The 57,671-nt window shown below is 34.6% G+C and carries 42 protein-coding genes, 2 pseudogenes and 1 riboswitch; of the genes and pseudogenes, 10 read left to right on the top strand and 34 right to left on the bottom strand.

Annotated features, from left to right (window positions below; genetic code table 11):
- Window positions 1-62 precede the first annotated feature (62 nt).
- The 8 genes from AC4D4B_RS12690 to rfbA form a co-directional block, all read right to left on the bottom strand.
- Entirely contained in the window at window positions 63-3,389 is a 3,327-nt protein-coding gene (locus AC4D4B_RS12690; RefSeq protein ID WP_491000083.1) for an SH3 domain-containing protein, read from the bottom strand.
- Between the two features lie 168 nt (window positions 3,390-3,557).
- Window positions 3,558-5,891, bottom strand: a complete 2,334-nt coding sequence (locus tag AC4D4B_RS12685) for an SH3 domain-containing protein (protein WP_491000082.1) — start codon at window positions 5,889-5,891, stop codon at window positions 3,558-3,560.
- Window positions 5,892-6,252: 361 nt separating this feature from the next.
- Entirely contained in the window at window positions 6,253-8,100 is a 1,848-nt protein-coding gene (locus AC4D4B_RS12680; protein WP_491000081.1) for a glycosyltransferase family 2 protein, read from the bottom strand.
- Window positions 8,100-9,221, bottom strand: coding sequence for a DegT/DnrJ/EryC1/StrS family aminotransferase (locus AC4D4B_RS12675; protein WP_491000080.1), 1,122 nt, complete (start codon window positions 9,219-9,221; stop codon window positions 8,100-8,102). The genes AC4D4B_RS12680 and AC4D4B_RS12675 overlap by 1 nt, the downstream gene beginning before the upstream one ends.
- Entirely contained in the window at window positions 9,222-10,508 is a 1,287-nt protein-coding gene (locus tag AC4D4B_RS12670; RefSeq protein WP_491000079.1) for an ATP-grasp domain-containing protein, read from the bottom strand.
- Window positions 10,509-10,537: 29 nt separating this feature from the next.
- The gene (locus AC4D4B_RS12665; RefSeq protein ID WP_491000078.1) at window positions 10,538-12,541 is read right to left on the bottom strand and encodes a CDP-glycerol glycerophosphotransferase family protein; all 2,004 of its coding nucleotides are present in this window, start codon (window positions 12,539-12,541) and stop codon (window positions 10,538-10,540) included.
- A gap of 52 nt (window positions 12,542-12,593) precedes the next feature.
- Window positions 12,594-13,646: a dTDP-glucose 4,6-dehydratase gene (gene rfbB, locus AC4D4B_RS12660; RefSeq protein ID WP_491000077.1), complete on the bottom strand. Its 1,053-nt coding sequence runs from the start codon at window positions 13,644-13,646 to the stop codon at window positions 12,594-12,596.
- A gap of 19 nt (window positions 13,647-13,665) precedes the next feature.
- Window positions 13,666-14,565: a glucose-1-phosphate thymidylyltransferase RfbA gene (gene rfbA / locus AC4D4B_RS12655; RefSeq protein WP_491000076.1), complete on the bottom strand. Its 900-nt coding sequence runs from the start codon at window positions 14,563-14,565 to the stop codon at window positions 13,666-13,668.
- 1,003 nt (window positions 14,566-15,568) lie between these two features.
- On the opposite strand from rfbA, the gene AC4D4B_RS12650 reads away from it, so the two are divergent.
- Entirely contained in the window at window positions 15,569-16,624 is a 1,056-nt protein-coding gene (locus tag AC4D4B_RS12650; RefSeq protein WP_491000120.1) for an MraY family glycosyltransferase, read from the top strand.
- 294 nt (window positions 16,625-16,918) lie between these two features.
- On the opposite strand, the gene AC4D4B_RS12645 is transcribed toward AC4D4B_RS12650, so the two are convergent.
- From AC4D4B_RS12645 to AC4D4B_RS12630, 4 genes are all read right to left on the bottom strand, one after another.
- Complete coding sequence (locus AC4D4B_RS12645; RefSeq protein ID WP_491000075.1) at window positions 16,919-17,956, bottom strand: LCP family protein; 1,038 nt, start codon at window positions 17,954-17,956, stop codon at window positions 16,919-16,921.
- A 177-nt stretch (window positions 17,957-18,133) separates the two neighbouring features.
- Entirely contained in the window at window positions 18,134-18,736 is a 603-nt protein-coding gene (locus AC4D4B_RS12640; RefSeq protein WP_491000074.1) for a class D sortase, read from the bottom strand.
- Window positions 18,736-19,911, bottom strand: coding sequence for a processed acidic surface protein (locus AC4D4B_RS12635; protein WP_491000073.1), 1,176 nt, complete (start codon window positions 19,909-19,911; stop codon window positions 18,736-18,738). Before AC4D4B_RS12635 ends, AC4D4B_RS12640 begins: the two co-directional genes overlap by 1 nt.
- A 55-nt stretch (window positions 19,912-19,966) precedes the next feature.
- A complete protein-coding gene (locus AC4D4B_RS12630) occupies window positions 19,967-21,862 on the bottom strand; it encodes a peptidase S8 (RefSeq protein WP_491000072.1) in 1,896 nt (631 codons plus the stop codon).
- A 159-nt stretch (window positions 21,863-22,021) separates the two neighbouring features.
- Between AC4D4B_RS12630 and AC4D4B_RS12625 the strand changes: the two genes are divergently transcribed.
- Together AC4D4B_RS12625 and tagD are read left to right on the top strand one after the other, a co-directional pair.
- Window positions 22,022-23,095, top strand: coding sequence for a C40 family peptidase (locus AC4D4B_RS12625; protein WP_491000071.1), 1,074 nt, complete (start codon window positions 22,022-22,024; stop codon window positions 23,093-23,095).
- A 245-nt stretch (window positions 23,096-23,340) separates the two neighbouring features.
- Window positions 23,341-23,736: a glycerol-3-phosphate cytidylyltransferase gene (gene tagD, locus AC4D4B_RS12620; RefSeq protein ID WP_490994972.1), complete on the top strand. Its 396-nt coding sequence runs from the start codon at window positions 23,341-23,343 to the stop codon at window positions 23,734-23,736.
- A 325-nt stretch (window positions 23,737-24,061) separates the two neighbouring features.
- Here tagD and AC4D4B_RS12615 read toward each other — a convergent pair whose 3' ends face one another.
- Entirely contained in the window at window positions 24,062-24,643 is a 582-nt protein-coding gene (locus AC4D4B_RS12615) for a right-handed parallel beta-helix repeat-containing protein (RefSeq protein ID WP_491000070.1), read from the bottom strand.
- Window positions 24,591-25,223: a glycoside hydrolase family protein gene (locus AC4D4B_RS12610; protein WP_491000069.1), complete on the bottom strand. Its 633-nt coding sequence runs from the start codon at window positions 25,221-25,223 to the stop codon at window positions 24,591-24,593. Before AC4D4B_RS12610 ends, AC4D4B_RS12615 begins: the two co-directional genes overlap by 53 nt.
- A 249-nt stretch (window positions 25,224-25,472) precedes the next feature.
- Here AC4D4B_RS12610 and tagU point away from each other — a divergent pair, with 249 nt between their 5' ends.
- Window positions 25,473-26,411 carry a polyisoprenyl-teichoic acid--peptidoglycan teichoic acid transferase TagU gene (tagU, locus tag AC4D4B_RS12605; RefSeq protein WP_491000068.1) on the top strand — a complete coding sequence of 313 codons (939 nt, stop codon included), beginning with the start codon at window positions 25,473-25,475 and terminating at the stop codon, window positions 26,409-26,411.
- A 59-nt stretch (window positions 26,412-26,470) separates the two neighbouring features.
- Here tagU and AC4D4B_RS12600 read toward each other — a convergent pair whose 3' ends face one another.
- From AC4D4B_RS12600 to AC4D4B_RS12575, 6 genes are all read right to left on the bottom strand, one after another.
- Window positions 26,471-28,456, bottom strand: coding sequence for a DUF6270 domain-containing protein (locus AC4D4B_RS12600; protein WP_491000067.1), 1,986 nt, complete (start codon window positions 28,454-28,456; stop codon window positions 26,471-26,473).
- Window positions 28,457-28,489: 33 nt separating this feature from the next.
- The gene (locus tag AC4D4B_RS12595; protein WP_491000066.1) at window positions 28,490-31,837 is read right to left on the bottom strand and encodes a CDP-glycerol glycerophosphotransferase family protein; all 3,348 of its coding nucleotides are present in this window, start codon (window positions 31,835-31,837) and stop codon (window positions 28,490-28,492) included.
- A 99-nt stretch (window positions 31,838-31,936) separates the two neighbouring features.
- A complete protein-coding gene (locus tag AC4D4B_RS12590; RefSeq protein ID WP_491000065.1) occupies window positions 31,937-34,378 on the bottom strand; it encodes a CDP-glycerol glycerophosphotransferase family protein in 2,442 nt (813 codons plus the stop codon).
- 139 nt (window positions 34,379-34,517) lie between these two features.
- Window positions 34,518-35,402, bottom strand: a complete 885-nt coding sequence (gene galU, locus AC4D4B_RS12585) for a UTP--glucose-1-phosphate uridylyltransferase GalU (protein ID WP_490994978.1) — start codon at window positions 35,400-35,402, stop codon at window positions 34,518-34,520.
- A 185-nt stretch (window positions 35,403-35,587) separates the two neighbouring features.
- Window positions 35,588-36,556: a UDP-glucose 4-epimerase GalE gene (gene galE, locus AC4D4B_RS12580; protein ID WP_491000064.1), complete on the bottom strand. Its 969-nt coding sequence runs from the start codon at window positions 36,554-36,556 to the stop codon at window positions 35,588-35,590.
- A gap of 722 nt (window positions 36,557-37,278) precedes the next feature.
- The gene (locus AC4D4B_RS12575; protein WP_491000063.1) at window positions 37,279-37,443 is read right to left on the bottom strand and encodes a YwzD family small protein; all 165 of its coding nucleotides are present in this window, start codon (window positions 37,441-37,443) and stop codon (window positions 37,279-37,281) included.
- Window positions 37,444-38,041: 598 nt separating this feature from the next.
- Between AC4D4B_RS12575 and AC4D4B_RS12570 the strand changes: the two genes are divergently transcribed.
- Window positions 38,042-38,362, top strand: coding sequence for a hypothetical protein (locus tag AC4D4B_RS12570; RefSeq protein WP_491000062.1), 321 nt, complete (start codon window positions 38,042-38,044; stop codon window positions 38,360-38,362).
- Between the two features lie 139 nt (window positions 38,363-38,501).
- Window positions 38,502-38,681 (top strand): hypothetical protein, encoded by a 180-nt coding sequence (locus AC4D4B_RS12565; protein ID WP_491000061.1) that lies wholly within the window; start codon window positions 38,502-38,504, stop codon window positions 38,679-38,681.
- A 63-nt stretch (window positions 38,682-38,744) separates the two neighbouring features.
- On the opposite strand, the gene galU (AC4D4B_RS12560) is transcribed toward AC4D4B_RS12565, so the two are convergent.
- A complete protein-coding gene (gene galU, locus AC4D4B_RS12560; protein ID WP_491000060.1) occupies window positions 38,745-39,623 on the bottom strand; it encodes a UTP--glucose-1-phosphate uridylyltransferase GalU in 879 nt (292 codons plus the stop codon).
- A 505-nt stretch (window positions 39,624-40,128) separates the two neighbouring features.
- A riboswitch (cyclic di-GMP riboswitch) is annotated at window positions 40,129-40,216 on the top strand.
- Between the two features lie 16 nt (window positions 40,217-40,232).
- Between galU (AC4D4B_RS12560) and AC4D4B_RS12555 the strand changes: the two genes are divergently transcribed.
- Window positions 40,233-40,364: a hypothetical protein gene (locus tag AC4D4B_RS12555; RefSeq protein WP_258188215.1), complete on the top strand. Its 132-nt coding sequence runs from the start codon at window positions 40,233-40,235 to the stop codon at window positions 40,362-40,364.
- A gap of 391 nt (window positions 40,365-40,755) precedes the next feature.
- On the opposite strand, the pseudogene galE (AC4D4B_RS12550) reads toward AC4D4B_RS12555, so the two are convergent.
- Window positions 40,756-41,652 (bottom strand): annotated as a pseudogene (gene galE, locus AC4D4B_RS12550) (UDP-glucose 4-epimerase GalE).
- Window positions 41,653-41,781: 129 nt separating this feature from the next.
- On the opposite strand from galE (AC4D4B_RS12550), the gene AC4D4B_RS12545 reads away from it, so the two are divergent.
- From AC4D4B_RS12545 to AC4D4B_RS12535, 3 genes and pseudogenes are all read left to right on the top strand, one after another.
- Window positions 41,782-42,171, top strand: coding sequence for a hypothetical protein (locus tag AC4D4B_RS12545; RefSeq protein WP_491000059.1), 390 nt, complete (start codon window positions 41,782-41,784; stop codon window positions 42,169-42,171).
- Window positions 42,172-42,190: 19 nt separating this feature from the next.
- The gene (locus tag AC4D4B_RS12540) at window positions 42,191-42,427 is read left to right on the top strand and encodes an SGNH/GDSL hydrolase family protein (protein WP_491000058.1); all 237 of its coding nucleotides are present in this window, start codon (window positions 42,191-42,193) and stop codon (window positions 42,425-42,427) included.
- A gap of 283 nt (window positions 42,428-42,710) precedes the next feature.
- A pseudogene (locus tag AC4D4B_RS12535) lies at window positions 42,711-44,012 on the top strand (IS3 family transposase).
- A 551-nt stretch (window positions 44,013-44,563) separates the two neighbouring features.
- On the opposite strand, the gene murJ reads toward AC4D4B_RS12535, so the two are convergent.
- Genes murJ through AC4D4B_RS12475 form a run of 12 tightly spaced genes read right to left on the bottom strand, consistent with a single transcriptional unit; the run spans window position 44,564 to window position 57,570 of the window.
- Window positions 44,564-46,081, bottom strand: a complete 1,518-nt coding sequence (gene murJ / locus AC4D4B_RS12530) for a murein biosynthesis integral membrane protein MurJ (protein ID WP_491000057.1) — start codon at window positions 46,079-46,081, stop codon at window positions 44,564-44,566.
- 49 nt (window positions 46,082-46,130) lie between these two features.
- On the bottom strand, window positions 46,131-47,453 hold the full coding sequence (locus AC4D4B_RS12525; RefSeq protein ID WP_491000056.1) for a glycosyltransferase family protein: 1,323 nt from the start codon (window positions 47,451-47,453) through the stop codon (window positions 46,131-46,133).
- A gap of 3 nt (window positions 47,454-47,456) precedes the next feature.
- Window positions 47,457-48,845 (bottom strand): hypothetical protein, encoded by a 1,389-nt coding sequence (locus AC4D4B_RS12520; RefSeq protein ID WP_491000055.1) that lies wholly within the window; start codon window positions 48,843-48,845, stop codon window positions 47,457-47,459.
- A gap of 8 nt (window positions 48,846-48,853) precedes the next feature.
- Window positions 48,854-49,981, bottom strand: coding sequence for a non-hydrolyzing UDP-N-acetylglucosamine 2-epimerase (gene wecB, locus AC4D4B_RS12515; RefSeq protein WP_491000054.1), 1,128 nt, complete (start codon window positions 49,979-49,981; stop codon window positions 48,854-48,856).
- 3 nt (window positions 49,982-49,984) lie between these two features.
- Complete coding sequence (locus AC4D4B_RS12510; RefSeq protein WP_491000053.1) at window positions 49,985-51,103, bottom strand: capsular polysaccharide biosynthesis protein CapF; 1,119 nt, start codon at window positions 51,101-51,103, stop codon at window positions 49,985-49,987.
- Entirely contained in the window at window positions 51,079-52,110 is a 1,032-nt protein-coding gene (locus tag AC4D4B_RS12505; protein ID WP_491000052.1) for a polysaccharide biosynthesis protein, read from the bottom strand. Before AC4D4B_RS12505 ends, AC4D4B_RS12510 begins: the two co-directional genes overlap by 25 nt.
- A gap of 19 nt (window positions 52,111-52,129) precedes the next feature.
- Window positions 52,130-53,317: a glycosyltransferase family 4 protein gene (locus AC4D4B_RS12500; protein ID WP_491000051.1), complete on the bottom strand. Its 1,188-nt coding sequence runs from the start codon at window positions 53,315-53,317 to the stop codon at window positions 52,130-52,132.
- 46 nt (window positions 53,318-53,363) lie between these two features.
- Window positions 53,364-54,341, bottom strand: a complete 978-nt coding sequence (locus AC4D4B_RS12495; protein ID WP_491000050.1) for an ATP-grasp domain-containing protein — start codon at window positions 54,339-54,341, stop codon at window positions 53,364-53,366.
- Window positions 54,331-55,281 carry a 1-aminocyclopropane-1-carboxylate deaminase/D-cysteine desulfhydrase gene (locus AC4D4B_RS12490; RefSeq protein ID WP_491000049.1) on the bottom strand — a complete coding sequence of 317 codons (951 nt, stop codon included), beginning with the start codon at window positions 55,279-55,281 and terminating at the stop codon, window positions 54,331-54,333. Before AC4D4B_RS12490 ends, AC4D4B_RS12495 begins: the two co-directional genes overlap by 11 nt.
- Window positions 55,271-55,804: a GNAT family N-acetyltransferase gene (locus tag AC4D4B_RS12485; protein ID WP_491000048.1), complete on the bottom strand. Its 534-nt coding sequence runs from the start codon at window positions 55,802-55,804 to the stop codon at window positions 55,271-55,273. The genes AC4D4B_RS12490 and AC4D4B_RS12485 overlap by 11 nt, the downstream gene beginning before the upstream one ends.
- Window positions 55,805-55,815: 11 nt before the next feature.
- Window positions 55,816-56,448 carry a sugar transferase gene (locus AC4D4B_RS12480; protein WP_491000047.1) on the bottom strand — a complete coding sequence of 211 codons (633 nt, stop codon included), beginning with the start codon at window positions 56,446-56,448 and terminating at the stop codon, window positions 55,816-55,818.
- A gap of 9 nt (window positions 56,449-56,457) precedes the next feature.
- Window positions 56,458-57,570 (bottom strand): DegT/DnrJ/EryC1/StrS family aminotransferase, encoded by a 1,113-nt coding sequence (locus AC4D4B_RS12475; RefSeq protein ID WP_491000046.1) that lies wholly within the window; start codon window positions 57,568-57,570, stop codon window positions 56,458-56,460.
- Between the last annotated feature and the right edge of the window lie 101 nt (window positions 57,571-57,671).

Raw genomic sequence — 57,671 nt, 5'->3', positions numbered from 1 at the left:
TCCAATAGAGTCTTTAATAAAAAAAGGTTGTTGACCATGTCAACAACCTTTTTTCCAAAATCTTATTTATTTAATTCTCTTGCTAAATAAGAACCTGATACCCAACCAACTGTTCCATTAGATAACTTAACCTTGTACCATCCGCCACTAGTGATTGGATTATTGCTTGAATTGACCACAAGCTCGACGTATTGATGGTTTTTTAAAGTTCCCACTGTAGCGGCTGTTTTACTAGCTGATGCGCGGACATTCAACGTGCTGGCACCATTTACACGCGCTAAATTTTTAACAGTCATATACGTATTATATGTGCTTAAGTTCACCGTATTTGTATAATACGTTTTGCCTTTATAACTGATTGTTAACCAATAATCATTCCATTTTTCCAGTAGATTAAAGGTCTCACCTTTCTTAATTGTCGCAGCCACAGTCGCTGAACTGCTTTTCGTATTTCTTAGACTAATAGATGAATTGGCAACAGCAATTGTACCTGTCGGGAATACATCCTTCCCGGTTGGATAGCTTGGTTTAGCAGGTACCGTTGTATTTGGACTTTGGCTGACTGCCCCTTCATTACTATAAGCAAGAATATTGGACATATGCTTCGCAATCTTATTTCCCCAATCAGAATCACTCGCATAGTAAAAATTCATTCCTTTACTTAAATCAGTGATTCGATTTCCATTCGCGTCTTTAATTGTATAGCCAAGTGTTGCACCTTTGTACTTCCAGTTGGATGGATTTAAATAAGTTGATTTTATTTCCTGTGCGATAAAGGAAATATTCTCTTCAATAGAAGCAAATTTTACGGAGCCCACAAACGGCGTAATGTCATAGGATCCAAAACCAAACAAATTATATTTAGCTTGAGCAATTGTAGATTTTCCATAGTTACTTTCATGAATGGCATGCGCTGCTAAATAAAGAGCATTCACACCGTATTTGTTAGCAGCTGTAATAAATGCCGATCCCTTATTGTATAGGACACTATTAGCCGATGTTGCATATTTTGCAATATAAGCATTAATTTGTTCAGCTGTTACGGAGGATTTTGTACGTAAATCCATATGCATATAGGAATTCTTATTAGCTTCATAAGAGTTCATTTTATCGTAATTCGCTTTTGTAATTAAATAATCTCCTGATACAAAACCTGTTACTCCACCATATGTCACTCGGTACCAGCCCTTGCTAGTTTTATAGGTAGATTTCACCTGTGTATATTTAGGGATTGAACCGATTTTAGCTGATGAAGTCGAATCGGAGGCACGGATATTCAATTCACTGATTGGCACATACGTTGCTTCAGTTATAGCAGAACCGCTTGGTAAATTTGTTTGATCACCGGTGTTATTATTACCAGTGTTACTTGTGTACTTTGTCAAATAAGCACCACTTACCCAGCCCTCATGGCCATTGTAGGTAACTAGATACCAATCGCCTGATTGTGCTGTAGCTGTGACAACCGTATTAACAGGTACTGTGTCCAGTATTCCACCAGTTGTAGAAGGTGTCTCACGTAAATTCACATTAGCCGTTGTTTTAAACTCCGTAGCCGTAAAAGACGGTGTTGTTGAAGTGACTGTTTTTGTGAATTTAGTCAAATCAATGTATCCTGTTTTTCCGCCATAGGATGTTTTATACCAATCACCAATTCGATAATCAGTGGTTATTTTAGCTCCCTCTGGAATAGTAACCAAAGTTCCGTGCGATGCTCCAGCAAAGGAATACAAGTAAGTCTGTTCTTTTGCCGTATAAGAAGTGCTCGTGACCTTAGCTGCTGTCACCTTACTTACTGAACCAGATTGAATATAATAGTCATTTCCTTTATAGGAAACTCGATACCAGGTTTCTCCTATACTATTCACGACCTGTTGGGTAGAAGTGAACACATTATTCTTTGGTATAGAATAAACAGCTGCCTTATTTGTATTAGGAGCACTATACAAGGAACTTGAAGCCTTTGTATTATAGTAAGTTGTGCTTGTCGTCGTAGTTTGATTATATTCTTGTAAATACAAGCCGCTTACCCAACCGGTCTGACCACTGTAAGAGACCTTGTACCAATCGCCTGATTGTGCTGTAGCTGTGACAATTGTATTCGCCGGGATTGTAGTTAATTTCGCACCGGAAGTAGAAGCTGTCTTACGTAAAATCAAATTAGCCGTAACCTTAAATTTTGTAGCCTTAATCGAAGTACCCGATGAAGTAACAGTCTTTGAGAATTTAGCTAAATTAATGTATCCTGTTTTTCCGCCATAGGATGTTTTATACCAATCACCAATTCGATAATCAGTGGTTATTTTAGCTCCCTCTGGAATAGTAACCAAAGCTTCGTGCGATGCTCCAGCAAAGGAATACAAGTAAGTCTTTTCTTTTGCCGTATAAGAAGTACTCGTGACCTTAGCTGCCGTTACCTTACTTACTGAACCAGATTGAATATAATAGTTTTTCCCTTTATAAGAAACTCGATACCAGGTTTCTCCTATACTGTTCACGACCTTTTGTGTGGAAGTGAATACATTATTCTTCGGAATGGAATAAACAGCTTTTTTATTTGTATTAGGAGCACTATATAAGGAGCTTGCAGCCTTCGTATTATAGTAAGTTGTACTTGTCGTCGAATACTGATTGTATTCTTGTAAATACGATCCGCTTACCCAACCGGTCTTACCACCGTAGGAAACCTTGTACCAAGAACCTGATTTTGCAGTAGCTGTGACAACTTTATTCTTTGGTATAGTCAGCAATAGCTTACCGCTCGTTGATGCTTGGGACCTCAAGCTTAGTTTGTCGGTCGTTTTAAATTTAGTAGACTTGATCGTTGTGGAAGCAGTAGCTGAGGACGTTGTCTTTTTTGTGACTTTTATATATTTAGAGCTAACATATCCAGTTTTTGATGCATATTTTACCTTAAACCAGCTACCGCTTTTAGATATATACGTGACTGTTTTCCCTTTTGGAATAGTCAATAACGTGGCTGAACTGGTGGAAGCCTTTTTTCGTAAACGTAAATTGTCTGTTGTTGTGTATACAGAAGTACTTGTTGTGGATGCAGAAGATGATACGGTTGTACTCGTCACTTTTTTCAAATACTTAGAACTGACAAAACCAGTTTTTGTTCCGTACTTCACCTTAAACCAGCTGCCGCTTTTTGATATGTACGTGACCTGTTTTCCTTGTGGGATTGTTGTGATTTTTTGCGCCTTTGCACTAGCCGACTTTCTCATATTCAAATTGTCGGTCGTTTTATAATATATTTCAGCCGCTTCGACTACTTGTATACCCGTAATACTAGCTGCTGGTCCAATACCGCTTCCCAAAACCAAGCTAGTAGATAAAAGAACGGATGTTGCCATGACCTTGAATGGCTTGTTGCTTTTACTCATTAAGATTCTCCTTTTGAAATTAAATATCGAACAAAATTATATTTCGAATCACATAGTTTATTATTATATTAAACTAATTTTTACATTTACGAAATTGTAACTTAATGGTAACTAAAAGAATTAAAAAAAATGATTACTGAACATACCAGCAATCATCTTTTAAAAAAATTATTTACTTTTTTTATTTAAATCGATTTCAATATAAGATTTGGAAGCCCAATATTCCTTACCTTCAAACTTTACCTTATAAAAATTGTTTTCCAGAATCGGCTTTTTTGTTTTGTCTAAAACCAATTCGATATATTGATAATCTTTAAAACTACCAATTCTAGTAGAGCCAACTTCAGCCTTTTTCCTTACATTCAGATCATCTGTTTTAATATGGGCTAGATTTAAAACCGTCATATACTCATTATATTTGCTTAAACTGACCGCATTTGTATAGTAAGTATTTTCGCCGTATTTCACTTCCAGCCAATAGTCATTCCATTTTTTCAAGACGTTAAATTCAGCACCTTTTTTGATGGTTGCTGCTACTTTTTTGGTGTCTCCCTTTTCGCTATATAGCTTAATATTGGTATTCGCTACTGCTTTTGTACCTGCAGGAAAACCGTCATATGTGTTTGGCCTGTCTGGTTTCGTTGGAACAGATGTATTAGCCTTTCCGTTCCTCGCTCCTTCCTTGCTATAGGCAAGGATTCCGGACATATGTCTGGCAATTCCCTCTCCCCACTTGGAGTCACTTGCATAGTAAAAGTTCATACCCTTACTCATACTGTCTACTCTGGCACCATTGATATTTTTCACGGTATATCCGAGATAGGCGCCATTATATCTCCATTCACCTGGATTTAAGTAGGTAGCCTTTAATTCTTTGGCGATATAGTCGATATTAGCTTCAATCGATGAAAACTTAACAGCTCCTACATAAGGGGCCAGATCATAGGCACCAAAGCCAAATAAATTCTTTTTACCCATTGAAATGACGGAAGTTCCATAGCCGCTTTCATGAATGGCATGGGCTGCCAGATACAAGGCATTCACACCATTTTTATTAGCTGCATTAATAATAGCTTGGCCTTTTTTGGTTAGGGCACTGCTTTTACCAATACTTTCAACACCTTTGGCAATATAAGTATTAATTTGGGCAGCTTTTACGGAGGACATAGTTCGCAAATCCATAAATAGATAGGAACTTTTATTTTTCTCTTGCTTCACTAGATCATTAAACCTTTTCATCTCTGCTTCCGTAATTAAGTACGTCCCCGGCACATAGCCTTTTTTGCCGCCATAAGTTACTTCATACCAGCCGTTATTTGTTCGATACACACTGGACATGGCTGTCCCGCCAGAAATCTTTCCAATCTTTTTAGAACTCGTGTCATTTGACATATAGTAGTCAGCACCTGTTGTGACCAATACATAAGTACTCTTATCAATCACCTTTCCTGCCGGCCGATTAGGAACAGGTTTCGGAATTGGAACTGGCTTTGTTACTGGCTTTGGCGCCGGCTGTGGTGCGGGACTTGGAGTTGGCGTCGTTACAGGCTCCGTATATTTAGCAAATTTACTGATATCAATATAGCCTGTCTTCCCTTTATAGGTGACCTTATACCAGTTGCCCACGCGATAATTCGTTTTCACGACTGTATTTTTATTTACAGTCAGCAAACTGCCATGTGTAGCTCCTGTGGACTTATATAAGAAAGTGTTTGACTTTGCTTGATAGCTTGTCTCAGTCAGCTTAGCAGGAGTCACCTTACTAACCAAGCTGGAAATGACATAATAATTCTTGCCTTTGTAAGATACTCGATACCAGGTTTCTCCTTTGCTATTTACGATTCTTTGGGTAGATGTAAATACATTATTAGTATGAATTGAGTATACCTTTGCTTTTTTGGTATCTGGTGTGGAATGTAACGAACTTATTTTTTTAGTAGAAAAATAGTCTGTCTTCGTTGTTGTATATTGATAGTATTCTTTCATATAGGAGCCGCTGACCCAGCCGGACTTTGATCCATACTTCACCTTATACCAGCTGCCATACTTTTCGGCTGAAGACAGAATTTTGTTCTTTGGAATGGTAACTAGGACTTTTCCCTTTGTTGAATACGTGGAGCGCATATTCAATTTGGCTGTTGTTTTAAATTTGGTTGCTGCTATTTTTGTTGTTTTGACCGTTTTTGTAGTTGTTTTTTTAATATATTTTGAACTTACATAACCGGTCTTGGATTTATAGCTTACTTTATACCAGCTGCCTGACTTCGACTTATAGGCAACCGTTTTGCCTTTCGGTATAGTGAGCAGAACCTTTCCTTTAGTAGATGCACTCTTCCTCAAATTCACGTTGGCAGTTGTTTTATAATAGGTTGCTGCAGCTGCCTCTACTCGAGTGCTGCCTATACCTGTAGCTTCTTTAACCGATTCCCCCGCTGTAAATCCTGCAGATAAAAGAAGCATCGTACTAACAACAATGGTCGAAAATCTATTTCGCTTATCCAATAGGACATCCCCCTTTACTCATATATTTATCCAATTCAAACATTATCGATATTCTTCTATTTCGCTTCCTATAGCTAAGTTAATAAAAGTCTGAAATCCTAATACTCTATGTATCGGTCAACCTTCATATTTTTTTAGTAATCAACTGAAATTTGATACTCCTAACGACCTAAAATACTTTAAAATTATGTCATTTTCTGCGCCTTAGAGAGGGCATGGTCTTAAGCAGGCTTAACTTGACAGTGACTACCCCGACTAAAGAAAACTCAACTAATAACTAAAAAAAAACGTAATTGTAGCAGCCTAATTTACACAACATTGTTGTTAGGCCTCTACAATTACGTTTACGTTCATAGCAGGTTTATTTTTTTATGAAAGAAAGTAGTCTTTTCTTCAATTTTGAAGTCGTTTTAAAAGAAATATTACTCTTGTCCGTTTTATATAAATCCATATAGAGTCCATATGAATAAAGGGAAGTAGATTTAAAATCTGGAATCATTGTCTCTCCAATACGTACACTTTGCTTTTGAACCTCTTCGTAAAAATCATATATTTGGTTGACTTCCACAAAATGCTTCCACGGTAAAGTTAATGTGGTTTCATCCTCACTCTTATGAAAATAGATTTTTTCTTTAGTTGCTCTATTTTCAAGATATACATTAGAGGAAGATTTTCTTTCGTCCCCTTTTTGTATAGAAAGACTAATACCGTCTTGATTCACATCTATATGATTGATCGTAAGATTCGTAGTTAAGTAAGACAAATTATGAAATTTAGTAAAAAATAATTTTCTTCTACCCTTATTCTCCTGATTCGAATGCTGTTCATTCAGCATCTTCATATTAATCCGGAATCTTTCCTCTTTACCATCATAGTTAAAAACAAGATAAACATCGTACAGCGCCGTTTCTGAACCACTATTTATTTTCACATCCGCACTGAATGAATTACCCTCTTCCCCAATTAAATCGAAATAGAGTTGATCATCCACATCAATCCGGGATATAAATGCCAACTGAGCAGAATCAATGTTAAATAATTCAGGAACCTTAATATTTGAAAAAACAATCCGATCATCTTTAGACGCAATAGAACCCATCTTAATGAATTGAGTCAATAATACTTTAATAAGAAATAACTCATCAGGGATCCGGTAGTTTTCATCTCTGAATAACGGGAGACTCCAATAATACTTTCCGTCTTCTTCAATAATTGGCCCTTCTTTTTCAGACTCTAAAAATTGAATTAATGCATCTGTTAAATCATTTAATATCAAATAGATGTACAAATTTTTAATGGTACCTAAATCATTATCATAAACATCAGAAATCTCAGATAGTACAGGCTTTAATTCCTTTATATAGACGGTTTTAAACTCTTCGTCTACCAAAATTCCACTGATTGGGAACAATAACCGATCTATAACTCGTTTGAGAAATTCATTTTTTAAAGCTGGATCATTAAATTCATCAAAATAGCCAATTTGGTAGTTTACAGAATCAATACGGTCCTGAAAATTCCGAATTTCCGTACTAAACTGAGTAATAGATTTTGTTTCAGCATCTGCTTCTCGTTTCCTCCATAGATAAACAACATCTTTAATAATAGCAATCTTTTTAGCATACAAAAAGGCTTTATGAACCATCGGACGATCCGCATACAACATTCCCGGCGGCATCAGGCAATCATAATTGAACAGCAAATCGCGTTTGTAAATCTTATTCCAATAGAAAGCATCATAAAAAATATCCGGGAACTCACTAACATTATTTATGATTCTTTCTTCCATCCAAACTTCGCGCTCTTTCTTATAAATGATTTCCTTTTGGACACCACCAACCAGAACATTGGCTTTTCCTATCACAATATCGGCATCTGTTTCAATCGCCTTTTTATACAATTTCTCATAGGCATCGAGTGGGACAATATCATCTGAGTCCATAATGGTGACGTATTTTGAGGCTGTTAATTTCAACCCATTATTCCCGGCGATAGCGCCCCCGGTATTCTTTTGATTTAAGACACGGATATTCGGATAATTACGTTCATATTCCTCAAGAATCAGTAAACTATTATCCGGGCTCTCATCATTTACCAAAATAATCTCAATATCTTTCAGTGTTTGATTGACCAATGAATCAATACAATCTCTTAAATATTGTTCCGTATTATAAACAAGCACTACTACACTTAACTTATAATCTCCCATTATGCCATTTCACCCACTTCATATTGAATAATAGTACAAATCTGCTCTACATCACTTAGATGCAAATCTGTATACATAGGCAGACACAATACCCGGCTGCTAATATCTCTTGCGACTGGGGTATCAATGGATGAACCTTCATAGCAAGCAAAATCATTGCACAGTGGATAAAAATATTTACGCGTCATTACTCGATACTCTTGAAGAACTTGATGCAATTGATCACGTTGTTTATTTGATTTTAGGAGAATTGGAAGATAAGGATAATTCGCCTTAGTGTTTTGTAAAGTTGGCAATACAGTAATCGAATCGTCACCTTCAAATCTCTTAATATAGGCTTCATGAATACTTTGTCTTTTTGCAATCGCCTCTTCGATCAGTTCCAGATTACAAAGTCCCATAGCTGCCTGAAATTCATTCATTTTAGCATTGGTTCCAATATAATCTACATCCTCAACAGAAGTAATTCCAAAGTTTTTTAATGAACGGAACTTCGCTTCAAGTTTGCTATCTGAAAAAGTCAGGACTCCACCTTCAATGGAATGAAAGACCTTCGTGGCATGCAAGCTAAACATCGAAACATCACCATATGCTCCAATTCCATTCCCGTTCAACTCAACACCAAATGCATGGGCAGCATCATAAATGACCTTTAAATCATGTTTTTTGGCGATTGCCTCGATAGCTTCTACATCACAAGGTGTCCCAAACACATGTACAGCGATGATAGCAGATGTCTTTTCGGTAATGTGTTTTTCAATCTCGGATGGATTAATGTTATAAGTCGTCGGATCCACATCGCAAAATACTGGTTTCAGCCCGCAATTGGAAATAGCATGAACGGTTGATGCAAAGGTAAATGGAGTCGTAATCACTTCTCCTTTTAAATCCAGTGCCTTAATCGCAACCTCGAGAGCAAGATGTCCATTCGTAAATAATTGAAGGTGATCAACCATTAAAAATTTCCTTAATTGCTCTCGGAATTTTTCATGTAGTGGTCCATCATTCGTAAGCCATTTAGAATCCCATATTGGTTTAATAACATTTACATAATCAGCGAAATCCGGCAAAATAGGTTGAGTGACTGTCACTGGATTTGGAAATATCCATTCGTTCTTCATTTAATTTCTCCAATCTATTAGACTTTCAAGAGCATCAACATCAAAAACAGGAATACCATGTTTTTCTTTGATTTTCTTCCTTTCAGCATAGGAATCGTCTATAAAGATTGCTGTTTTTTCCATCTGTATGTAAGTATGCTTCTCTTCATCCTTCTTGATATGAATGATTTCCTTAAATATAGATGAATCAATTTTTAATGCTGTCAAAGTGTCCATTATTTGATGAATATGTTTGGTAATCAATATCAGCTCAATATCTTTTGAAACACATTGATAAATAAACATCATAATATACGGGTTGATTTTTTCGTTTAACGTTATCGTGTCATCAAAATCGATATACACACAGTCATAAGATATATTCAGTTTAAATCGATTAATAAGTGCTCGGTCCACTTCAATTTCGAAATCATTTTCGATAATATCCACATCGAAATTCATACGGTCAAACAGGCTTAATAAAGGAAAATTAACGCCTTTATTACGATAAAGACTCATAGTACCTGCTACACGTGGAGCAATCTCCAATAATTTAAACGATCCATCCTTAGCTTCTTTCACCTGGAAGAACCACATTCCGCGCAAGTTCATTTTCGCATTAATTCTGCGTGCAATTTCTTCGACTTGTTTTTTTATTTTCAGGGACATGGAGTTCACGCTGATTCCACTTTTAATACGATGGCGTTCTCTCATACCCGTAAAACGCAATTCACCATGGCGGTCTGTGAAACAATCAACGGTGTATTCTTTTCCAGGCAAGTATTCAAGAGTTAATAACCCTTCATTTTTGCTCAAATGAAACTCAAGCTCTTCAGAATTCTTTGCCATAGCAATCCCTTGAGAGCCTTGACCAACATCAGGCTTCAGAAATACAGGAAACTCCTTAACCTCCGTTGGATTTTGAAACATTTCAGGGATAAAATCATCTCCCTGGAAATGAAGATACGTTTTCTCCTTCGAACGGCAGAGTTCACATGTTTCCTGTACAGATGTAATCACATCTGCACCAAGCTTCTCGCTTACCTGAGCAAGCTTAAGCACAGCGCTGTCATGCGCAGGGAAGATATAATCAATCTCGTATTCTTCAATGACTTCGTTGATGGCCTTCAAGAAAGACTCGCTATCAATTTGCGGAAGGCCTTCAATATAGTTGCGATATACATATTTTCCGTGATCGGCGACACTCGATGCACCATACAGAGTAAACCCTTTTACATATTTCAAAGCATTATGAATTTCAAGCCCGATTTCTGATCCACATGGAAATACTAATATATTCTTTTTCAATACGTTCACACCTTCGATAGGGTATTATTTTAAGAAAAAACTTTGCGAATAATATTTTTTGCTGCTTTCCCATCTTCCAACTGGCAATATTCCTCATAAAACTTTTCATACTTAGATTTATATTCTTTTTGCACTTTGTCGATATGGACGATTGATTCTAGTAATCTCTGTTCAGTCTGTAGGACAGGTCCCGGCAAGTCTTTCTTCATATCCAAATAGAACCCTCTAATATTCTCTTTATAGAGTTCATAATCATAGGCATAGAAGAGAATAGGCTTTTTAGAATTTGCGTAATCGAAAAATACTGATGAATAGTCAGTAATCAATAAATCTGCCAATGTATATAACTCTTGAATATCATCATATTTAGAGAAGTCATATACAAATGAACGATGCCTTTCATTGATTTGTAAGGAGTCAGAAACCAAATGATGCATTCTTAAAATCAGAACATATTCCTGACCTAAAGTTTGATAGAATTTCTCCAAATCAAATTGAAGCTGGAAGGAATGTTCCCAGGAATTGACCATTTCATTGTCTCTCCAGGTAGGCGCATAAAGAATAATCTTCTTATCTGCAGGCAGATTCAATTTTTTCTTCAGTTGCTTCACCTGCTCCTCTAAATCAGGACGATAAAAAAGATCATTTGCCGGGTACCCAAACTCGAGCATTTCTTTATTAAATTTAAATGCACGTTTGAAAATCTCGCTTGAATAATGGTTTGCCGCAACCAAATAATCCCAGTTCCTGGATTCAATATAGAAGTTTTCTCTTGCCAATGTTTCCGGTCCTTCAATATCTATATCAAAGCCCAGCTTTTTCAACGGAGTTCCATGCCATGTTTGAATATAGACATTTCCCTCTCTTTTTCGATGAACAGGGATAACAATATTGCTTACCCAATATTTTGCACGAGCCAAATACTTATAATATTCCTCTGAATCCCTATTAACCAAAATTGGCTGTCCAGGAATTGCCTCTGGGTGATTGCCTGAATAACTCCAAACAAAAGTAAATCCCTTGAATCTTGGATCCTTTAACATCTCTTCATATAAATATTTAGGATTGCCTGAATAGTTTTTGCCGAAGAAACTCTCGAAAAATACCATTTTTTCATTCAACGACTCCAACTCGCAGGTCTCATTATAGACACTTTTTCCTTTAGCAATCGTGTAGGTTCTCTCAAACTGATTTTGATCCGTGTACCAAAGCGCCATACTATTGCTTCCCATAGTGGCGTAAAGAGTAGCCAGATGCTTATTAAAGTCCTTCACTTGAATGATGTACCGTTCTTCTTCCCTTGGAAATTCCCGATAGCTCTGCAAATTTAACAGCTCTTTATAAATGACATTTGAATTCTCATCTCTTAATTGCAGGGATACATCCCATCTGGAATTCATAATTAAATCTTCTTTTAATTTTTCAAGGAATATAATGCCCTTGAAAGTATAGGTATTATCCCGATTTGATGACGGCAGGATGTCGCTTTTATAGCCATATGTGCGATTTGAATCTCTTCTAGTTAAAAGAAGTTCAGCTACTTGGATAGATTGATTATTAAAGCTTTCAATCCTCCCCTCCACAAAGAAATTCTGGCCTACACTTTTCAAATCATCTACCTTAACATCAAATGTCACTTGTCTAATTTGCATCGATAGATTATGTTGAACCGTCTTTTGAATCATGAACTTTTCTTGCTTCTTTTCATCGACATAATGGATTCGTTTCAGTTTGTCATTAAACTTTGTTCGCTTCATAAATCGTTTGGATAGTAAAAAACAGGATAGATAGAAATCCAACTTACCATTTGCATTTACTTCCGCCAGTTCATCCAACGAAACTGAAATCTCGTTAGTAGTAAGCTTTTTATATATCCGTCTACCAGATTCGCGATCCTTAATCATCACGTAACGCGTCAACAAGCTAGGTCTCGTCTTATATTGGAGTAAAAGGTGTTTTTCCGATATCTGTATATCCTCAACACGATGGTTTAAATTGACTGAGCTGACCAGCTTTTTAGCTATTTTTCGCATTAATTATATCTCCTCGCAGCTTCCCCAAAAATTTTGTTAGGTTATTCCCGAATCATTTGTATATATCTGTATAATAAGATTGATACTCACCGCTCGTAACGTGATCCATCCACTCTTTATTATTCAAATACCAGTCAATGGTCTTCTCAATACCAACTTCAAATGTTGTTTCAGGTGTCCAACCTAATTCTTTCTCTATTTTTTGAGGATCTATACCATATCTTCGATCATGACCCTTACGATCCTCTACAAAAGAAATAAGATGTTCTCCAATCTCTTGGTCTACGTTTTTGTTTAAATAATTAATTATGGTTTCGACTAATTGGATGTTTGTACGTTCATTATGACCGCCAACATTGTATACCTCTCCTATTCTTCCATCATGTAACACCATGTCGATTGCCTTGCAATGATCACCTACAAATAACCAATCTCGGATATTTTGTCCATCTCCATAAACAGGGATATCGTGATGATTTAAACAATTGTGAATGACCAACGGAATTAATTTCTCAGGGAACTGGAATGGTCCATAATTATTGGAACATCTTGTAATGCAAACAGGCATTTTATATGTATCGAAATAGGCTTTTACCATCAAGTCTGCAGATGCCTTACTTGAGGAATAAGGACTATGCGGATCAAGCGGTGTAGTCTCCATAAAATAGCCTGTTTCTCCTAATGAACCATATACCTCATCGGTTGAAACCTGTAAATATTTCTTACCGTTCATATACTGATCATCACCAATTAACCAAGCTTCTTTCGCAGCATTCAACAAGTTCACCGTTCCTAAAACATTTGTCTGCACAAATACTTCCGGATTTCTAATGCTGCGGTCCACATGAGACTCAGCTGCAAAGTTAACAACATAATCAATATCATGTTCAGCAAAAATTTCCTGAATCGCTTTTTTATCACATATATCTACTTGCTTAAACTGATAATTAGGTAAATGTTCAACTTCTCTAAGATTTTCTAGATTTCCTGCATAGGTAAGGCTGTCTATATTAATCAGTTGGATATCCTGATATTTTTTCATCATAGATAAGATAAAGTTGGATCCAATAAAGCCTGCCCCTCCGGTAACTAAATATGTTTTCATATAGATTTACATCCTCCAATTAATAGGTACTTACGTGATTGCTTTTTTCCGATACCGTCTCTGCCAAATGATAAAGATACTGCCCGTAATCCGTCTTTGCCTGAGCTTCCGCAAGCTTGAGCAATTTTTCCTTATTGATATATCCCTGTCTGTATGCAATTTCCTCAATACAGGAAATATACAAACCCTGCCTGTTTTGCACGGCCTCCACATAATTACCTGCCTGCAGCAGACTACTATGGGTACCTGTATCCAACCAGGCCATTCCACGTCCGAGAATTTCAGTCTTCAGTTCACCTTTTTTGAGATACACTTCATTAATCGAAGTAATCTCAATTTCTCCCCGATCGGAAGGCAACACATTTTTTGCAATCTCTACCACTTCATTATCATAAAAATAGAGGCCTGGAATCGCATAATTAGATTTAGGATTCTCCGGCTTCTCTTCCAGGCTGAGAACTTTGCCGTTTTCGTCAAATTCAACAACGCCATAGGCACGCGGATTACTTACATAATATCCAAAAATGACAGCACCTTTTTCTACAGCCACAGCCCTCGATAATGCCTCAGTTAATCCTTGCCCATAAAAAATATTGTCGCCCAGAACGAGACAAACACGGTCGTCCCCTATAAATTCTTCACCGACAATAAACGCATCAGCCAAACCTCTGGGTTCTGTCTGTTCTTTATAAGTAAATTTCATCCCGAGGCTGCTGCCATCCCCTAATAACCGCATAAATTGTGGTTTATCATCCGGAGTGGAGATAATTAAGACTTCTCTGATGCCTGCAAGCATCAGGACAGATAACGGATAATAAATCATTGGCTTATCATAAATAGGCGTTAATTGTTTTGATATTGCTTTTGTAATAGGATAAAGTCTTGTTCCAGATCCTCCAGCCAAGATAATTCCTTTCATTCGTCAATTCACCCTTTTTCATTTTTTTTGCTAACTAAGATACTGAATGATATTTATAATCTTCATATGAAAATAGGTATCTAATTTTTGAATTTCACCTAATAAATAGGCAATCTCTCATGATGTTAAATAGCACGAAGAAGCGGAATGTTTACTAGTCTAGTTGTCTTTTCTTGATGGAGATTCGATTAATTAACAGTTCTGTGATGGGACATACGACATTTTAAATGGATAAACAACAAATTCCAACATATTATAATGTTGGTTATTTTTCCCTTATAACCTAAATAGTAATACGAAACCTGCAGAATTACAAAGCAAAATTAATTCTCGTATCATTCTGGCTAAAGATACTCCCTTGTGTATTCATGAGTTTGCTCGCCATATATACAGGAGGTCACACATTTCACAGGATATTTTCGCTCACCACTATTTTTAGCTCAATTATCGTAGATTTCGCTCATTCTAGTCGAAAAACCGATAAATTCCATTTAAATAATCAAAAACAGGTATTTTGGACATCCCATCTCTTCTCCAAAACCACCCACCATCACTAATCAGCGATTTAGGAATTTTACTCAACTCACATCTCGATTTGTAGCTAATCGAATTCTCAATTCTATGTCATTACAGCAAACTTGATTTACTAAAGGACATGTCTATAAATTCTATAAAACCATAAGTGAAATATTGTTCATATATCACATAAGATCCGCATAAATATGATAAGTATTAAATAAGCGTTAACAATGAATCCTCTAACAATCTATGAAAATCATCGATTCAATACTCTTATCTTGGTGTATTTTGTAAGAATATATTGCTGTTTTTATTTTTTAGTAGAGGTTTTATCGCAAACCGTATATAATTGTTAAATGAGATAAGAATGCGTTCTGCATGAATGTAATAATCAAAATTATTTCTTTATCTCGTTTTAACATTAAACATCGTGGGTAAGTATTACTCAGATGTATATAGATAGAGGGTGGCTATTTTGTTATTGATCGCAGCTTTTTTAGTTGCCATATGCTTGACCATACTCATCACCCCTTATGTTATTAAATTAGCATTTAAAATCGGTGCAACCGATAAACCTAATAATAGAAAAGTACATTCTAAAATTATGCCAAGCATGGGTGGACTAGCTATCTTTTTAAGCTTTGCGATTACCATGCCTATCTTTACTCCGAACCTTGCAAGCTCTAAAACATTTACAGCTATATTGCTCGGGGCTTTTGTAATCATTATTCTTGGCATTTTTGATGATATATATGAGTTAAATCCAAAAACGAAGCTTATAGGTCAGATTATTGCTGCTCTTATTATTGTACTTGGCGGCAAAATCCAACTGAACTTCATCAATACTCCATTTGGTGAGCAGATTCACTTTGGATACTTAGCTATACCGTTGACTGTACTTTGGATTGTTGGGATAACAAATGCCATTAATTTAATAGATGGGTTGGACGGTTTAGCTGGCGGAGTTTCCACCATTGCGCTGCTCACCATTTCCGGTATGGCAGTCTTTAAAATTGGTGATATGTTTGTAGCATTGATTGCCTTGGTATTGGCGGGCAGTACACTTGGATTTTTAAAATACAACTTCTTCCCTGCCAAGATTTTTATGGGTGACACCGGTGCCATGTTCCTTGGCTTTATGATTTCAGTTATTTCCCTAATGGGATTCAAAAATGTAACAGTAATCTCTTTAATTATTCCAATTGTCATTTTGGGTGTTCCGATTTCTGATACATTTTATGCGATTGTCAGAAGGGCACTTCATAAGAAACCACTTTCTGCACCAGATAAATCGCATTTGCATCACTGCTTATTGCGGTTAGGCTATTCACACCGAACTACGGTTCTATTAATTTATGTAATGGCAGCTTCTTTCGGAGTAGCAGCGTTCCTATTCAGTATGGCCACTTTATGGGGTGCAATATTCCTAATTGCCGCATTACTGATTTGCCTTGAATTACTCGTGGAACGAATTGGCCTCTTAGGAGAGGACTATCGACCGCTCCATAAGCTTTTCGTAAATGTAAAAAATCGTTCATAATACTAGACTGATAGAAATAGTCGTCGTACATGTAGACTAACCTAAATATTTGAGATAATATAGAACACCTTCGAAATGGTACACTTATAAAAAGTGTTGTTTCGGAGGTGTTTTTGCGTGGACAAAAACGTTGTGTCTCAACTAATCGATTCTTTAAAAGGATTATGTTTACTCCGCTAAGCCAAAAATTCAGCTACATATTGCATAAAACAATTATGCTAATAGCTTGCTTCATTACAAACAAAATTACACATGAAAAAGACCCCCAGTTCAATTTGGGGGTCTTGTCCTTTATTATTCAATCGTTGTTGTATTGTCCAGTTCTTCTGTTTCATTAGTTACTGGTGTCGTGCTACTCGGCTGAACGTCTTCCTTTAGACCGAGGTGTACTTGAAGTTCATTCTTCACGGACACAACAGACTCATCATCTAACTGGTAATAATAAGTACCGTTAATATAGGAGTCAGCTCCTTCAAGATTTACATTCTCAATTGTTAAGCCTTTACCACCTAAAACATAGCTTGTAAAACTCTTCATTTCTTTAAACGTCATATTGGTTGTCATATTATTACCAATACCCTCTATAACATCCGCATATTTTGTAAGAGATGAAACAGATGCTGCTTTCGCTGCGATTGCTTTCAGTATTTCCTGCTGTCGTTTACCACGTTCGATATCGTTATCAAGCTTTCTCGTACGAGCAAGAGCTAATGCTTCTTCTCCATCGAGAGTTTGCAAACCTTTCTCGAGCTTAATGGCATTTTTCTGATCCTTGGAATTTTGCTCAGAGAATGTGTATGGCACCTCTACTTCAATTCCATCCAATGCATCAATAACGTCGACAAAAGCGTTAAAATTCATTTTTACATAATAATCTACTGGTATGTCCAGCAATTCTTCAACAGTATCAATTGTATATTTTACACCGCCATATGCATGGGCATGTGTGATTTTTGAATTTTTATCTTTTCCCGGAATATAGACATATGAATCCCGAGGAATACTTAAAAGTTTCACCGTTTTATCTTTATCATTAAACGTTGCCAGCATTAGCGCATCCGTTCTGGATCCTTTAGCGTTGTTCCTTACATCACTATCATCAACACCCATAAATAATACGGAAACATTATCTTTTGCCGGGTTTACACCACGTTCACTGGAAGTACCGTCATAAGAATCAGACAGAACATTTGAAGCTTTATAGTATAAATATGCTGCATAGCCTCCTCCAGCTAAAACAACCAAAAGAACAGGAATTAATATCAGTGCCAGAATACGACGTTTTTTTAATTTTTTACGTCTTTTACGACGTACTGTATGCCTATTTTGCATCATCCTTCTCCTTCATCTATAGTAAAAAAGTGTTATCCAGTTTTTTATCAATTACAATTGTACCCTTTTTATCATATACAGTAAATTTATTTTTTTGTTACCTCTACAAATCTATACATTATTAACCAAATAATACTAAAAAACCACTTGAAACTAAGTTTACAAGTGGTTAAAAAGTCATTCATCTACCAGATTAGCTACCAATATATACCTATCAGGTGCGTCACCTATATAATCAAACGGATAACAAGTCGTTACAGTTAATGTCGGACGCGGTTTAGGAACAATCACTGTACGATCGTCAGCATCAACGATTCGTACTTTATGGACCTTATAGATAAATTCCCCTGCCGATGTTTTGACAATCAGTTTATCTCCAACTCCAACTTCACCAAGCTTACGAAAAACCGTATCACGATGCCCCGAAAGGACTGAATTATCTTTTTCTCCCGGGAGGACGCTGTCAGCATAATGACCTACACCTTTTTCAAGCTCATCCTCATCCGTTCCCTCCACTATAGGCAAGGTGGCAGAGATTTTTGGGATAACCAGCTCTCCAAAGGTTTCACCGTCCTCCGGATAAGCCTTATAAAGCTCTTGTTCAGGCTCCCGTTCATTCTTCTTTTCGACGACAATCGGCTCTGATACCACCGTCTCTTTTATTTCTTCTTTTGGTGAATCTGCCGTTCTAAAAAAAGGGAGACTATACTTACTAACCAGCCCAATACCAGATATGATGAGCAAAAGCGCCAGAGAGAAGGATAATCTTTTTCTTTTCATTAAGCTGCATTCCTTTTTCTTTTAATTAATAGGGCAGAGCCAATACCAATTAATAGCATACCCGCGAGAATTCCTCCGGCATAATTTCCTGCTGTATTTGGCAATTTACCACCTTTGATGGTCCTGTCCACTTTTTTTGAAGGGTTTTTTACAGGATTTGCAATTGGCTTTGTAATCGGCTTTGCAATCTCTTTCACTTCATCTTTAATCAGATCAGAACCAAACATATCTGCTGTAATTATGATGTCTGCCAGAAAATTTCCGCTAGTGCTGTATAATTCAACCAATAAATCAGCACCATTTGTTGTTTCCAATACAAGCAATTCTTTTAAAGAAAGTGTTATTGTTTTCTCCCCATCTTTCACTAGATAGTACTTTGCTTTTAATTGAAGAATATCCAAAAGCTCTGTGAAAACAGAAGCTATTTCTTCTATTTGAGCTTGAGTTAAATCAGATGCACTATCAAAATCAGGAAGTGAGTCTAATCTTTCTAAAAGTGCCATCATTCGCTTTTCTAAAGCAGGATCCTCAAAATCAATTGAGAGGACATGCTTGAGTAATTTTTCGATCTCTTCCTCTGTCAGCCCAAGTTCCTCCAGACCGCCAGCAACTTCATCATAACTGCTATATTTAATGTATGCAGCCTCTAAATCTTCAATGTACTCGTAGTTATCCAGGCTATCCCCATTTTTAGCCAGAAGTTGTTTTAACTCATCAAGAGTCAACCCGAAGTTATCCAAAAATTCATTTAAGCTTTCTTCCGTAATGGGAGTCTGTCTTTCCTCGAAGAAATACAAAATACCGTTAAGTGCATTCAAATAAATAAAGGTTTCCTCAATTGTTTTGCCTTTTTCCAGTTCATCATATCCGATCAACATCTCAGTCAGTTCTTCACGATCATTAAATCCATACTCAAATATAAGCTTTTCTACACTAGCTTCAGTAAGCCTTGGACCTAAGATTCGCTTTAACTCGTCAACCGAAGTGATTTCTTCTAATTCATAATCATAGAAATAATGCAGATAATAGTTCTTGAATTCTTCAGCATTTTTGAAGCCTTCAGCTTTACTAAACGCCTCTAAATCTGCTTCTTTAATGGCCGCTAAGCTGACATCTGGCTTTATAAAAGCCATTAACACTGTAAACATTACTAAAATCGCCAGGACACGTTTCATGTTCTTCCCCCTATAGTTCAACATTTAAAATTTGGGTAATACATCTACTATATATCTATTTTTTCTTTACCTTTAATTTAATGGCCTTGCTTGTATTACCAGCCGAATCCTTCAAATAAACATGTAAAGTCGTGTTGGCCTTTTGTTTTTTTACTTTAATGGAAAACACCCCTGATTTAGCTGCCTTCCCTGAGCCAATTACTTTTTTCCCAACCTTAACGGTGACTTTAGTATTTGGTTCCGATGTGCCTTTCACTGAGGTTGATTGATTCGTAAATTTATTCACTTGCTTAAGCTTTGGAGCTGTCTTATCTTTAACCGTTACGGTTACTGCTGGACTTTTATTACCAGCGCTATCTGTTACTTGAATGGTTAGCTTGGTGCCAGCCTTTAGCAGGGATTTCATTGAAGTCTTAAACAAGCCCTTTTTATCAGTTTTGCCTTTAGCGATAATGGCACTCCCTTTTTTAACTGTAATGGATGCTCCCACTTCAGCTTTACCTGTGATGGTTTTGCTATTGTCCTTCACCATGTTTACGGTTGGTTTACCTGGCGCAGTTACATCCTTTACCTTCCTATTTACCGGCCAGCTTTCATTTCCCTTTTCATCCACCAATTTGACTGAAACAGCCTGATTGGCTTTTTGCTTAGGAATAGTTAGCTTGACTGTGAATGGCCCTGTATAATCAACTGTTTTTAACTTTTTGCCGGAAACCAGGATGTTTCCTTTAAATGCTGATTTATAAGATACGGTGACCGTTGTATCCTTATCCGTAATCTGGCTTACTTGTGGAGAAGCTAGTAAACGATACTTCAGTGCATTTTGGGCGTTTACTCTCTTATAGTGATAATATTTGTTCGTTTTTGGATGTTTCATGGCAGTACCTGTCTGTTTTAAACGGTAAGCCACCTGTTCATTCGTCAAATGAGGCTCTTTAGCCAAAATTAACGCAGCTACGCCAGCGACCACGGGTGAAGCCATTGATGTTCCTGACATTTTTCCATATTTACCTTTAGGCAAAGTAGAGACAATCTCGCTTCCCGGTGCCGCAATATCAATCGTTGCTCCATAATTTGAATAATATGCTTTTGTATCATTTTTTGTTGTTGCCGCAACAGAGAGCACATTCTTGAAAGCAGCTGGATAACTTGATTCCGCTAATGATTCATTTCCTGAAGCAGCTACTATAAGGACTCCTTTTTTATAGGCAGCCTGTACACTTTCATCAAAAGCTTTTGAATACTGACTAGTCCCCAGGCTCATATTAATAATGTCAGCACCAGAATTCACTGCATATTGAATACCTTTAATAATGTCTGACGTAAATGCCATTGATTTAAAGAATACGTTAACCGGAATGATTTTTGTCTCTGGTGCTACACCTGTACCGCCAACACCATTATCAATAGACGCTGCGATAATCCCAGATACATGAGTACCATGTTGACTAACAGGCATGGATGTTTTAGATCCAGTCAGAACATCATACGGTTTAATGAAGTGACCCTTCAGATCAGGGTGCTGTAAGTCAAACCCATCATCCAATATAGCTACATTGGTTTTTGATCCTTTTGAAGAATCCCACGCCTGGCTTGCTCCAATTTTAGTTAAATGCCACTGCTTCGGAAATTCAGGATCTGTAGGATTCGCAAGCAATTGAACCTTATAATCAGGTTCAGCATAAAGCACACCTGGATTTTTCTTTATTTCCTTTAAAAATGATTGCATAGATTTATTCTTTGGTTTATCCAGTGTAATTAAATTAGATTTCTTCTCCAGATATTGAGCACCAAACTTCAAAAATTGATTGAGAATCTTAGAGTCTACCATTCTCACAATTACACGTTCATCAGCTGCCGCAGACTGTTGACCCTTTCCTGATGCATCCACCTGCGCTAGCGGGCTAATAACGAGTGACAAAAATAGGACAAAAGCGATTATTTTTTTCATTTCTAGTTCCCTTCCACATTTTCCGTAGTTACCTTCATTTTACCACATATTTATTTCTAAATTCTTACTAATTTACCATATTTCTGTCGAAATGTCTGTCTTACTACTTTTTCCTGTGTTACTATAAAATAGGAGATTAGTAGAAAGGGAGAGGTCATATTGAAGAAAAAAAAAGTAGTTGCTTTTGCAGCAGCAGCGATTATAGCGGCTTCTTACGCCGATTCTGCTTCCGCTGATTCCCATACCTATACAATCAAAAAGGGAGACACTTTGTCTGCCATTGCTAATAAAAGTGGGACAACAGTCGCAGCATTGAAGCAGCTAAATAACCTGAAGTCAGATCTGATATATCCTAATCAGGTTCTAAATGTAAAGAAAACCAGCACGACTCCAACTGTGAAACCAAAGGCAAAAACTTCGCCTGTAAATACATCCACAGCCAAAACATACAAAGTCGTTGCCGGTGATAATCTATCCAAAATTGCATCTAAGCACAAAATTACCGTAACCAATCTTATGCGCTGGAATAATCTAAAAAGCACTGTCATCTATCCAAACCAAGTGCTTAAGGTATCCAATTCAACTAATAATAATGGACCTGTTGCAGCACCGGCACCTAAACCTGCACCAAATACCAACGTTCAGCCTGCTAAACCACCAACCTCTAATACGAGCTATATTGTCAAAAAAGGGGATACATTAGGCCGAATTAGCAAAGCATATGGTACAACTGTTGCCCAACTCAAACAGTTGAACAACCTTAAATCTGATATGATTTATATCGGACAAAAATTGGTTCTTTCAGGTAAAGCTTCCACAAAGCCTGCTACTCCAGTGACAAAGGAAAAGGATGAGTTAAGCGGATCATCTGCCTTTGCAAAGAAATTGATTGAAGAGAGTAAAAAGGTATTGGGTGTTAAATACGTATTTGGAGGAACTACTGTTAAGGGATTCGATTGCAGCGGGTTCATTTATTATGTGTTTAACAAAGCAGGACATAGCATCAATCGCTATTCAGCTGCAGGTTATTATGACCGTTCTTATTATGTAGACACTCCGCAGCCAGGTGATCTTGTCTTTTTCGAAAACACCTATAAAAAGGGGATTTCTCACTTAGGTATTTATATTGGGGACAATCAATTCATTAATGCTGATAACAGCGGAGTAAGAATCGTCAGTTTAAGTAATTCCTATTATAAGAAGCATTTCTCAAGCTTTAAGAGATTTTACTAATAGAATTGAAAAAACGCCATGTAGCAGGCGTTTTTTTCATTACCATATACATACATAGACAATAGTTTTAAAACCATTTAATATATAATTATTGTGTGTATGACTTTTAATTACATGATGCTACTTGCAGAATTTAGCAAAGTTTGATATAAGTTAATATAATTGTATTAGTTGGTTTCGTCTCTTGGTATTTGGTTAAATATGTAATGAAGACTTTAAAACTACTACATGGGAGGAGACCCTTCATGAAGAAAGTAATCACTTATGGTACGTTTGACTTGCTGCATTGGGGACATATCAATTTATTAAGAAGAGCAAAAGAAATGGGTGACTACCTTGTTGTGGCCATCTCATCTGATGAATTCAATAAATTAAAAAATAAGAAATCCTATCATAGCTTTGAAAATCGCAAAATGATTCTTGAAGCGATTCGTTATGTAGACGAAGTAATTCCTGAGCATACATGGGAACAAAAAATTCAGGATGTTATTGATCACGACATCGATATTTTTGTTATGGGTGATGATTGGGAAGGTAAATTTGATTTCTTGAAGGAATACTGTGAAGTGGTCTATTTACCACGTACAATCGGTATTTCGACATCTCAAATTAAAGAAGATTTATTTGCAGTTAATAAATAAGCAAAAAACTATCCAGTGTGGTTGGGTAGTTTTTTTTTCGTCCACTCCATCAAAAACGAAGAGAAAGACTCTGTTCTCCTTCAGTCTTCCATAAGCTTTAAGCCATACGCCTTTTTTCATTTCAACTATTTTCCATACGCCTGAACAATCTCATTATTGAAAACACCACATCAGTGCATGCCATTTAACCCGTTCTATATTTCCCTATAACTCAATCACAGGGTAATCAGACTCCCCCTCTTAGCTTCTAAATGAATAGCTAATTTGTACAAATAAAAAACCCTGACTATAGTCAGAGCAAAATTATTTAAATGGCTCCTTATAATCATTTCAACATTATTTTTTGAGTCCCTTTTGCAAACTCTTTATAGATACTGTTTATGCGAACAAAGTTCTCTGCAGTGTTCGTTGCTTTATTATTAGCCAAATCTTTCAGGTTTTGTTTACTCAAATGATTATAGGATACCTCATATTGTGAACCCGGACCATCATTTTTCCACGGCATGAATTGCATCGCTCTTGATACTTTTTCAAATTTATTATTTTTAATCGTAGGATTGGAGGCACCGCTGACTAAAATACCTCTTTGCCCATTCTTTTTGGCATCTACATCAATAATCGTATTTCCAGTGATAATAGTGTTAGACCAGTTCATCACACGAATTGCATCTTTACGCATTTTTTTGATTGTATTGTTCTTTATAGTAACGCGATCGTGATATTTGCTGCCAGAATATTTATGTGTTCCAATAGCCCGATCTAAATTCTGAAATGTATTTTTTTCAATGGTAATATTTTTATTGGGAGTCTTATCATACTTACTCCATTTTTGACTCCAGCCATTTGTCGATTTATCAGGAGGAATTAATAAATGTGTTGCCAGAAATAATGGCTTTTTCAGTTGCATCCATCTCAATAAAATGGCCGGAATACATATTTCGGAATGTAATTCCTTTGATGGTTACATTCTTATTATGTCCGGCGATAATAGCAAGGCTATCTTTTATATAGTTTAAATTAATAGTAGCATTGCCTTCACCGATAAAGGAGATATTCTTTTCTCCTTTGTATCCACCATAAACACCACTCTTACTTGCTTTAGCAGGACTGATCAACTGAAACATCGATTTTGACGCCTTAAATTTGGACGTTCCACTTTTGCTTCCTTTCACAAGTGTGGCTCCATTTTTCAAGCGAATGGTCACATTAGATGGAACATATAAAGTGTTAGAGATTGTATAGGTACCCTTCGAAAGCACCAATGTCCCTCCGCCGTTCTTTTCGAATAATTCCAAGTACGACCTAATCAAATAATAGTGTTTGGTTGAACTATTGTACGTAGAGTATCCTTTATATGACTTATCCTTCGGACTGCTTGATGGTGATATTGTGTATACCTTGCCTGCAGCGGATGCTAGTTCTGCATGGAGACTAATTGGTATAGTCAGCAACAGAAGAAAAATCAGCATACATTTAGTAATACGCAAAGAATTCCCCCTTTGATTTATCTTGGTGTTTTTTAACCTGTTTTTATTTTACCATAATTTTCAAACAAACTAACTAGCAGCATAAATCCCAAAGGTAAAAAAATTAAAAGATCACCATAAAAAAGAAGACCTTTTGTATATACATTCCAACAAATTTCTACATTAAAACTTATTTTTATACATATATCCAGTCTATAAATGTATTATAATAGAATTTGTATTAAAAATATTTCAAAATGGGGTTACTTTATGCGGGCAGAAAAAAGAAAAGGAAAGAAAAAAAGGACTTGGGTTAAAGTCTTATTAATTGTGATAGGTCTTTTATTGCTAGCTGGCGGGGTTTATGCTTATATGGTTTATAATTCACTGAATAATGCTGTTGAAAGTATGCATAATCCAACCGAACGTGACGGTTCCAGCAAAAGAACTGAAAAAGTGAGTTTAAAAGATAAAACACCATTTTCTGTACTTCTACTTGGAGTGGATGAAAGAGAAGGGGATAGGGGTCGTTCAGACACGATGATTGTCCTTACTGTTAACCCCATCCTTGAATCTGTGAAGATGGTAAGTATTCCAAGGGATACAAGAACAGAGATTATTGGGAGAGGTACACAAGATAAAATCAATCATGCCTATGCTTTTGGCGGTGTTGAAATGTCAATGGATACTGTCGAAAACTTCCTTGATATCCCGATTGATTACTATGTAAAGGTCAATATGGAAGGCTTTAAAGAAATTGTCGATGCTGTGGGCGGAGTAACGGTTGTAAACGATTTAGACTTCACTTCTGAGGGACATCATTTTGCTGAAGGTACAATTGATCTTAACGGTGAAGAAGCATTGGCATATTCACGTATGCGTAAACAGGATCCACGTGGTGATTTTGGCAGACAATTGCGTCAGCGCCAGGTTATCCAGGCCGTCATTAATGAAGGAGCAAGCCTCACTTCACTAACCCGTTTCGATTCTATTTTTGATGCCTTAGGTGATAACGTCAAAACAGATATAAGTTTTTCTCAAATGGTTAGCATCCAACGCAACTATAAAGAAGCGGCCAAATCACTGGAGCAAATTCAGATAGAGGGTAAAGGAACAACCATTGATGGAATCTATTACTACCAAGTGTCCGATGAAGATAAAACTGAACTTCAAAATACTTTAAATAAACATTTGCAGGTAAATAAATAATAAAGATGAAAGCCAAGGGGTAAGCACTGTATCACTTACTCCTTGGCTTTTATTAATTGTTAATTTTTATCACCCAAAACTAATTTAGAAAGTTCCCCCAGGAAGCTTCTGTAGTAATTTCTCTCGTAGTGATGCGGCCCACTGCCACCATATGGATATTCAAGACTAGCTTTGTAATTATATTTACGGAGATCAATAACTTTAGTTGAAGGTACCTTTGTAATAAAATAGTTATTCATTTTATCCCATGTATGGTTAATAAATTTTATATCAGTCTTACTGAATTTCTTATCTTTACTAAAGCTCGAAACTTGGTCCTTATCATTTATATAAGCGTCTGATAAGCAACCCCAATTGAGAATAATTTTATTTTTATCTACTACTTCTAAAAGTCTAGCAATAAATTCATCACAAGCAGATTGCCAAACCTTCCAGAATTGAGGATCTCGGTTATCGAATTGGCTAGTCTCTTTTAAGATATGATGTTTATAGTAGTAAGATTGATGCATGTCTCCATTTTGCCCTAAATATCTTCCATCAGGCAGCTTTCTGCAACCATGAACAGCATCTACAAAAAAGTCTAAAATAACGTAGTCACTGCCACTCCTTTGTAATTCTTCAAAGGTTGTTTTTTCATATTCTCTCGCAATATTCATCAAGACTTTTTCTGGAACATCATTAAATAATGTCTTATCAAACTCAATCTTTTTACTTGTGGCACTTATTAATGAAATCCAAAAATGGCTGTAATCTAAGCTAAAATAATATTTGTAATCAGGATTGAAATATGGATTAGAGCTATTAAATGCAGCTCTTGAATAACAACTTCCCAAAATACTCAATCTTATAGGTGATTTCGCAATGGGTTGGATATTGAATCTCATTTCATTTTCGATTATACATTTGATTGCAAAATTTGAGTGATCCAGCATCAATTCTACTTTTTCAGGATATGATAATCGGAATTTCCTATCAGATTCTCCATTATCTATATAAAGCATGATTGTATAAAGATACTCCTGATTTACATCGATATCAGATAAGAGGATATTTGTATTCATATCGATGGTTAAAGTTTTATCCTCAATTTTTGAATTGATTTCTTTATACAAAATCATTTCAGCATCGTTGACAACCTTACTTACCCTGAAAAGTCCGCATTTCAACTCATGAAGAAGCTGATCATCAATGTTTGAAAGATTAACCACAATCTTATTCTCAGATACATGTTGAACATCCACTGCTGGATATAGTTTTTCAGCTCTTATGGCTAAATTTTTATTCGTTGTTAAATATAACTTGGATTTAATACTATCACTAAATTCAAAGTGAGTATGGGTAAGTTCTTTTTTTGATAAGATTGGAACCTCAATTGAAACGTTTTGATCAGTTAGCTCCGCCATAAAATCCATATTATTAACTGAATCATAGCCTATGCTTTCTAAGTCATTGTAAGCTAACATGAATTTATTAGAACCAACTTTATTCAATAAAATACTTTCAGAATAGATAAGGGTATCTTTAAAAACACGTTTTTTCAAATAAATATTAAGGAGAGGGAAATTTCCTATCTCCTTAATATTCAATAGAATATGATCCTTATTTATCTCAATATCTTTTAATTCTATCGTTTCTTTACATTTAGTGATATTGAGAGCAAGTGTATTATTCCCCTTATTCATCGGGTTAATCTGCGCAACTTGACATATCTTTATGGAATCCGTGGATTTAATCTTTTCCTTCAAGCTTGGATTTACTTTTAATTCATAATAGTTTTCACCATTATAAATATAGACCCAAACAACCTGTCTTGAAAGGTTGTTTAGGATAAATTGTTCTGTAAATAAGGAATAGTCCAGTCTAAGCTCATACTCTCCGGCATAACCTGTTACTTTCATTTCAGAAAACTGAGTATAGGAACCAACTGCATAACGGGTCATATCTTTTAGCCGAATCTCAGCTTTTAAAGTATCAAAATTTTTTTCACTGCTGAACTTAATGATAAGAAATTGTTCTTCAAAAAGAATATTTTTTAATGTAAACATCTCTCATCCTCCAATGGATATAGATTCCTTCTCTCACTTGTCCTTTTTGTCGACCAATTTGGAATGCATTATAGCATCGAATGTTCTTTCACAGTTGTTTTTATCTACGTATTTAAAATACTTTTCTCTCATGGCACCAAATTCTTCTTTTTCATTGAAATCTCTTTTTACATAACCTTTAATTTGATCAATTAGTTGCGGAACAGTAAACACTTGGTCACCAAATAATTCTGTATTCATATCAAGATAGCTTCCCTGAAAAGCATTATATTTTTCTAAATCGAACTGGAAGAATACAACTGGTTTCTTTTGATAGAACATTTCCCATGCGACACTGGAATAGTCAGTAACTAACATAGATGATTTCATCAACAAGGAATTTACCTTTTCTTCGCCATATTGGTAGACCTTTATGTTTGGGTTATCCACATTAAAGGTATCAATATAAGCTTTAAATTTTGGATGTATATAGAAACTCAACTTGATATTATTTTGTATCAATAGTTGACTTAATTCTTCCGATTGGAAGAAACCAACATAATTCTTGTAGTAGTCACTTTCTAAAAACTGATCTTCAGGCAGATCATCCATCCATGTTCGCCAAGTCGGCATCACAAAAATTTCTTTTTCTTCTCCAGACTTATCCTCTAAAACATCCCAACGACAGAAGCCTGTCGTAATAATTTCATCATCGTCATATCCAAAATACTTCTTAATAATATCGTGTTCATAATCAGAAGTCGCGACAAACAGATCTACAGCGTTTTCTCTTGTCTTTCTAAATACATAATCAACTCGTTTTAACGCTGTAACACCATGTTGTAAGAAAACATGCTTTTTCTTGATTAAAGCACGCTTTAATCTTCCCTTCTGAATCCTAATATCGTATGCATGTCCCTTAGATTCAGAGGATATTAAAAGCTTAGCCGCATACATATAAATCATGTATTTAAAGCTCATAAATTCTACAACTTTATCCTTCATTGGTGCAATATTTTCGTAATCTACAGAGTCTTTTTTAATAATATAGTAGAAATCTGATTTTTTATTGTTCTCATAGCAATATTTAAAGAAGTAATATCCATTATCCTGAGCACCTTCTGAGAACTTTTCATAGCTTAGCCAGATATCCTTTTGATCAAAATGATTCTTAAAGAGCCTATATGTGATATAAGCCAGGTTTTCCTTAATTTTATAAGGAAGCGACTCATATTTCGGTTTCTCACGATACGTAAACGCCAGAGTATTCACGGTAGAAATATATGGATATACAAAGTATCCATTGCTAAAGGTGTATGAGTAGCGAACAATTTTTTTATCAATCGCCTTCTTCACCTTTTTAGTTGGATTTTTAATCTTAATCGGGTAGTCTTTGCCGTCCATTTTTATGACTATAAATAAATCGTAGTAGAATGGCTGTAACTCGACCTTAGCTAAATCTACTTCAAATTGGATGGCTAATTTTCCTTCTTTTCTTTTTGTTTGGATAACAGGGAAAAGATATTCAATATCTTCATCTGCTTTTCCTCGGTACTTCAACATAACTTGATCAACAGTAAAATGCTCTGCATCCTTAATTTCAACTTCTGTTGTACCTTTAACAACAGATCTCTTCATACTAAAATCAGTTAAAGAAATCGTGGAAGAAACCATTTCATTGGAGATAGCTATTTTATCATTAACGACCAATGAAAGTTCGTTATATATCGATAAATAAGGTACAAATAACATATTCCCTTTGACAGCAATAGGAGCATAATAACGCTGATGTTTAGGCAACAACGGCTCGTCATAGCAACCAATCTTACCAGTAACAATCATATTATTGTAAGTTAATTCTAAATAAACATCCCATCTGGATACATTGTATTGATAGAGGTCTATGAAATCACTTAGATATAAGGTAAGGTTGTTATTTTGCATATCAATTTCTGTTTCCAGCTCAGATTCCCAGACATCGATATTTCCACGTTCTTTTAAGATCACACGTGCCATTTTTAAATCTTGTATATTCATATCCACTAACTGGAACTGAACAGTTCCATCTTCTTTACACACAAGATTGCTTATATTTATTAAACTTGATACTTTATTATAGGCAATTTGCGGAATCTTAAATCGATCCCCAAAAGTTAGGCCAATTGTATTTTTCGAAGTAATATAGACGATCCCTCTCATATTATCTTCTGCTAAAAAGGCTTGTTGATATCTATTTATTGGACTTTCAAGCCACTCATTAGGCTTGATAAATTGATAAATCTCAGTAGGTTTCTTTTCCTGATTATCGATTAGGATATAAAAACTCCAACTAACATCCGTATCAATTGATATACTAGAGTGCATACCAGTTAAATCAATTTCAATAGATGCAGGGGCTGTTTTATAAAGATTTTTATCAATTATCATTTGTTCATTGCTAGTCGTATTTCTTAAAATCAAATTCCAATCTGATAATTCATTAATTTTTTTCCGGGACAATTCCGATAGTAAGATAGTAAGTCTTCCATCATGGACGGAAATGCCATCGAAATAGAGGTTCTCGGTAATTTCACTAAATCCTGAAGGCCATTCATCCATACCTATTAATGTAAGCTGACCACTACCATTAATATAAGGTACTATACTTAAAACATTCGTAATTTTTATCTTATTTAATGCCTGCTTTGCTTCATTTGTTCCCACTCGATATGCATGAACAATCCGTCCAGACTTTATATTTAGAAATAAATCATATTGAGAATCTGTATCCAACTGAACCCCATCTAAATCTAATACAAAGTGATTGCTTTCATCTGCTTGATGATTAATTAGTACATTTGTTTCAGAATCTCTTTTATTCATTTCGAAATATATATCATCTGCTTGCTTAAAATCGATTTGAGAAACCGCAAAACCTAGTTTATTATTTATGACTTGAACATTTTCCACTGTGACTAAATCATTTACATACGTGCAGTAACTACTATATACTTCCCTTTTATCTCCATAAAGGATAGCCAAGGAATTTTGTAAGGTTAAATAAGGTACAGCAACAGCTTTTGAATGAATATGATAGGAATTTCTATGATATCTAACGGAACGATCCTTATTCTTAGCCACAGGCTGAATAAGCTTAACCGTATTCATATTATCAATAGTAAGTTGCACATCTAGTATAGACTTTATGGGTGAGGAAAAATCAACCTGGTCAAGATTCAAATCAATCGTATAAGCATCTGACTCTCTTGTGACGGTCACTTCATATTCATTTTGATGTTGTGTTTCTCGATCGGTTAATACTATTTTCAGTTCTTTATGTTCACTTAATAAACCTTCTGTAACTGATATAGAAAGTTTGTTTTTATCTATTTTATAAGAACTCATGATTACATCGTTAGTCATTGAAAATTAAGCTCCTTAACTTTATCCTGCTTTATTTATTTCAGAAGGGAGTACGATTGATTGTACTCCCCCTTTACCAAACTAACAAAAAAGCACTATCTATCCGATATTTCGTTTTCTAATTTCTTGTATAATTCTCTTTGAGTTTTCATGATCGGTATATGCAAGATACTCTTTTCTAAGTGCAGCATACTCTTCTTTTTCTTTAAAATCATGACGCGCATACTCTTCTATCAACTCAATTAATCGATTAACTCTAAAAGCTCGATCTCCAAAAAGCTGAGTTTCCATATCTATATAACTACCCTGGTATTTCATGTAATCCTCAAAATCAAATTGATAAAAAAGAATCGGTTTATGCTGATAATACATATCCCAAGCTACACTTGAGTAATCTGTGATTAGCATACTCGACTTCATTAATAGCTCATTAAGTTTTACCTCACCAAATTCATAAATCGTAACTCGTTCATGTTCGGTTTTAAATTGATTAATGTATGCCTTAAACTTCGGATGAATGAAAAAGTTAAGCTTCACATCGTACTCTTCCAAAATGTCAAAAAGAGGCGTAGAGTTTAATAAGGATTTATACTGCTGATAATATTCAGTTTGAACAAACTTTTCTTCAGGCAGATCATCCATCCACGATCTCCATGTCGGCATAATCAAGATGGTCGATTGACCATTAGATTGATCCTCCAGCACATCCCAACGGCTGAGTCCAGTTACGATGATTTCATCCTCATTATAGCCAAAATTATTTTTGACTATGCTTTTCTCATAATCAGAGGAAACGACAAACAAATCAACTGCATTCTTACTTGTCTTTTTATAAATATAATCTACCTTTTTTAAGCCTAAAACTCCATGCTGTAAAAAGACATGTTTTTTGTTACTAATAGCCTTTTTTAAGAGCCCTTTTTGTGCTCTTATGTCATAGGCATGAGCCTTGGATTCTGATGACACTAAAACCTTGGCCGCGTATAAATAAACCATATATTTAAAACTCATATGATGCAGTACTTGGCTTTGCATCGGCCGGACATTTTCATAATCAGGTGAATCCTCTTTTATAATAAAATAGAGCTGCCTATTAACTTGATGATTATAGCAATATTCAAAGAAGTAGAAAGCATTATCCTGAGCACTGTTAGCGAACTTTTCAAAGGACAGCCAAATATTTTTCCGATCAAAATACCATTTCAATAACCAATAGGTCATTAACGCTGCTCTCTCTTTTAACCGATAGGATAAGGATTCGTATCTTTCTTCTTCTTTATATAAAAGAGCTAACGTATTCACCCCAGTGATATAGGGGTATACCCAATAGCCATTTGAATAGTGGTATTCCTGTTTACTGAACTGTTTATTAACACGCCACTTCACTCGTTTTGAAGGGTTTCTCAAGCGCACCAAGTATTCCATACCCATGAATTCAACAGCAATGTAGAAATCCCAATAGTAATTTTCTAATTCAAGCTGAGCGATATCAATATTGAAATAGACAATACGGTCGGATCCTCTCTCTTTAATACGCTCTAAAGGAAATTCATATTTGATTGAATCAACCTTACTTCTATACTGAAGGACAAGACTCTTCACAGAAGCTAAACTGCTGACTTCCTTAAAATCAAGCACCACTTTTCCTTTAATAGTGCTTCCATGCATATGAAACTTTTTAACTTTAGCTTTAATATTTAGTTTTTCACTTCTAATCGTTGTGGGGTCTCCTATAACGATTGAAAGGCCATTATAATCCGTGATATAGGGAACTAAGACATTTACACCAGGAGTAGGTAACTCCACCAAGTATCGTTCATATTTGGGACCAAATTTCACATCATACGTTCCAATTCTGTATCTATCGGAACATTCATCTTCAATATATAAATCCCATCTCGAGAACTGATTATAATGTTGTGTGACAAACTCGGATAAATTGATTTGGACATCTATATCATTACTCTCAGCAATCACCTGGATCTTCTCAATCCATTCGAGTTTTGATTTTCTTTCCACTAATACGATTTTTAATACATCATGATTACATGTACAATTTATCAGTTTAAATGATATGGCCTTCTTCTCTATATCAATCGATAAGTCCCGAATTACTTTTTTTGATAAATTATTTTTCGATTCTGATAAGAGCCTTGTGTCACCAATTGTTAAACACAATCGGTTACGCTTAACAGAGGCTAGAATCTCCTGACTTCCATGAAGCAATTGTGGAGAGCATGCATATTTCAGCTTCTCTTTTAAATGTTTCATGCGAACAGTAAGTCTATAATACGCTTTATCAGTTCTAACTAATACATCATAATGAGCAGGGGTCTTAATCTCCATTTCTTTGACCTCTTTGAGATTAAAATTGAAATGGATTATACGTTCTTTAACCATTATCTCAACCGGATAACTAGCCTGCGTGTTTTTATTCTTCAATATAAGTGAGTAAGACTTTGCAGATTGGTCAATTGTTTCAAAGGCCCCTGTTAGACAGCCATCTTTCATATCGATATCTACTAGTTCAAGTTCCTTCAATTCATATACGCCCTTTATACATATTGTGTAATTTTAAAATGTCTTTACATAACGAAACAACTTCACGATAACCAAAAAGTCCAGATATAAAGAACTACCCCATAAAAATTAAGGGATAGTCTAAAACTTTATGAATATTTTATTTGGCCAGTTCTTGATTATGAACAATGTCACTCATAATCTTAAGGACATCTTCACGTAAATCTTCATGCTGTAAAGCAAACTCTATTGTTGTTTTAACAAAACCTAATTTTTCACCTACATCATACCGCTTACCTTCAAAATCATAGGCAAAGACACTTTGTGATTGGTTTAAGGTCTGAATAGCGTCTGTTAATTGGATTTCGCCGCCTGCACCTGTTTCCTGATTTTCTAAAATCTCAAAGATTTCAGGAGTTAGCACATAACGTCCCATGATTGCCAGGTTAGACGGTGCATTACCCTTAGCAGGTTTTTCTACAAAGTTAGAAACTTGATAAAGTCTGCCGTCCTTACTGCTAGGATCAATAATTCCATAGCGATGAGTCTCATTTTCCGGTACTTGTTGAACACCAATTACTGATGAACCAGTTTCGTTAAATTGTTGAATCAACTGTTGAGTACATGGAGTGTCATTTTGAACAATGTCATCTCCCAATAATACAGCAAATGGTTCATCACCGATGAAATGTCTCGCACACCATACGGCATGTCCCAAACCTCTTGGCTCTTTTTGTCTAACATAGTGTATATTAGCAAGATTAGATGAATATTGAACTTTCTCGAGAATATCCAACTTTCCTTTTTCTAAAAGGTTCTGTTCAAGCTCCATTGCACGGTCAAAATGATCTTCTATCGCTCTTTTTCCTTTTCCAGTAATAATCATGATTTCTTCTATTCCAGAAGCAACAGCTTCCTCAATGATATATTGAATAGTTGGTTTATCTATAATTGGAAGCATTTCCTTTGGAACTGATTTAGTAGCAGGTAAGAATCTTGTTCCTAATCCTGCAGCAGGTATAATTGCTTTTCTTACTTTTTTCAAAACTAATTTCTCCCTTCAATCTATAAGTCTCTATAATTCTAGTAAACTTTAATATCCCAAGTTCATTGGATTATCGTACTATATCATAGGATATATAACAAACGAATGCATTAAGAGTCATTATAACCTTTCCAACAGAAAGGACGTTTTGTGAATTCTCGAGCTTCCTTTTTTAATATAGGAAGTTATTTTGATTTCTGATGCCATTTCCAGGCACTTGCAATAATATCTTCTAAATTAATCTTTGCCTGCCAACCTAATTCATCATATATTTTACTTGCAGAGGCAACGAGTCTGGCAGGATCACCGGAACGACGGTCTGCATAATCAATATTTGCTTTTATTCCAGTAATTTTTTCACATGTTTCAATCACTTCTTTGACTGAGTATCCTTTTCCATTCCCCAGATTATAGGTGGCTGTAGACTTTTTACCATCAAGTAAGGCATTTAACGCCAGGATATGTGCGTTCGCCAGATCAGTCACATGAATATAGTCTCTTATACATGTTCCATCAGGCGTATCATAATCTGTGCCAAAGACAGATATTTTTTCACGTTGTCCTAATAAATGTTGAAGTATGATTGGAATTAAATGAGTTTCAGGATCATGACTTTCTCCAATCTCCGCTGATTCATGAGCGCCTGCTGCATTGAAATAGCGTAATACAATATAATTTAGCCCATATGCTTTCGAAAAGTCTTCTAAAACATGCTCAATCATTAGTTTAGAACGGCCGTATGGATTAATAGGATTCGTTGGTTGTTCCTCATTAATTAAATCCACATTAGGGATACCGTACGTAGCCGCAGTGGAGGAAAAGATAAAATTCATCACATTGTGTTTTTTCATGCTATTTAATAATGTCAAAGTAGCCGCGACATTGTTTTGATAGTACTTATATGGTTCCTGCACAGATTCACCAACCAAGCTATTTGCAGCAAAGTGCATGACAGCTTTAATTGGATAAGTAGTAAAAATTTGATCTAAGACTGATTCATCGCCAAGATTTCCCTCGACAAAAACAGCTTTAGGATCCACTAAAGATCGAAACCCAGTTGATAGATTATCCAAAATGATAACTTCTTCCGTTTTTATCAGCTCTTTCACTAAATGACTTCCTATATATCCAGCGCCACCAACTACTAAAATCATGCTATATGCTCCCTTCGGTGGTTCAAAAATTTAATTTCATTAATATAATATAATAAGATACTAACACAAATAGAGTAACTATGAAACAGACATATATTTCACTACAAAGAGTCTAATTACCCATACTTCCAAATTTATTTAGGTGAACACTCATTTTCTAAATACTTATATATATCAACGGATTATCCATATTTTACAAATAAAAAGCCATTAAAAATGTCGGCAGCCTCATATTACTATTCAGGAAATCTTACCCTTTCAATTTTTTATTCAGTTTAGTAACAACTTTCCTACTATAGTTTCCACAGCCGATAAACTTATACCCTTAACAGCACCAATCTGCGTTGCTCTCTAAAAGAATCCTATCTATTTCCGCTAATTTAACTTGCCATATCCAATTTCTAATACGCTCCTAACCACAGTTACATTAGCAGGTATAACCGTTCAATAATAATCACGGTCTCAAGTAACACTATATAAACGCCTTCATAATCAGTAAATAGTCACATTGCTGGAACTAATGGAAATGGATGCTCATAATGCCAACTATAAATACTTGTTCTGATACGTTTAACACTTTATACACAATCGAAAGTCTATTATTTAGTGGACCCTCACCAATCAAAAAAAAGGAGCCAAAATATTGGTCTCCTTCAAGGCTATTATGATTTATCTAAATCCATTATTTTTCAAATTAGCATATGTTGATTTACTAATTTAATTTACCTATAAATACTCATTAGCTTCACTTTTATTTCTTCGACAAATTCCTGTGTTGTTAAAGAGGAATCATTCATACCTCTTTCATAGGCAGATTTGATTACATCCATAAACGCTTGTGATTGCTGATCATTCATTATATCCTTGGACTTCATTTCGTTCCTCATATCACTTTCCCCTTATTTTCTATCCTAATCATACTAAATCTACTATATTATGTAAATTTAAATTTCATCGTTTTACATTAATATTTGATGACATATGTAACAGCACGCTAATTTACGATTTATTTGTAAATGTTTTTAGTATTTTGATAATTCAATATCAATTATAAACTAATCCTCATAATAAGACTATTTACTTATTATGTTAATTTCAATTTCGCATATTTTTTAATTGTAAGCAGATATTAAGTTGAGATAAGAATATTAGAATCTCATGAACTGTTCTAAATATACCAAATAGAATTTGTTTAACAGAATATTAATACCCGTATATTCCTGCCACTATTTCAACAAGTGAATAAAGGATTAAAAACACAATAAGTTTAGTGAGGGTTAAAGTAATCTGCCATGAGACCAATTTCATAGTCCCACTTTAGTAAAGTCAGGCTTTTATATCCTTAATATACTACTGAAAAAGCTTCCCGCTCCTTAGCTGATTACTATATAGAACAGATCCATTCAAGCATTATAAAACGTATAGAAATATCCTATTCAGGACATCTCTTTTGTGCTAAAATTTGGAAAACAAGAGAGGTGAGCTATGAAGCGATTTTGGGTTACGGTTGTAACCGCTCTTCTTTGTATCGGATTTTTAGTCTTTGGAAATCAACATTACCATGCGGAAATTGAGAAGACCCGTGCAGAAGCGTACAAGCAATACACGGAGGATCAGGCAAATCAGAGCCTAGAAGAAGCACAACTCGAAAAGGAACGAAAATCAATTAATGGCCAGCAGAAAAAAAAGCTAAAAGAAGCCCAAAAGGTGATCAAAAAAGTGTACGATGATTCGAAGCATCAAAGCACTGAATTAAAAGGGGTACTACAGAACCTAACTCCTCTAATTGAACAAAAAGAAAAGTGAACTGACCACGACTGAGAATATTCAGTCTTTTTTTCTGCAAAAAAGAATCCGTCCTTTTACCTATTTTCGGGACAAAAGGATTATTTTAGAATTAGGAGGGAATATATATTTTATATACTGAACAAAATGAGGTGCTAAAATGATACTCCTAAAACATCTTTGGTATGAATATAGACTAAAACGCCTTATCAATAAAGCAGATTCCTGTACTAATCCTGAAATGAAAAAGGATTTAAATAAAAAAATCTATGACTTACATTTAAAGCTTAACGAAATCGATAAATATTACATCTCCTCAGGTGAACAATCTAATGGATGACCCATTCATATAAATGGAGTAGAATTGGGGTACACTCTGACCATTCTACTCCATAAAACAAAATCATCTTCTCTCCATTTCGATTAACCGGGCAATATATTGTAAAACGTCCTCTCTTAGCTCTTCATTTTTCAAAGCAAAATCAATCGTAGTCTTGATAAACCCTAGCTTCTCACCTACATCATATCGTTCTCCTTCAAATTCATAGGCATAGACACGCTGGGTTTGATTGAGCTTCTGAATGGCATCGGTCAACTGAATTTCACCGTCTGCTCCTATTTCCATCTCACCTAGAAAATTAAATATCTCTGGCTTGAAAATATATCGCCCAATAATGGCAAGATTAGAAGGTGCTGTCCCTTTAGCCGGCTTTTCTACAAAGCTGCCTACCAAATGGCAACGCCCATCCATTTGAATAGGATCGATAATACCATACCGGTCGGTTTCACTTTCAGGAATAGCTTTAATGCCAATAACTGATGAATCAAGAACCTCATACTGTTCAATCAATTGCTGTAAGCACGGCTTATCATGAACCACAATATCATCTCCGAGCATTACAGCGAATGGCTCATCACCGATAAAATTACGCGCACACCAGATGGCATGACCGAGACCTTTTGGTTCCTTTTGACGGATATAATGGATATTCGCAAGCTCAGAGGGTTTTTGTACCTCCTCCAATAAATCAAATTTACGTTTTTCCTTCAGATTATGTTCCAATTCAATAGCATGATCAAAATGATCCTCAATGGCTCTCTTTCCCTTACCTGTCACGATGATAATGTCCTCAATCCCGGATGCAACGGCTTCTTCAACTATGTATTGAATAGTCGGTTTATTTACAATTGGCAGCATTTCCTTCGGCATCGCCTTTGTTGCCGGTAAAAACCTAGTTCCAAGACCTGCTGCAGGTATGATTGCTTTCTTAATTTTTTTCATAGGAATCCCCTTTATCAACAGTTTAATCATTCATTCTATATGATTAATACCCCAATTCCCATTATATTCCTACAAAAATAAATAAACATTCTGCTCAAATCAGTTTGTTTTGAAGAAAGTAGGGGGTTAACGGTATTTATTAGTAACGATCCCTCCTGGTCCAGGTTGTCATGATTGTATCTAGTCCTTCACTTAGATTGTTTGCGACTCGCTTTTATTACCCATATTATATTGGATGCCATGTTTTACAGGTTTGATTCCTTCTATTTATTACTTATTGGGTAATTAGAAGGATAGAGTCATACAGAAAGAATACTGAAATCCGACATGTACATAACATGAAAAATGTAATAATAACCATCTCAAAAACTATATTGACAGTAACTTATACAAATTGATATCGTTAAAATAGAAATAATAAATAAAAATATATTTTTCTATTTATTGACAAAATGCGACTTTGGTCCCTGTTTTATATTTAATACATTTTGTACCATTATATTAAACGTCGAAAAAGCAAAGCTATTGAAAACTAGTGACGCAAAACTAAAGGGACTAAGGCTTGTCTCACGCTAAGTCAGCCAGTTACCAAAACAAGGAGGCGCCAAATTGAATTACTATCAAACTCCTGAGGAAATGTACAGAAAAAGAAAACTTAAAAAGACTGCAACCTATGCTGGCCTAATTGTAGTAGCTGTCGGAATCATTTTAGGATTACAAGTGCTGCTATACAATATGTAAAAAAAGAGTGGAACTATGGGTTCCATTCTTTTTTTAATTCTTTCTTCTTAACATTTAATGCAGAAGAGGGTTCTATCTAAATAATTAAAATTTGAGGTTCTCTTATTAGAGGATATTGTAAATTTATTAATAGTATTACTAGTATTGAGGAATATTTCGGAGGCTTATTTATAGTAAAAAAGCGAAAAAAGTCGTAACGTTTTCTCTACTTTTTGAAACACTCTTTATTTATTAAGAAAATAAAATAATCTACTTCTATATAATTCTCCGTAAACCATTGTACGTCTTGATACATTTAGAGAATACTGGGTTTAACTTCTATCTTAGTCTTTTGAATTAGTGCAACACCCAGCTATTATTTCGACGTAAAACCCTTAGGATTATTCTTATGCTAATTCCAAGCATCAGTAATGATTTTTTCTAAGAATCATACTGCGGTTTCCAACCCAATATGTCTTTTGCTTTCTGTGACGAAGCAATTAAGACAACAGGATCTCCAGCTCTTCTTTCTTTTACTTCTGCTGGAATAGGATATTTTGTTATATGTCTTGCTACATCAATAACCTGTTTAACAGAGTATCCATTCCCATTTCCCAGGTTAAAGATATCACTAGCATTTCCTTTTCTTAAATATTCTAATGCTTGATAATGTGCTGATGCTAAATCCATTACATGAATATAATCACGGATGCACGTTCCATCCTCTGTAGGCTAATCATCACCAAACATATAAACTTTATCCCGTTAAAGACCAAGCGGAACCTGCAAAACCAAAGGAATAAGATGTGTTTCCGGGTCATGCATCTCTCCAATATTTCCACTCTGATGAGCTCCAGCAGCATTAAAATATCTTAAAGAAACATAATTAATATCATATCCTTGATCAAACCATTTCATCATTTTTTCCATGGCAAGTTTAGTCTCACCATAGGTGTTGGTTGGATTCGTTTCATTATCTTCAACTATAGGAATATTCTTTGGTTCTCCATAAGTAGCTGCCGTGGAGGAAAATGCTACCTTTTTGACATTAATATTTTTCATGACATCCAATAAACACATCATGCTTAGCAGCAAAATGAATAACAGCTTCGATATTATGAGTCTTAAAGACACAATCTAAAGCTTCCTTATCTCTAAGATAAATTTCATAAAAATGATTAACATCTACTGCCTCTCTATGCCCACTTTGTAAATTATCAACAATAACCACTTCTTCGTTCTGGTCTAAAAAGTACTTTACTGTATGTGAGCCAATGTAGCCTGCTCCACCTGTAATGAGTGTCGCCATCTTAACACCGCTTTTGCTTACCTTATTCACCATTCTTATTTTAGGTTTCTGACAAACCAGCTGGAGCAATCAAATTGAACAAACTGTAGCGATGGAGAGTGAAAAAAAGCAAGCTGAACAAAAAAAAAAATGAACACAGAAAAGAGCATCGGCTCTTTATATAAGAATGTTAAAAATCAAGAACTAAAGAGCCCGCTTGAACAAGGAATCAGTAAACATGGAAAAGCCAAAGTTTTGATTGCAAGTTCCAAAGCATTGGGCGATCAAGAGAGCGGTCTCGGAAAAACGATTGGTCAGGCATTACAAGACGAGTTTGGAGAGGGTATTGTGGTATCTCATATAGAATTTAGCGGTACATCCACCGAATTAATAGAAACAGGTCTAATCAGCGTTTATCAGGATGCCAACCCTGATGTCCTGATTCTTGAAGCTTTCACATTGGCAGATAACGGAGTTGTGAAAGTGGAGGAAAATCACGAAAATATTGCAGCTATTATCCAAGAATTGATCTATCAATGAGGATCTTTTTGTCATTCTGATGCCGCCTCACCCATTTCCAAATGCGATCATCTACCCACAACAAGTAGATGCCTTAAAGGAATATGCAGCAGAAAATAACATCACATATATTGATCACTGGGCTGAATGGCCTGATTATAAGAATGACACCGAATTGATGGAGTACTTGAAAGAGGATAAGAGCGCTCCGAATGAACAGGGAATTCAAATTTGGAGCAATGAGGTATATGAGTTGTTCGGAATTAAAATGAAGTAGGACGGGGGATTCCCCCATTCTACTTATGCCTGGATATGGTTAGGTCGAAGGGTTGGAAACAAGCCTTTACGAGTGGACAAATAGTATTGATTTAGCCTTTCTTAAAACATCCTTCTTAATATATATTAATCAACCTTAGGAATATATTTTTGAGGGAATATCTAGGAAGGAGTATAAATTTTTCAACACTAAAAAAGCAAAGAAATTGTACTGCTCCCCAAAAGATAGAGTGAACTGCTCCCCAAATGTTAGACACCTCTAACATTTGGAGGAGCAGTTTTTTATGGCCAAATATACATCAGAGGAAAAATTACAAGCAGCGCTACGTTACTTAGAAGGCAATGAAAGTTCTCACAAGATTGCTAAATCAATTGGAACGGATCATAAAGTTATTCTTTTTTGGGCTAAACAATATGAACACAATGGTGTAGAAGCTTTCATAAAACGATATACAAATTATTCAACACAGTTTAAACTAGACTTACTAAATTTTATGATTGAAAATGGTACGTCATTATATGAAACAGCGGCGTCCATCCATGTCCAATAAGCCGAAAAAGAAAATAGATGAAAAGAAATTGACGAGGGAAGAACAACTTTTAAAAGAAATAGAATTACTGCGTGCGGAAAATGCCTATTTAAAAAAGCTCCGAGCTTCAGGGGTAAATATCCCGAGCCGACTGCTAAAACAGAATCCAGGGTCATCCAAGAGCTCAGAAAAGAATTCAAATTAGCCGTTATCATTGAAGCCACAGGTTTTCCAAAGGCAACCTATATGTATTGGCAAAAACGACTTAATGATTCAAATCCTGATGAAGAAATTTAAAAGGTGATTCCTGGATATTGTAGGCGAACATAATGGGAATTATGGCTATCGTCGAATTGATATAGAATTGCGTAAGAGAGGCTATATCGTAAATCACAAAAAAATCCTGAGGATTACCAATAAACTTGGTGTTACTTGTACATTATACACACGTAAATCACGTAAATACAGCACTTATAAAGGTACCATAGGCAAGATTTCAAAAAACCATGTCAATCGCAGATTCCATACAAGCATCCCACATCAAAAATTAACAACTGATACATCCGAATTTAAATATTACTCGACTGATTCTAAAGGAAAGCTAATCATCAAAAAGGCTTATTTAGATCCATTTCTAGATATGTTTAACAGTGAAATTCTGACTTATCGGTTCTCAGAACGCCCGAAGCAAAAGCAATCCTGGATGCTTTAGACGAAGTAATTGAAATAACAAAAGATAGCCCCTATCGAACTACTATACACTCAGATCAAGGGTGGGTTTATCAAATGAAACAATACATTCAGAAACTAAAGGATAATGGCTTCCTTCAAAGTATGTCACAAAAGGGAAACTGTCTGGATAATTCACCAATGGAAAACTTCTTCGGAATCATAAAGCAAGAAATGTATTATGGTAAAGTTTATTATTCATTTGAAGAACTCAACCAAGCAGTTACTGATTATATTTTTTACTATAACAACAATCGAATAAAAGCAAAATTGACTGGTATGAGTCCGGTTGAATACCGTCTTTATACCAGTCAATTAGCTGCTTAAATATTTGGTCTAACTTTTAGGGTTCAGTACAAATACCGAACTCATCTTACCCAAGTTACCTAATGAAATAATCGTGTCTAACTTTTATGGAGGCACTTCAATCTTACTTTTGGGTACAGTACATAATTAGCTCCATTCTTTTTTATATACAGTAATCTTTGACTCATGACATGTAAAATTATATTTCAAGTAAGGTTCCCTCATTCCCCTCGAACTTTTCAGACTTATCTAGCTGGATGAACTAAAAACATAGAAGATTACACGGAAGCAATCTTTGGCTCTATTATTTGATACCCCTATAATCATCTGAAGAAAATGATTAAAATGCTTACCTAGCACAGGAAAAGCAATAAAACACTGAAACAGATGATCTAAGCAGACTCGAAGATAATGAGCAAGTTTCGTCCATGACATCGTTCATTCGTAATAACCTACTAGATAATCATCCTTGCTTCATTAATTTCTTGTTTTAACGTCACAATTAAAGATGCTTACGAATCCTTCAACTCAAAATACATGTCCTAATCTAAAATGGAAATTCGACCTAATAACTACATTCTTTTAACTTTATTTTTAAATATTGCCAGAAGCATATCAACATCCTCAATCTTCATTCTATAAAGAACAATTAGGTAAGTCAGTGCTCCGATGCCAATCGAAATTAAAAGGGATATATTATCATTTAATATAGTTGTTAAATAATTAAAAGAAAGCTTAGACACAATTCCCATGAATACAGAACAGAAAAATATTTTTAAGAATGATATAGCAATTTGTGATAATCCTAGGGAGCCTATTTTTTTACGTAAGCTAACAAATAGTAATAAAGCAGTAAATATACCGGAAATACTAGTAGCTAATGCAAGGCCACCTATCCCTAGAAAACGGGAAAGAATAAAATTTAAAATTATATTCATAACCATCCCTATAGCAGCATTAATCATAGGGGTTTTAGTATCTTGCATAGAATAAAATGATCTCGATAACACTTCCCTCAGACCATATCCAACCATTCCTATAGAATAAAAAAACATTGCGGTTGAAGTTAACAAAATAGCTTTCTCATCAAATTCTCCACGCCCAAATAGCATTCTTATAATTGGCTCTGCAAAGATCATGGATCCAACAGATGCCGGTAAAATGAGTATATTAATAATATTCACTGCATTCCCTATTGCTTTTTTAAAACCAGTTATATTTTTTTCGGCGAACATTTTTGATATCAAAGGAAATAATACAGTTAATATTGATGTTACAAATATTCCTTGGATAAGAATATTAATACGATCTCCGTAGCTGAGTGCTGATATCCCCCCAACTGAAATATTCGAAGCAATTGACCTATCAATTAATGTATTTATTTGATTTACAGATACACCTAAAATAACAGGGATAATCAGATAGTATGTAGATTTAATATCCGAATCCTTTATATCTACTTTATATCTGTGCTTATATCCGACTTTAAAAACAAAAGGTAATAGGAAAATCAGTTGAAATACGGAAGCGAGAACTATTCCTATGGGTAAAAATATAATGTCAATACTAGAACCAATGATTATTGAAAAACAAAAAATTAAATTCATTGGAATTCCATTCACGGCAGATACGAAATAATATCCATTCGTTTGAAGGTAACCATTAAAAATATATACTAGTCCTGTAAAATAAATACTGAAAAAACTAATCCTAGTAAACTTAGTAGCCATAAGCAACGCTTCTCCTTCAAAACCTGAAGCGAATAGCCCAACAATTTCCGATGCAAATAAACTTCCCAAGAAAACTACTATTGTACAAATTATTAATAACAAATTAATCATATTACTCGTATATCTATTTCCCTCATGAACTCCTTTAGATGAATTTATTCTATTATACATTGGAATATAGGCTGTATTAATCCCTGTGCCTACTAATGCAAATATAACCATAGGAATTGTTAAGGATATTAAATAAGCATCACTAATATGTGATGCTCCAAAGTAATAAGATAAAATAATATCCCTGGCGAAGCCTAAAAGCTTAGATATAAGGGTTATAACCATTATGATTATTACGGTCTTTTTCATAAGTTTCCTTCTAACATTTAAAATTATCTAGGATTCAACTCTATATAGGTTAATCCGAGTTTATAATAGCCTCATTTAAATTTTTTCTAATTATATTTTTGTTATTGTTTATCGAATGATTTATTTTTGCAATTTCAATACCTCTGTCTCCAATTTCTTTTTGTTTATACCTTTCATCAATTATCCTCATAATTGTCTTTTCTATTTCATTTTTTTCCAATGAATCTATAACGTAGACAAAACCTAATTTCTTTAAATATCTAATAGAAGAGACCACTTTTGGCCCAATACCTAATATTGGTTTTCCACTCGCTAAATATTCTGGTATTTTAGTACTTATAGATAATCTTGTTTTTTGTATCATTTTCTTCTCAAAACTTTCTACATGCACTAATATATTATATTTTTGCATTTCCTCAATTATCTCTTTTTCGTTTACACTTCCCACAAATTGGATATACGGATGGTCATTAATTACCGACATTATTGATTCATCCGGAACCTTTCCAGAGTAAATACTTAGACTAATATCATAATTATACTTCATTGATATGTCCTTAATCTCTTTACCAAGCCTAGATAACGATTTCCATCTATTTAAATGCAAGCCTCCAAAGTAAGCCAATTTGAGTTCATTTAAAGATTGATCCTTACTATCCTTTTCTTTATGATGGATAGAATATTTATCTATATCAATAGCATTCATAAGCGGTATACATTCTTTATTAAATTTTTTACTGTACTCATTTGACATATCCTCGCCAATAACAAATAATTTCTTTATATTTTTCATTGTTTTCCGAATTACCAGTCTAAGCCAAATGAAGTTTATCCACCAAAATATATCTAACGTTGGTAACGGTGTTATGTAATCATCCGTATAATATAAAAACATTGGAATAGAGTATTTTCGAGAAATTTTATTTGCAATATTATATGAAAATGCCGACCCTCCGCCTACAAAAAATACCAAATCAGGTTTAAACTCATCAATCCATTTATATAAATTATCATTATCCCATTTTCTAGACTGCCAGATTATGTTCCTAGCAAAAGAAAATATCGGCAATGGTTTTCTTCTTGCAAAATTATGAATAATAGTATCTGTTTTTTTGATTTTACTTGTTCTGTCAACAGTTACTCTTTTTCCAACATTGATCTTTTTCCTACTAATTATATTTTCATCAGTAATGCAAAAAAAATTATTGCAGACATTAAAGTCTGGAACTTCGTTTTGAAAGTATAACTGAGCGATTCTATCCTTAGGCCAACCATTAAATATAGAAGAAAATGTCTTTCCATTATTAGAAGTCATACTAAATGCGTTATGACTAATCAGTAATACTTTCGGATATTTCTTTACAGATTTCATATTTTATCTCCTTATAAACTTTAACTTTATCTTTGCTGAAAACAACCAAAGGAGGAATAGGCCCCAAAATGCAAAAAAGGTATTTATAAAGGCAAAAATTTGATTATTTGCAGGAATATATATAAACATAATCATAAACAAGATAAACAATCCCATTGCATAAATATTATTTTGAATTAGCACACTTTTCCACGTTTCACCAAAAATATATCCTATAATTAACATGATAAATAATGTACCTATAAAAGAAAAATCTGATGCTAACCATGTGTAGATAGAGTGCCAATTAATATATGGATCCCAACCATGTTCAATAATTTTAAAAGGGTAGGTGTTATATATAAGTGAATCACTACCAGTAAACTTCTCATACATCCCCAAAAGAAACCAGGAGTTCCCAAAACCATAAGTGGTTGTAAAAGACTCATTCATTGCCAATGATAATCCATAATAACCCTGGGTTGCGTATCCACCAATTATCACCATAGTGTCTTCTAAAAATGAGGGTAAGATTGACATAATAGGACTATCTAAATTCACTTCAATTCCTGCTGCACTATTATAGTAATTAATACTTCCTGATCTAGAGGCAATTGAATTTGTCAAATAAAATATCGCTAGTGACAATATTAATAAAGAGATAATAATCACTGTTAATTTTGATTTTTTTTTGTTAATTTTTAATTGAACATTATCAATATTTATTTTTATTAACAATGAAAAGGCGATGATAAAAACATTATCAAAAATGCCTTTATTTGTTCCGATAGATATCCAACTAATCGTATCCAGGACAATTAATACTACTCCACCAAATTTATATATCTTAGGTATATTATTCCAATTAATAATACACAACGGAATAAATAACCACCTTAATGGTGATGTAATAGCAGTAATAAATAGGATATATATATTAGATGATGATTGATCTTGTAAGTTAAGTTTTTGATGGTATTGTTCCCCAGGATTTAATAAACCATTTATAAAAGCATCATAAAATACCGTGATATCAAAAGTATTTATACCTGCCCTTGCCATGTAATTTGGTATAAATACAACAAATGAGAGTATTAGTAGAAATTTTAGTATTTTAAAATTGTTATAACTCGTGGTCCTTTGAACAATTAGCTTACCAATGGTATAAACTGTTATTTTTTTTCTTCTAACTGAAAAGTAATATCCCACTAACAACAAAAACTGGGCTAAAAACAGGTAAAATATAACCTCTATTAGGTTTTCAATAGGCCAAGGCCATGGACCAAAGACAAAAAGTACAAGTATCAAACTTAAGTAAATTTGTATAACAATCATAGGAGACCATAATATTTTATTATTTAATTTTTTCCCCACCCCATAATCGTTACTATTTACCATATCTTGTTTACTCATTGCATAGCCTATCCCCTTCTCCAGACAACTCTGTTTACATAATCTGTGTAAGATAGTATTATTCTTAGCACTTTATCAGATACATTAGGCATACTATAATCCTCGACAACTCTCAATGTATTTCTATCTTGTGTTTCTAGTATCTCCAGTCCCTGAATAATTCTCTCTTTTCCTAGTCCAACCATCATAACTGATGCTTCTTCCATTGCTTCTGGTCTTTCATGAGCTTGTCTTATATTAAGTGCTTTAAAACCAAGAATAGAGGATTCTTCACTAATTGTCCCACTATCACTAAGTACCGCTTTTGCTTTTGTTTGTAGTTTGACATAATCATTAAATCCTAATGGTTTCAATGTTTTCACTAATGGATTAAACTCAATTTCTTTTGCTTCAATCATATTTTTTGTTCTTGGATGAGTACTTACAATTACCGGCATTTTATACTGTTCAGCGACTTCATTTAAACTTTCAACTAAATCTAAGAAATTGTCCTCTGAATTGATGTTTTCTTCTCTATGAGCAGAGACTACAAAATATTCCCCTTCTTTTAAATCAAGCCTACCTAATATGTCCGATTTCTCGATATCATCTTTACGAGAGTTTAAAACTTCAAACATTGGGCTTCCAGTTTTAATAATACGATCCGAAGGAAATCCCTCTCTAAGAAGATATTCTCTAGCTATATCACTGTATGTTAAATTAATATCTGCTGTGTGGTCTACGATTTTACGATTTGTTTCCTCCGGCACTCTTTGGTCAAAACATCTATTTCCAGCTTCCATATGGAAAATCGGGATATGTCTTCTTTTTGCTGCAATTGCAGTCAAGCAACTATTCGTATCGCCTAATACTAATAGAGCTTCTGGCTTTACTTCTTCTAATATAGGATCAATCTTAATAAGTATATTGCCAATAGTCTCTACTGCAGTTCCTGTTGCTGCATTTAAAAAGTAATCTGGTTTTCTTAAATTAAAATCATTAAAAAACACTTCATTTAACTCATAATCATAATTTTGACCAGTGTGCACCAAAACATGGTCTATGGCTTCAGACTGTTCTAATTTATGAATGACAGCAGATAATCTTATGATTTCCGGGCGTGTTCCAACTACTGTCATGACCTTTAATTTTTTCATAATTTATACCTCCACAAAGTATGTGTCTGGATGTTCAGGATCAAACAATTCGTTTGCCCACATCACAGTTACCATATCTGTTGTTCCTAAATTCTCAATGTTATGTGTATATCCCACTGGAATATCAATTACTTCTAATTTGTTACCATTAACAAAATACTCTATTACATCATTCGTATCAACTTTTCTGAAGCGAATAACACCTTCCCCACTAACAACTAGAAATTTCTCATTCTTAGTATGATGCCAATGATTTCCTTTAGTGATACCGGGTTTAGATATATTAATAGAGACCTGACCACGATCAGGTGTTTTAATAAATTCAGTGAAGGAACCCCTATCGTCAATATTCATTTTTAATGGGTATGCAAATTGATCTTCCGGAAGATAACTTAGATACGTACTATATAATTTTTTTACAAATGAATCTCCTAAATTCGGAACTAGTCGTTCATCTCTACTTCTTTTAAATGACTGAATCAAATGAACTATCGTACCTAGTATTTCTTTATGTTTCACTGGGACTTCATAAAACATCCCATTCTTTGTTCCCTCAGTTAATGAATAAATTAACTCTTCTACTACATCATCAATATATACTAATTCTAGCTCTACCTTCGGATCATTAATCTTAATAGGTAGATTTCGAGCTATATTGTAACAAAACGTTGCAATTGCACTATTATAATTCGGCCGGCACCATTTCCCAAAAACATTAGGAAAGCGATAAATTTTAACCTCTGCTCCCGTTTCTTTTGCATAATCAAATAATAAATCTTCACCAGCTTTTTTACTTTCACCGTACGGGTTAGATAAAGCTGCCTGTATAGAAGAAGACATCATAACCGGACAAGTATTTCGGTATTTTTTTAATGTTTTTAGTAATGTTGATGTGAAACCATAATTCCCTTCCCTGAATTCAGAAACATCCTTTGGGCGATTTACTCCAGCTAAGTGGAAGACAAAATCAGCCTTTTCACAGTATTCTTCAAATATTTCTAACTCAGTATGACGGTCTACTTCAAAAATAGTATCGTATCCACGGTTCTTTAATTCGATGACTAAGTTTTTACCTATAAAACCATTAGCACCAGTTACTAGTATATTACTCGTGTTTGCCATTTCTCTATCTCCTTACGAACATATTCCAATTGCATTAATTTCATTTTAATCTGTTCTATAGATAGACGTTCAGTATTATTTGAATTGTATTCATCTTCAGTTGAAAGCTGATGATCCCCTTCAACAAAATACTTATCGTAGTTTAGATCACGATTATCAGCAGGAACTCTATAATATCCTCCCATATCTGTGGAAACTACCTTCTCTTCACGAGTTAGTAATGTCTCAAATGATTTTTCACCATGTCTAGTTCCAATTACTTTTATCTCGTTATCTACTTCGAATAATTCTTTTAATGCCTGTGCTAGGTCCCCGATTGTTGATGCTGGAGATTTTTGAACCATGATATCTCCTGCCTGAGCATTTTGAAAGGCAAAGACAACCAATTCAACTGCTTCTTCTAAACTCATTAAAAAGCGAGTCATGGATGGGTCTGTTACAGTTAATGGTTGTCCATTTTTTATTTGCTCAATAAATAATGGAATAACTGAGCCACGTGATGCCATTACGTTTCCATACCTTGTTCCGCATATTAATGTTTGCTCTGGATTAACCGTTTTTGCTTTTGCTACAAATACTTTTTCCATCATTGCCTTTGAAATCCCCATCGCATTTATTGGGTAAGCTGCTTTATCAGTAGAAAGGCATATAACCTTCTTAACACCACATTCGATAGCTGCTGTTACCACATTATCAGTTCCAATAATATTCGTTTTTACTGCTTCCATAGGAAAGAATTCGCATGAAGGTACTTGTTTAAGTGCTGCTGCATGAAAAATGTAATCAACACCATACATAGCATTTTTTACACTCGCTAAGTCTCTTACATCTCCTATATAAAATTTGAGTTTTTCATTTTTATAAAGTTTCCGCATATCATCTTGTTTTTTCTCATCACGAGAAAAAATACGTATTTCTTTAATATCAGTATCTAAGAACCTTTTCATAACTGCATTTCCAAATGATCCAGTTCCCCCGGTAATTAATAAGGTTTTATTTTTAAACATGCGCCTACCTCTTTCCAATTTATTTAAAGTGATTTATTATAATTTCGTATGAATGCTTGCTTGTATAATTATTCTCTAAGTACTTTCTAGCATTGATACCCATTTGTTTTCTCAAATCTTCATTACATAATGATCGTAACCTGTTATTAAACTCTTCAACATTATTACTTTTACACCAAAATCCAAATTTACCTTGTTCAATCACCCGACCTATATCAGTGTTTACATCAGTTGCTGCTAACACAGGCATTGAAGCCTGCATATATGAGAGTATCCGAGAAGGAAAGTTTGGTATCGTAAAACGTTTATCCAGGAAAATCAGACCAACATCACAGGAGTTTGCGAGTATTTCATAATCACTTTTTGGTAACTGCTCAAACAATTGCGCATTTGTAGGTTTGCTTTCGGTAAAATACTCCTTTAGTTTATTGAATTCTGTTCCAGATCCCGCTATAACAAAGTATGCTTCCTCATTGTCTCTATTAGCACTTAAACTCTCTATTACAAAGTCAATCCCTTGCGGTTTACCCAAATTCCCTCCATATATAAAAACCGTTTTATTAACTGGTATATTGTACTTTTCTCTTATCGCTCTTATTTTATTTCTATCTTTTATAACTTTAAATGGCTCAATGCTATTAGGGCAAATCTCTACATTACTATTTATTAGTTGTGGATTATGTTTTAAAACAAAGTCGACATTTGCTTGTGACATGCAGCCTATAAAATCTGACTGACCGTATAATTTTTTCTCTTTTAATCTAAAAAACTTATATATCAAACTAGATTTGCTAAACATATTTAAATCAACCGCATTTTGAGGAAAAATATCCTTTAACAAAAGATATGTTTTAGCATTATCTCTCTGTTTTATGTAGCTGATTACTTTTTCAAAAGTTATCGGGGGAGTTGAATAAATTACTAGATCAAACTTTATATTCTTCATATGTTTCTTAATCGCTTTTAAAAATAAGCTTTCTATCATTAAAGTTGAAATACCCTTTTCCAAGAGATTTGTTTTGGTTATATTACCAATCTTAACTCTAAGAAACTTCACTCCGTTTTCATCAACATATTCAGTTGATTTTTTTAATCTTTTTTCTCTTGGACTAACAACATAAACATTGTGACCATGGTCTCTAAATTGCCTTAATAGATCTGTGTATAAACCCTTATCCTCAATGTTATTTAGTCTACCAATTGACAAAAACAGTATGTTCATCTTCTCACCTTTACTTATATATCAACATATGTTACTGTGATTTAAATATTTTTACCTCATTATATTTCATCATACAAATATCAGACTCATACTGGCCAATTATATCTTCATTTTTATTATTGCTTATATTATTAATAATCATTTTGGGTATATTAACCTTACATTCATAAGCATGTGGATAGCCTCCACCAAATCTAGGGTTTACTTCAGAGATATAATATTCACCATTAACCTTAAATATATCAACATCAATAATACCTTTAAATCCAGCCTTTCTTACAAAGTCACTTATTAATACAAAGAGCCTTTCATCTTTAATTGAAACTGACTTATCAGTTTCACCAGCCCGCATCTTAATCTTCTCCTTTGTAAATATAGCTACAGGCTCCCGAGAAATCATATCAATATAAACATCAGCACCGTATTCTATCCCATCCATAAACTCTTGAATCATTAAATTATCAAACCTACTAAATAACATTTCTATTTCTGCTTTTGTAGTAACCTTACTTATATTTATACTTGCACTACCTTTTACAGGCTTAACGAACACTGGATAATTAATAAGCCCATCTTCTACATCCCTATAAAATTTCTCTTTATCTACATAACTCCTTATAGTTTTGATATCATTATCAATTAAGAAATCATACATTTTATATTTATCGAAACACAATTCGACTAATTCAAACTCCGAAACAATTGGAATAGTACCTAAATCTAAAAACTCTTGTTTGTGTTTCGCAAGTAGACTTAACTCCGGATCTATTAAAGATAAAACAGCTTTAATATCATTTTCTTTACAAATAGAGAGGATAACACTTAAATATTCCTCATCATCCATTCTCGGAACAATAAAATGTCGATCTGCCTCATACAGGGCTGGGGCTAATTCACTGCAGTCTGTGGCTATTACTAACCCCTTTCCATTTAATTCCTTTTTGAAATACTGAACTACTTTATTTCTTGTTCCACAGCTTAAAATTAAAACATTTAAGTTATTGGTCATTTTTAAGGTCCTCCAAATTATCAAAAAACAATGGCGTGCCACCTGTATGGATAAACAGAATATTCTTAAATTCAATCTGATTCTTTTTAATATACTCTTTCATACCCCAGTAGGCTTTTCCTGTATAGGTTGTATCCATGGGTATTCCTTCTTGTATAAGAACTTCCTTAATAGTGTTTATTACATCAAAATTGTACGAGCCATAGCCTTCTAATATATAATCATCTATAAAATTTATTGCTCTAATAGATATCGGTTTCTTATTTAAACTCCTCAAATAACTATTCACACTCTCAAGTACAACTTGTGCACCATAAAGTTTTTTTCTTGCATTGCTTATACCCAAAATTTCTCTTTCATCGTGATGTAATAACTGTCCACAGACTAGTCCAGCTTGTGTAGTTCCAGTTCCACTAGTATGAAAAATATAATCAAAATGAATACGGTTTACTTTTTCGTACTCCAAAATCTCCTCATATGCTTGAACATATGCTTGAGTTCCTAAATTACCATGACCTCCTCCTTGAATAAAGTAGGGATGATATCCTTGGTCTTTTAGCTCTTCCAGTTTTTTCTCTATAGTTGTACCTACCTCTGTAACAGGACAATGTATAACTGAAGCTCCAAACAAATCAACTAACTTACTATTAGAAGTTTGATGATTAGAGTCACTTGGTGAAATAATAAAACAGGGAATTTCCTTTGCTGCTGCTATATTAGCTATAATTCGACAATGATTGGAGCTACTACTACCATATGTCACTACACAATCAGAAGCAGTTTTCTTAATATCATCGAAGAAAAGCATTGCTTTTCTTGCCTTATTACCACCGAATGAGACAGGAAGTAAATCATCACGTTTTATATAAAATTTATTGTTATTTAGTGTTTCGCTTAATTTCTGCACAGGTGTCAAATAATTAATATTACTAACGTCCACTACTAGTTCCACCTACATCATTAACAAAGGTTTCTACATTCAAAGTATATAGGAACCTATCAATATACTTTCCGTTATAAAATAAATGGTTTTTTAGTAATTTTTCTTTTACAAACCCACTTTTTTCAAATAGTTTTTGTGCTCCAATATTGTTTACTTCTGTATAAAGATATACCTTTTCAAGACTAAACTCTTCATATGACTTTTTAAGTAATATCTCTGTTGCCCCTTTTGCTATTCCTCGGCCTTTGAATCTCTCTTCACCTAGGCAAATATAGTACTCGGCTTTCTTATCATTTATATCAATATTCAACAAACCAATTAATCCTGCAGGTTCACCATTATAGGTAATGGTATAATCCACCCTATCATATCTTTTTTCAGTTGATTTAAACCATAGCAGTGTTTTATCTACTTTTAGAGGTAGCTCATAATGCAGATATTTATTATTACTTTCATCATTAATCCATTTCACCTTATACGGTATGTCATCTTCTTGAAATTTTCGGATTGCAATATTCATTCCGTACCTCCTCACTGATTACTTGTGGATGATTTGTTAGTTTCCCTTTTATCTGTATGAGTATATATACTTTCACTCTTAAAGAGTTTCTGTAGCGTCTTATAAAGGATTTTAATATCCAGCCAAATATTAAATTTCTCAATATAAGAAACATCAATTGGTATTCTTTGATCCCAAGTAACAGAGTTTCTAACTGTCACCTGTGTCAATCCTGTCATACCCGGTTTCATTTCAAATCGTCTTTTTTGAAACTCGCTATAATCTTCATACTTATAAGGGTGGTGCGGTACCGGTGGTCTCGGACCAACTAAGCTCATATCACCACTTAACACATTCAACAACTGAGGAAGTTCATCCAAACTGGTTGACCTAAGTATTTTTCCAATCCTAGTTATTCGGTTATCATATTCAGTCTTAACAAACAGACCTGAACCAATATTTTCTGCATTTACTATCATTGTTCTAAATTTAAATATTTTAAAGACCCTACCATCTTTACCTAATCTTTCTTGCTTAAAAAACACAGGACCTTTTGAAGTTAACTTAATAAAAATTGCTATGATTATTAAGAATGGAGAGAAAATAATTAAACCCATTAAACTCCCAAAAAAATCAATCATCCGTTTAATAAATAAGTTTAACATCCTCATTGTTTATTTCCACAACCCCTTAATAACATTAACCACTCTCTCCATATCCTCAACAGTCATTTTTGTATCAGACGGCAGACACACACCGCTCGTAAAAAGTTTTTCTGATACATCTGTTCCTACAAAATTATACTTTTCAAAGAATGGTTGCATATGCATCGGTTTCCACACTGGTCTTGACTCTATATTCTCTTTTTCGAGCGTTTCCATAATATCAATAGGTTTCACATGTCCATTTAGGAATATAGAACTTAACCAATAATTTGGTTCGTTCCACTCATTGCTAGGCATGAATTCAACGCCATCTAGTTCACCTAATTCTCGCTTATAAAAGTTGAAGATATACCTTTTCTTTTCAACTCTTTGATCTAAAACTTTAAGTTGTCCTCTACCAATTCCAGCAACGACATTACTCATACGATAATTAAATCCTAATTCACTATGTTGATAATGCCTTGCTTGATCTCTTGATTGAGTCGCCCAGAATCTAGCCTTCGCAACACGTTCTTCGTTATCTGAAACTAGCATCCCGCCACCAGAAGTTGTAATAATCTTGTTCCCATTAAAAGAGAAGATGCCATAATCTCCAAATGTTCCTGTATGCTTCCCTTTGTAGTAAGTACCTAAAGACTCTGCAGCATCTTCTATGACTACTACACCATGTTTCTTACAAATCTCCATAATCTTATCCATATCAGCAGACAAACCATATAAATGAACAACGATTACAGCCTTAACTTCAGGATACTTTTCAAAGGCTTCTTCTAATGCCTGTGGACTCATATTCCAAGTTTCAAAATCACTATCTATAAATACAGGGATTGCATTCTGATAAATGATTGGATTAGCAGTTGCTGAGAATGTAAGTGTAGGGCAAAAAACAATATCTCCTTCTCCTACATCAGCTGCTTTAAGAGCCAAATGAATAGCAGCAGTTCCTGATGATAGGGCTGCTGCAGCTTTTGAACCAACTTTATCAGCAAGTTCTCTTTCGAATCCATTAACGTTTTCACCAAGTGGTGCTATCCAATTTGTATCAAAAGCTTCTTTTATATAATGCATTTCATAGCCCTCATCACTCATATGTGGTGAAGATAGAAATATTCTTTCTTTCAATTTTGTAGACCCCAACTTCAAGACTTCCTTCCATTATTAAGCTAGATTTTTTTAAATTATTATCTACTGGTTTTTATCAATAGAGAGCTCACATAGAAAAA

Source organism: Pradoshia sp. Z6_59 (genome assembly GCF_058267515.1).
This window is presented reverse-complemented; position numbering and strand designations above follow the sequence as displayed.

What these genes read in the sequence shown, in the direction of transcription:
- AC4D4B_RS12690 (WP_491000083.1), bottom strand. Translation starts at nt 3,389, where the DNA reads ATGAGTAAAAGCAACAAGCCATTCAAGGTCATGGCAACATCCGTTCTT.
- AC4D4B_RS12680 (WP_491000081.1), bottom strand. Translation starts at nt 8,100, where the DNA reads ATGGGAGATTATAAGTTAAGTGTAGTAGTGCTTGTTTATAATACGGAA.
- AC4D4B_RS12675 (WP_491000080.1), bottom strand. Translation starts at nt 9,221, where the DNA reads ATGAAGAACGAATGGATATTTCCAAATCCAGTGACAGTCACTCAACCT.
- AC4D4B_RS12665 (WP_491000078.1), bottom strand. Translation starts at nt 12,541, where the DNA reads ATGCGAAAAATAGCTAAAAAGCTGGTCAGCTCAGTCAATTTAAACCAT.
- rfbB (WP_491000077.1), bottom strand. Translation starts at nt 13,646, where the DNA reads ATGAAAACATATTTAGTTACCGGAGGGGCAGGCTTTATTGGATCCAAC.
- rfbA (WP_491000076.1), bottom strand. Translation starts at nt 14,565, where the DNA reads ATGAAAGGAATTATCTTGGCTGGAGGATCTGGAACAAGACTTTATCCT.
- AC4D4B_RS12645 (WP_491000075.1), bottom strand. Translation starts at nt 17,956, where the DNA reads ATGCAAAATAGGCATACAGTACGTCGTAAAAGACGTAAAAAATTAAAA.
- AC4D4B_RS12640 (WP_491000074.1), bottom strand. Translation starts at nt 18,736, where the DNA reads ATGAAAAGAAAAAGATTATCCTTCTCTCTGGCGCTTTTGCTCATCATA.
- AC4D4B_RS12635 (WP_491000073.1), bottom strand. Translation starts at nt 19,911, where the DNA reads ATGAAACGTGTCCTGGCGATTTTAGTAATGTTTACAGTGTTAATGGCT.
- AC4D4B_RS12630 (WP_491000072.1), bottom strand. Translation starts at nt 21,862, where the DNA reads ATGAAAAAAATAATCGCTTTTGTCCTATTTTTGTCACTCGTTATTAGC.
- tagD (WP_490994972.1), top strand. Translation starts at nt 23,341, where the DNA reads ATGAAGAAAGTAATCACTTATGGTACGTTTGACTTGCTGCATTGGGGA.
- AC4D4B_RS12615 (WP_491000070.1), bottom strand. Translation starts at nt 24,643, where the DNA reads ATGCAACTGAAAAAGCCATTATTTCTGGCAACACATTTATTAATTCCT.
- tagU (WP_491000068.1), top strand. Translation starts at nt 25,473, where the DNA reads ATGCGGGCAGAAAAAAGAAAAGGAAAGAAAAAAAGGACTTGGGTTAAA.
- AC4D4B_RS12600 (WP_491000067.1), bottom strand. Translation starts at nt 28,456, where the DNA reads ATGTTTACATTAAAAAATATTCTTTTTGAAGAACAATTTCTTATCATT.
- AC4D4B_RS12595 (WP_491000066.1), bottom strand. Translation starts at nt 31,837, where the DNA reads ATGACTAACGATGTAATCATGAGTTCTTATAAAATAGATAAAAACAAA.
- galE (WP_491000064.1), bottom strand. Translation starts at nt 36,556, where the DNA reads ATGATTTTAGTAGTTGGTGGCGCTGGATATATAGGAAGTCATTTAGTG.
- AC4D4B_RS12575 (WP_491000063.1), bottom strand. Translation starts at nt 37,443, where the DNA reads ATGAGGAACGAAATGAAGTCCAAGGATATAATGAATGATCAGCAATCA.
- AC4D4B_RS12570 (WP_491000062.1), top strand. Translation starts at nt 38,042, where the DNA reads ATGAAGCGATTTTGGGTTACGGTTGTAACCGCTCTTCTTTGTATCGGA.
- AC4D4B_RS12565 (WP_491000061.1), top strand. Translation starts at nt 38,502, where the DNA reads ATGATACTCCTAAAACATCTTTGGTATGAATATAGACTAAAACGCCTT.
- galU (WP_491000060.1), bottom strand. Translation starts at nt 39,623, where the DNA reads ATGAAAAAAATTAAGAAAGCAATCATACCTGCAGCAGGTCTTGGAACT.
- AC4D4B_RS12545 (WP_491000059.1), top strand. Translation starts at nt 41,782, where the DNA reads ATGAACACAGAAAAGAGCATCGGCTCTTTATATAAGAATGTTAAAAAT.
- AC4D4B_RS12540 (WP_491000058.1), top strand. Translation starts at nt 42,191, where the DNA reads ATGCCGCCTCACCCATTTCCAAATGCGATCATCTACCCACAACAAGTA.
- murJ (WP_491000057.1), bottom strand. Translation starts at nt 46,081, where the DNA reads ATGAAAAAGACCGTAATAATCATAATGGTTATAACCCTTATATCTAAG.
- AC4D4B_RS12525 (WP_491000056.1), bottom strand. Translation starts at nt 47,453, where the DNA reads ATGAAATCTGTAAAGAAATATCCGAAAGTATTACTGATTAGTCATAAC.
- AC4D4B_RS12520 (WP_491000055.1), bottom strand. Translation starts at nt 48,845, where the DNA reads ATGAGTAAACAAGATATGGTAAATAGTAACGATTATGGGGTGGGGAAA.
- wecB (WP_491000054.1), bottom strand. Translation starts at nt 49,981, where the DNA reads ATGAAAAAATTAAAGGTCATGACAGTAGTTGGAACACGCCCGGAAATC.
- AC4D4B_RS12510 (WP_491000053.1), bottom strand. Translation starts at nt 51,103, where the DNA reads ATGGCAAACACGAGTAATATACTAGTAACTGGTGCTAATGGTTTTATA.
- AC4D4B_RS12505 (WP_491000052.1), bottom strand. Translation starts at nt 52,110, where the DNA reads ATGTTTAAAAATAAAACCTTATTAATTACCGGGGGAACTGGATCATTT.
- AC4D4B_RS12495 (WP_491000050.1), bottom strand. Translation starts at nt 54,341, where the DNA reads ATGACCAATAACTTAAATGTTTTAATTTTAAGCTGTGGAACAAGAAAT.
- AC4D4B_RS12485 (WP_491000048.1), bottom strand. Translation starts at nt 55,804, where the DNA reads ATGAATATTGCAATCCGAAAATTTCAAGAAGATGACATACCGTATAAG.
- AC4D4B_RS12480 (WP_491000047.1), bottom strand. Translation starts at nt 56,448, where the DNA reads ATGTTAAACTTATTTATTAAACGGATGATTGATTTTTTTGGGAGTTTA.